This window comes from Klebsiella sp. JB_Kp004 (assembly GCF_040065795.1).
In the GTDB taxonomy this organism is placed as follows: Bacteria; Pseudomonadota; Gammaproteobacteria; order Enterobacterales; family Enterobacteriaceae; genus Klebsiella; species Klebsiella quasipneumoniae.
The window spans coordinates 1-55,796 of sequence record NZ_JBEAKW010000001.1 but is presented as its reverse complement, the minus strand read 5'-3'; the positions used below and the strand labels follow the sequence as shown (position 1 = coordinate 55,796).

At 60.8% G+C, this 55,796-nt stretch carries 54 protein-coding genes; 29 read left to right on the top strand and 25 right to left on the bottom strand.

Features of this window, described 5'->3' with window-relative positions; translation table 11 throughout:
• The first annotated feature begins 41 nt into the window (after positions 1-41).
• From tssF to ABLX76_RS00255, 4 genes are all read left to right on the top strand, one after another.
• Positions 42-1,796 (top strand): type VI secretion system baseplate subunit TssF, encoded by a 1,755-nt coding sequence (gene tssF / locus ABLX76_RS00270; protein ID WP_332083643.1) that lies wholly within the window; start codon positions 42-44, stop codon positions 1,794-1,796.
• A complete protein-coding gene (gene tssG / locus ABLX76_RS00265; protein ID WP_348873696.1) occupies positions 1,760-2,845 on the top strand; it encodes a type VI secretion system baseplate subunit TssG in 1,086 nt (361 codons plus the stop codon). The genes tssF and tssG overlap by 37 nt, the downstream gene beginning before the upstream one ends.
• A complete protein-coding gene (gene tssJ / locus ABLX76_RS00260) occupies positions 2,823-3,365 on the top strand; it encodes a type VI secretion system lipoprotein TssJ (protein WP_348873694.1) in 543 nt (180 codons plus the stop codon). The genes tssG and tssJ overlap by 23 nt, the downstream gene beginning before the upstream one ends.
• Before the next feature lie 126 nt (positions 3,366-3,491).
• On the top strand, positions 3,492-3,986 hold the full coding sequence (locus ABLX76_RS00255) for a hypothetical protein (protein WP_101977594.1): 495 nt from the start codon (positions 3,492-3,494) through the stop codon (positions 3,984-3,986).
• Positions 3,987-3,990: 4 nt separating this feature from the next.
• On the opposite strand, the gene ABLX76_RS00250 is transcribed toward ABLX76_RS00255, so the two are convergent.
• Complete coding sequence (locus tag ABLX76_RS00250) at positions 3,991-4,746, bottom strand: SDR family oxidoreductase (protein WP_032452600.1); 756 nt, start codon at positions 4,744-4,746, stop codon at positions 3,991-3,993.
• Between the two features lie 158 nt (positions 4,747-4,904).
• On the opposite strand from ABLX76_RS00250, the gene ABLX76_RS00245 reads away from it, so the two are divergent.
• Entirely contained in the window at positions 4,905-5,783 is an 879-nt protein-coding gene (locus tag ABLX76_RS00245; protein ID WP_064154719.1) for an AraC family transcriptional regulator, read from the top strand.
• Between the two features lie 50 nt (positions 5,784-5,833).
• On the opposite strand, the gene ABLX76_RS00240 is transcribed toward ABLX76_RS00245, so the two are convergent.
• Together ABLX76_RS00240 and ABLX76_RS00235 are read right to left on the bottom strand one after the other, a co-directional pair.
• Positions 5,834-6,040 carry a DUF1471 domain-containing protein gene (locus ABLX76_RS00240; protein WP_032452602.1) on the bottom strand — a complete coding sequence of 69 codons (207 nt, stop codon included), beginning with the start codon at positions 6,038-6,040 and terminating at the stop codon, positions 5,834-5,836.
• Positions 6,041-6,065: 25 nt separating this feature from the next.
• Entirely contained in the window at positions 6,066-6,995 is a 930-nt protein-coding gene (locus ABLX76_RS00235) for an aromatic alcohol reductase (protein ID WP_241515679.1), read from the bottom strand.
• Positions 6,996-7,133: 138 nt separating this feature from the next.
• Here ABLX76_RS00235 and ABLX76_RS00230 point away from each other — a divergent pair, with 138 nt between their 5' ends.
• A complete protein-coding gene (locus ABLX76_RS00230) occupies positions 7,134-8,039 on the top strand; it encodes a LysR family transcriptional regulator (protein ID WP_065882180.1) in 906 nt (301 codons plus the stop codon).
• A gap of 19 nt (positions 8,040-8,058) precedes the next feature.
• Here the strand turns inward: ABLX76_RS00230 and ABLX76_RS00225 are convergent, their stop codons facing one another.
• Positions 8,059-8,982 (bottom strand): LysR family transcriptional regulator, encoded by a 924-nt coding sequence (locus tag ABLX76_RS00225; protein WP_243805614.1) that lies wholly within the window; start codon positions 8,980-8,982, stop codon positions 8,059-8,061.
• Positions 8,983-9,069: 87 nt separating this feature from the next.
• Here ABLX76_RS00225 and ABLX76_RS00220 point away from each other — a divergent pair, with 87 nt between their 5' ends.
• From ABLX76_RS00220 to ABLX76_RS00210, 3 genes are all read left to right on the top strand, one after another.
• Positions 9,070-9,933 carry an MBL fold metallo-hydrolase gene (locus tag ABLX76_RS00220; RefSeq protein WP_348873691.1) on the top strand — a complete coding sequence of 288 codons (864 nt, stop codon included), beginning with the start codon at positions 9,070-9,072 and terminating at the stop codon, positions 9,931-9,933.
• Positions 9,933-10,844: an NmrA/HSCARG family protein gene (locus tag ABLX76_RS00215; RefSeq protein WP_348873689.1), complete on the top strand. Its 912-nt coding sequence runs from the start codon at positions 9,933-9,935 to the stop codon at positions 10,842-10,844. Before ABLX76_RS00220 ends, ABLX76_RS00215 begins: the two co-directional genes overlap by 1 nt.
• 206 nt (positions 10,845-11,050) lie before the next feature.
• Positions 11,051-11,410 (top strand): hypothetical protein, encoded by a 360-nt coding sequence (locus tag ABLX76_RS00210; protein WP_023289413.1) that lies wholly within the window; start codon positions 11,051-11,053, stop codon positions 11,408-11,410.
• Between the two features lie 19 nt (positions 11,411-11,429).
• On the opposite strand, the gene ABLX76_RS00205 is transcribed toward ABLX76_RS00210, so the two are convergent.
• Positions 11,430-12,605 (bottom strand): aminotransferase class I/II-fold pyridoxal phosphate-dependent enzyme, encoded by a 1,176-nt coding sequence (locus tag ABLX76_RS00205; RefSeq protein WP_348873687.1) that lies wholly within the window; start codon positions 12,603-12,605, stop codon positions 11,430-11,432.
• A 220-nt stretch (positions 12,606-12,825) separates the two neighbouring features.
• Here ABLX76_RS00205 and ABLX76_RS00200 point away from each other — a divergent pair, with 220 nt between their 5' ends.
• From ABLX76_RS00200 to ABLX76_RS00190, 3 genes are read left to right on the top strand one after another with little or no spacing between them, the layout of a single operon-like run.
• Entirely contained in the window at positions 12,826-13,629 is an 804-nt protein-coding gene (locus ABLX76_RS00200) for a MetQ/NlpA family ABC transporter substrate-binding protein (RefSeq protein WP_032452608.1), read from the top strand.
• Positions 13,630-13,637: 8 nt separating this feature from the next.
• Positions 13,638-14,651, top strand: a complete 1,014-nt coding sequence (locus ABLX76_RS00195) for an ATP-binding cassette domain-containing protein (protein WP_032452622.1) — start codon at positions 13,638-13,640, stop codon at positions 14,649-14,651.
• Positions 14,644-15,312 carry a methionine ABC transporter permease gene (locus tag ABLX76_RS00190; protein ID WP_044522560.1) on the top strand — a complete coding sequence of 223 codons (669 nt, stop codon included), beginning with the start codon at positions 14,644-14,646 and terminating at the stop codon, positions 15,310-15,312. The genes ABLX76_RS00195 and ABLX76_RS00190 overlap by 8 nt, the downstream gene beginning before the upstream one ends.
• Before the next feature lie 44 nt (positions 15,313-15,356).
• Here the strand turns inward: ABLX76_RS00190 and ABLX76_RS00185 are convergent, their stop codons facing one another.
• The 3 genes from ABLX76_RS00185 to ABLX76_RS00175 all read right to left on the bottom strand — a co-directional run bounded on the left by ABLX76_RS00185 (position 15,357) and on the right by ABLX76_RS00175 (position 17,940).
• On the bottom strand, positions 15,357-16,556 hold the full coding sequence (locus ABLX76_RS00185) for an amino acid aminotransferase (RefSeq protein WP_087776798.1): 1,200 nt from the start codon (positions 16,554-16,556) through the stop codon (positions 15,357-15,359).
• A 38-nt stretch (positions 16,557-16,594) separates the two neighbouring features.
• Positions 16,595-17,209 carry a YitT family protein gene (locus ABLX76_RS00180; RefSeq protein ID WP_004176405.1) on the bottom strand — a complete coding sequence of 205 codons (615 nt, stop codon included), beginning with the start codon at positions 17,207-17,209 and terminating at the stop codon, positions 16,595-16,597.
• A 251-nt stretch (positions 17,210-17,460) separates the two neighbouring features.
• A complete protein-coding gene (locus ABLX76_RS00175) occupies positions 17,461-17,940 on the bottom strand; it encodes an Lrp/AsnC family transcriptional regulator (protein WP_023289419.1) in 480 nt (159 codons plus the stop codon).
• 334 nt (positions 17,941-18,274) lie between these two features.
• On the opposite strand from ABLX76_RS00175, the gene ABLX76_RS00170 reads away from it, so the two are divergent.
• Positions 18,275-19,654, top strand: a complete 1,380-nt coding sequence (locus tag ABLX76_RS00170; protein ID WP_043522066.1) for an amino acid permease — start codon at positions 18,275-18,277, stop codon at positions 19,652-19,654.
• Positions 19,655-19,927: 273 nt separating this feature from the next.
• Here ABLX76_RS00170 and ABLX76_RS00165 read toward each other — a convergent pair whose 3' ends face one another.
• From ABLX76_RS00165 to ABLX76_RS00155, 3 genes are all read right to left on the bottom strand, one after another.
• Positions 19,928-20,122 carry a hypothetical protein gene (locus tag ABLX76_RS00165; RefSeq protein ID WP_004203980.1) on the bottom strand — a complete coding sequence of 65 codons (195 nt, stop codon included), beginning with the start codon at positions 20,120-20,122 and terminating at the stop codon, positions 19,928-19,930.
• 236 nt (positions 20,123-20,358) lie between these two features.
• The gene (locus ABLX76_RS00160) at positions 20,359-21,477 is read right to left on the bottom strand and encodes an oxidoreductase (RefSeq protein WP_158241082.1); all 1,119 of its coding nucleotides are present in this window, start codon (positions 21,475-21,477) and stop codon (positions 20,359-20,361) included.
• Positions 21,440-22,183, bottom strand: a complete 744-nt coding sequence (locus ABLX76_RS00155; RefSeq protein ID WP_086075377.1) for a DeoR/GlpR family DNA-binding transcription regulator — start codon at positions 22,181-22,183, stop codon at positions 21,440-21,442. Before ABLX76_RS00155 ends, ABLX76_RS00160 begins: the two co-directional genes overlap by 38 nt.
• Positions 22,184-22,461: 278 nt before the next feature.
• On the opposite strand from ABLX76_RS00155, the gene zntB reads away from it, so the two are divergent.
• From zntB to dbpA, 3 genes are all read left to right on the top strand, one after another.
• On the top strand, positions 22,462-23,445 hold the full coding sequence (gene zntB, locus ABLX76_RS00150; RefSeq protein WP_032436262.1) for a zinc transporter ZntB: 984 nt from the start codon (positions 22,462-22,464) through the stop codon (positions 23,443-23,445).
• A gap of 317 nt (positions 23,446-23,762) precedes the next feature.
• Complete coding sequence (locus ABLX76_RS00145; protein WP_071592553.1) at positions 23,763-23,957, top strand: hypothetical protein; 195 nt, start codon at positions 23,763-23,765, stop codon at positions 23,955-23,957.
• Positions 23,958-23,971: 14 nt separating this feature from the next.
• Positions 23,972-25,345 carry an ATP-dependent RNA helicase DbpA gene (dbpA, locus tag ABLX76_RS00140; RefSeq protein WP_086075378.1) on the top strand — a complete coding sequence of 458 codons (1,374 nt, stop codon included), beginning with the start codon at positions 23,972-23,974 and terminating at the stop codon, positions 25,343-25,345.
• Between the two features lie 44 nt (positions 25,346-25,389).
• Here dbpA and ttcA read toward each other — a convergent pair whose 3' ends face one another.
• From ttcA to nifJ, 5 genes are all read right to left on the bottom strand, one after another.
• Complete coding sequence (ttcA, locus tag ABLX76_RS00135; protein ID WP_048297383.1) at positions 25,390-26,325, bottom strand: tRNA 2-thiocytidine(32) synthetase TtcA; 936 nt, start codon at positions 26,323-26,325, stop codon at positions 25,390-25,392.
• A gap of 222 nt (positions 26,326-26,547) precedes the next feature.
• A complete protein-coding gene (uspF, locus tag ABLX76_RS00130; RefSeq protein WP_023289426.1) occupies positions 26,548-26,982 on the bottom strand; it encodes a universal stress protein UspF in 435 nt (144 codons plus the stop codon).
• An 81-nt stretch (positions 26,983-27,063) separates the two neighbouring features.
• Entirely contained in the window at positions 27,064-27,276 is a 213-nt protein-coding gene (locus ABLX76_RS00125) for a KTSC domain-containing protein (protein WP_023289427.1), read from the bottom strand.
• Positions 27,277-27,420: 144 nt separating this feature from the next.
• Positions 27,421-28,545, bottom strand: a complete 1,125-nt coding sequence (ompK37, locus tag ABLX76_RS00120) for a porin OmpK37 (RefSeq protein ID WP_044522574.1) — start codon at positions 28,543-28,545, stop codon at positions 27,421-27,423.
• A 358-nt stretch (positions 28,546-28,903) separates the two neighbouring features.
• Complete coding sequence (gene nifJ / locus ABLX76_RS00115; protein ID WP_101992702.1) at positions 28,904-32,431, bottom strand: pyruvate:ferredoxin (flavodoxin) oxidoreductase; 3,528 nt, start codon at positions 32,429-32,431, stop codon at positions 28,904-28,906.
• 361 nt (positions 32,432-32,792) lie between these two features.
• Between nifJ and ABLX76_RS00110 the strand changes: the two genes are divergently transcribed.
• Positions 32,793-33,056, top strand: a complete 264-nt coding sequence (locus ABLX76_RS00110; protein ID WP_008805145.1) for a DUF333 domain-containing protein — start codon at positions 32,793-32,795, stop codon at positions 33,054-33,056.
• A 31-nt stretch (positions 33,057-33,087) separates the two neighbouring features.
• Here the strand turns inward: ABLX76_RS00110 and hslJ are convergent, their stop codons facing one another.
• From hslJ to ABLX76_RS00095, 3 genes are all read right to left on the bottom strand, one after another.
• On the bottom strand, positions 33,088-33,528 hold the full coding sequence (gene hslJ, locus ABLX76_RS00105; RefSeq protein ID WP_065882208.1) for a heat shock protein HslJ: 441 nt from the start codon (positions 33,526-33,528) through the stop codon (positions 33,088-33,090).
• A 123-nt stretch (positions 33,529-33,651) separates the two neighbouring features.
• Positions 33,652-34,641 carry a 2-hydroxyacid dehydrogenase gene (locus ABLX76_RS00100; protein ID WP_348873681.1) on the bottom strand — a complete coding sequence of 330 codons (990 nt, stop codon included), beginning with the start codon at positions 34,639-34,641 and terminating at the stop codon, positions 33,652-33,654.
• Positions 34,642-34,788: 147 nt separating this feature from the next.
• A complete protein-coding gene (locus ABLX76_RS00095) occupies positions 34,789-35,289 on the bottom strand; it encodes a DedA family protein (protein WP_023289432.1) in 501 nt (166 codons plus the stop codon).
• Positions 35,290-35,495: 206 nt separating this feature from the next.
• Here ABLX76_RS00095 and ABLX76_RS00090 point away from each other — a divergent pair, with 206 nt between their 5' ends.
• From ABLX76_RS00090 to ABLX76_RS00080, 3 genes are read left to right on the top strand one after another with little or no spacing between them, the layout of a single operon-like run.
• Positions 35,496-38,135, top strand: a complete 2,640-nt coding sequence (locus ABLX76_RS00090; protein WP_348873679.1) for a YdbH family protein — start codon at positions 35,496-35,498, stop codon at positions 38,133-38,135.
• The gene (locus ABLX76_RS00085) at positions 38,132-38,317 is read left to right on the top strand and encodes a YnbE family lipoprotein (protein ID WP_004204017.1); all 186 of its coding nucleotides are present in this window, start codon (positions 38,132-38,134) and stop codon (positions 38,315-38,317) included. Before ABLX76_RS00090 ends, ABLX76_RS00085 begins: the two co-directional genes overlap by 4 nt.
• A 7-nt stretch (positions 38,318-38,324) precedes the next feature.
• Complete coding sequence (locus tag ABLX76_RS00080) at positions 38,325-38,648, top strand: YdbL family protein (RefSeq protein WP_023289434.1); 324 nt, start codon at positions 38,325-38,327, stop codon at positions 38,646-38,648.
• On the opposite strand, the gene feaR is transcribed toward ABLX76_RS00080, so the two are convergent.
• Positions 38,649-39,551: a transcriptional regulator FeaR gene (feaR, locus tag ABLX76_RS00075; RefSeq protein ID WP_048334936.1), complete on the bottom strand. Its 903-nt coding sequence runs from the start codon at positions 39,549-39,551 to the stop codon at positions 38,649-38,651.
• A 235-nt stretch (positions 39,552-39,786) separates the two neighbouring features.
• Here feaR and ABLX76_RS00070 point away from each other — a divergent pair, with 235 nt between their 5' ends.
• Positions 39,787-41,286, top strand: coding sequence for an aldehyde dehydrogenase family protein (locus tag ABLX76_RS00070; protein WP_023289436.1), 1,500 nt, complete (start codon positions 39,787-39,789; stop codon positions 41,284-41,286).
• Between the two features lie 124 nt (positions 41,287-41,410).
• Positions 41,411-42,301 carry an oxidoreductase gene (locus tag ABLX76_RS00065; RefSeq protein ID WP_023289437.1) on the top strand — a complete coding sequence of 297 codons (891 nt, stop codon included), beginning with the start codon at positions 41,411-41,413 and terminating at the stop codon, positions 42,299-42,301.
• A gap of 17 nt (positions 42,302-42,318) precedes the next feature.
• On the opposite strand, the gene ABLX76_RS00060 is transcribed toward ABLX76_RS00065, so the two are convergent.
• The 4 genes from ABLX76_RS00060 to ABLX76_RS00045 are packed head-to-tail and all read right to left on the bottom strand — an operon-like array spanning position 42,319 to position 46,329.
• Complete coding sequence (locus ABLX76_RS00060) at positions 42,319-43,050, bottom strand: class II aldolase and adducin N-terminal domain-containing protein (protein WP_032452631.1); 732 nt, start codon at positions 43,048-43,050, stop codon at positions 42,319-42,321.
• A 5-nt stretch (positions 43,051-43,055) separates the two neighbouring features.
• Positions 43,056-43,886, bottom strand: a complete 831-nt coding sequence (locus tag ABLX76_RS00055; protein ID WP_023289439.1) for an ABC transporter substrate-binding protein — start codon at positions 43,884-43,886, stop codon at positions 43,056-43,058.
• A gap of 23 nt (positions 43,887-43,909) precedes the next feature.
• Complete coding sequence (locus ABLX76_RS00050; RefSeq protein WP_065882212.1) at positions 43,910-44,782, bottom strand: phytanoyl-CoA dioxygenase family protein; 873 nt, start codon at positions 44,780-44,782, stop codon at positions 43,910-43,912.
• Between the two features lie 26 nt (positions 44,783-44,808).
• On the bottom strand, positions 44,809-46,329 hold the full coding sequence (locus ABLX76_RS00045) for an amino acid ABC transporter permease/ATP-binding protein (protein WP_023318097.1): 1,521 nt from the start codon (positions 46,327-46,329) through the stop codon (positions 44,809-44,811).
• Between the two features lie 488 nt (positions 46,330-46,817).
• Between ABLX76_RS00045 and ABLX76_RS00040 the strand changes: the two genes are divergently transcribed.
• The 7 genes from ABLX76_RS00040 (at position 46,818) to ABLX76_RS00010 (ending at position 53,301) form a co-directional block, all read left to right on the top strand.
• Positions 46,818-47,732: a LysR substrate-binding domain-containing protein gene (locus ABLX76_RS00040; protein ID WP_004204026.1), complete on the top strand. Its 915-nt coding sequence runs from the start codon at positions 46,818-46,820 to the stop codon at positions 47,730-47,732.
• Positions 47,733-47,901: 169 nt separating this feature from the next.
• Complete coding sequence (locus ABLX76_RS00035) at positions 47,902-49,158, top strand: NAD(P)/FAD-dependent oxidoreductase (protein ID WP_087827657.1); 1,257 nt, start codon at positions 47,902-47,904, stop codon at positions 49,156-49,158.
• Between the two features lie 26 nt (positions 49,159-49,184).
• Positions 49,185-49,619, top strand: coding sequence for a RidA family protein (locus tag ABLX76_RS00030; RefSeq protein ID WP_152651252.1), 435 nt, complete (start codon positions 49,185-49,187; stop codon positions 49,617-49,619).
• Positions 49,616-50,290 (top strand): DUF1028 domain-containing protein, encoded by a 675-nt coding sequence (locus ABLX76_RS00025; RefSeq protein ID WP_044522615.1) that lies wholly within the window; start codon positions 49,616-49,618, stop codon positions 50,288-50,290. The genes ABLX76_RS00030 and ABLX76_RS00025 overlap by 4 nt, the downstream gene beginning before the upstream one ends.
• Positions 50,283-51,452, top strand: coding sequence for an acetylornithine deacetylase (gene argE, locus ABLX76_RS00020; protein ID WP_348873870.1), 1,170 nt, complete (start codon positions 50,283-50,285; stop codon positions 51,450-51,452). Before ABLX76_RS00025 ends, argE begins: the two co-directional genes overlap by 8 nt.
• A gap of 24 nt (positions 51,453-51,476) precedes the next feature.
• On the top strand, positions 51,477-52,295 hold the full coding sequence (locus ABLX76_RS00015; protein WP_044522619.1) for a phytanoyl-CoA dioxygenase family protein: 819 nt from the start codon (positions 51,477-51,479) through the stop codon (positions 52,293-52,295).
• Positions 52,296-52,317: 22 nt separating this feature from the next.
• A complete protein-coding gene (locus tag ABLX76_RS00010; RefSeq protein ID WP_168381050.1) occupies positions 52,318-53,301 on the top strand; it encodes a zinc-dependent alcohol dehydrogenase family protein in 984 nt (327 codons plus the stop codon).
• Positions 53,302-53,303: 2 nt separating this feature from the next.
• Here ABLX76_RS00010 and tynA read toward each other — a convergent pair whose 3' ends face one another.
• The gene (gene tynA, locus ABLX76_RS00005; RefSeq protein WP_087849849.1) at positions 53,304-55,571 is read right to left on the bottom strand and encodes a primary-amine oxidase; all 2,268 of its coding nucleotides are present in this window, start codon (positions 55,569-55,571) and stop codon (positions 53,304-53,306) included.
• Positions 55,572-55,796: the final 225 nt, after the last annotated feature.

Below are 55,796 nucleotides of genomic sequence, written 5' to 3'. Positions count from 1 at the left end.
TCTTCTGCATATCTGAAAGCTATTACTTCTTCTGGTGACTTATGGACGATTTAACCCTGCGTTATTACGACGCTGAAATGCGCTACCTGCTGGAAGCGGGTGAAGAGTTTGCCCGCGCTCATCCTGAGCAGGCGGCAATGCTCAATCTTGACAAAGCGGGCGCCCGCGACCCCTTTGTCGAGCGTCTGTTTGAAGGTTTTGCCTTCCTGATGGGCCGCATGCGCCAGAAGCTTGATGACGACCTGCCCGAACTCACCGAAGGCGTGGTCAGTCTGCTGTGGCCACATTATTTACGTACCATTCCTTCCCTGTCGGTCGTGGAATTCACTCCCGACTGGCAGGAAATGAAAGAGCCGATGACGATGGCCAAAGGCTTTGAAGTGCTTTCCCGGCCGATCGGTGAAAAGGGCACGCGCTGTCGGTACACCACCACCAAAGCGATCGCTCTGCAGCCGTTGTCCCTGGAGCGCGCTCAGCTGACCACCGATACGGATGGCCGGTCGGTGATCACGCTGCGCTTTAACTGCAGCAGCCTGACGGACTGGCGCCGGATCGATCTCAGCCATATCCCGCTCTACTGCAACGCCGATGCGCCGCTGGCCTGCGCCATGCACGAGGCTTTTACCCTCAAGGTGGCCAGGATGTGGCTGCGCGTACCCGGTGAGGAGGACAGAAAGCCGCTGGACGGGTATTTCAGCGCGCTGGGGTTTGGCGAGGATGACGGCCTCTGGCCCGAAGATGGCCGCAGTTTTCGCGGCTACCAGCTGCTGCTGGAGTATTTTACCTTCCGCGAAAAGTTCATGTTCATCGACCTGCGCGGGCTGGAGACGGTGGCTTTCCCGGCCGGGATGGCGTGGTTTGAGATCGACGTCGTGCTGGCGGAACGCTGGGAACATGACTTCCGCTTCAGCGAAAAGCAGTTGCGCCTGCACTGCGTGCCGGCGATCAACCTGTTCCCGCTGGAGTCTGATCCGCTGACCATCAATTCCCTGCAGACAGAATACCTACTGCGCCCACTGCGCGTGCAGGACGGCCACACTGAAATTTACACCGTCGATTCCGTGATCTCCTCGAGCCAACAGGCTTACGCGCCGTTCTCAAGCTTTCGTCACAAAGGCGGCATGATGCGTCATGACGCGCCTGATTATTACTATCATACCCGGGTGCGCCGTGGCCCCTCCGGGTTGCATAACACCTGGCTTATCGTCGGCGGGGAAGCCTTTGACAAGCATACCGTACCGGAAGATGAAAGCCTGTCGCTCACCCTCACCGGAACCAACGGCCAGCTTCCGCGTCGTGCGCTGCAGAGCACCGTGCTCGATACGGTGATGAAAACCACCTCGGCCAGCGTCGCGGTTCGTAACCTCTGCGCGCCGACGCTTCCGTGCTATCCCCCTGCCCAGGATCGTTTTCACTGGCGGGTGCTGAGCCATCTGGGCAGCAGTTTTCTTTCCCTGATGGACAACGCTGAAGTCCTGCGAGGCACCCTGGCGCTGTATGAATGGACCGACAGCGAGATGAATCGTCGGCGTCTGGAAGCCATCCTCGAGGTGAAGCACCGCGCAACAGAGCGCTTTGCACAGGGCCATCTGGTGCGCGGCGTGCAAATTGAAGTCACCCTCGACAGCCACGGCTTTGCCGGACGAGGCGATATATGCCTGTTTGGCGAGATGCTCAGCCGCTTCTTTGCGCTCTACACCGATATCTACTTGTTCAACCGCCTGATTATCATTCTGCAACCAACCGGAGAACGACTGGAATGGGAAGAGAAGCACAGCCGACGCATTCCCGGCTGATGCCGCGTCTGGAGGCCGACCTGCCGCGGATCAATTTTTACCGCTTTTGTCAGCTTCTGGAGCGACAGCAACCCGATAAACCGCTGATGGGGGCGACTTGCCATCCGGCTGACGATCCGGTACGTTTTCATCCGCATCCGGGGATGGGGTTCCCCGCCAGCGAACTCAGAGCCGTGGAATACGATGAGGTCAATGACAGCGGGCCGCCGGTCATTCGCACCACCTTTATGGGCTTGTACGGTGTCGATTCGCCGCTCCCGACGGCCTGGCTCGATGATATCGCCCAGCGCAGGGAAGGGCATGAAGCGCTGCAGGGGGTGCTGGATATCTTCAGCCACCGAATTATCACGCAGTATTACCGCATCTGGCGGAAATACTGCTGGCCCGCCACCTTTGAGCCCGGCGGTACCGACCGCCTGTCACAGTCGCTGCTGGGTCTGGCGGGGCTGGGCATCCCCGGCACGACGCGGCATATCGCCTCGCCAGCGTCGCGCTTTCTGGCGCTGACTGGCGTGCTGCGTCAGCCGGGCAAAACTCAGCAGGGGATCCAGGCGCTGATCACGCTGCTGGCCCCGAAGACCACCGTCAGGGTGAGCCCTTACTGCCTGCGTCCGGTGGCGGTCAGCCAGCCGCTGGGCTTTTACGGCGATGACGACTTCTTACTGGACGGAAATACCCCGCTGGGTGACGAAGCGATGGACAGCAGTAGCCAGCTCCTCGTCGCCCTTATCACCGATAATCCCGAGGAGGCGCAGGGCTGGAAGCCTGATGGCCCGCTGTTTCGGGACTTTCTCATCCTGCTGCGGGTGTATCTGGGCTGGCGATTCCGGGCCAGAATCACCCTGACCGCGCCGACCCGACTGCTGGCTGTCCCGCCGCTGGGGGACGGACCGTTCTGGCTCGGTATGAACGGCGTGCTGGGCGCTGGAGAGGGTGAGAGTCAGGATGATATCCCGCAGACATTTACCACCGAACTGGGCACCTATACCGGCCTGCAGCCTGCCACCTCATCGCAAGGAAACCGACGTGTTACGTATAAGTTTGATTAAAACCGCCTGCCTGCTGTCCCTGCTAGCGCTTTGCCTGAGCGGATGCGGGCTCACCCAGCGCGTCACGGAGGGAACAAAATCCGCCTTCAACGCCGTTTTTTATAAGCAAATTAATACGCTGCATCTGGATTTTACGGCGCGCGAAGCGCTCAACACCGATGCCAGAGAGAATCACTCGCTCTCCGAACCGGTGGTGGTGCGCATCTATCAGCTTAAAGATCGCCGGACCTTTGACCGGCTGGTTTACCAGCAGCTGCTGGAGGAGGGGGATATTCTGCTCGCCGCCGATCTCCTCGCCAGTCGCGACGTAGTGATCAACCCCGGAGGGGACGCCAGTCTCAATATGCCGCTGGAAACGCAGGCGAAGTTCGTGGCGGTTGTCGGCCTGTTCCGCCATCCGGATACAGAAAGAAATACCTGGAAGCAGGTGCTGGCGCGTGAGGAATTGGATCCTGACAAGCCACGTATTTTTACCGCCGAAACTAACCAGCTAGGGCTCAGGCCTGAAGCGGCGAAGTAACGTCGAAAACAAATTTCTGCGGCGGGTCCATCGTGGCGATTGGCCCGTAATCTTCGTTAACCAGCGAACTGGCGGTAACCATCCTCATCCCGCCTCACCGGTTTCATCACAGCACAGGGAGATAACGTGACAGCGAGGGAGCGTTTTTTTAAGAAACTGCAGCACCAGCAAAATCCGCCGCGGACAACCACCTTCGATGGGGCGGCGGCCGCGGATATCAACATGTTTCGCCAGCAGATGGCGGCACTCGCCGGGCAGGTGAATCAGTGGTTTGACGGAACGGGCATCGAGGTGGTGGTTTCGACCCGCCACCTCCACGATCTGAGCACCCTTGGCTACAGCCTCAATAGCGGCATCTGCCGCTACGATATCCCCACTCTCCGCCTGCAAAACGGCGAGCGCAGCGTCAATATCGTGCCGCAGCAGCTGTGGGATGGCGTGGAAAAGGGGGTCGTGACCCTGAGCCTTGAGACACCTGGCGGGGCGGGCTCCCGGGAGGTGTTTTATCTGAGCCTGGCCCCGGACGGCGGCTGGTTGATCCGTCAGTCGCGCCAGTCCCCGGAGGCGCGACAGATTCTCACCGAAGACCGCTTTTTTATGGCGATCGACAGCCTGGCCTGACTGGTCAGATGGTTTGTCCGCCCGATACCTCGATCCGCTGGGCGGTCACCCAGCGGTTATCGTCGCGCAGCAGGCTGGCGATCATCGGCCCAATATCCTCGGGAACGCCCACCCGTCCCAGCGCCGTCATCGCGGCAAACTGCGCGTTAACCCCCGCGTCGTCCCGCACCAGTCCGCCGCCAAAGTCGGTGGCGATAGCGCCGGGGGCGACGGTATTGACGGTGATGCCGCGCCCGCCCAGCTCGCGGGCCATGTATACGCTCAGCATCTCCACAGCCGCTTTGGCCGCGGCGTAGGCGGAGAAGCCGGGATAAGAGACGCGGGTCAGTCCGGAGGAGAAGTTAACGATCCGTCCGCCGTCAGCCAGCAGCGGCAGCAGGGTTTGAACGAGGAAAAACACCCCCTTAACGTGGACGTTAAACAGCCCGTCGAACTGCGCCTCGCGCGTTTCGGCCAGCGGGGCAAATTCGCCGTGTCCCGCGTTATTGATCAGATGGTCGAAGGTGTCCCGTCCCCAGACGCTGCCCAGCGCAGCGCGCAGGCTGTCGGCGAAGGCCGGAAAGCTGGCGGTCTGCGCCATATCCAGCGGCAGGGCGATGGCCTTGCGGCCGAGAGCGTGAATGTCGGCCACCACCGCTTCCGCCTGTTCAATATTGCCGCGGCAGGTGACGATGACGTCCCCACCCTGGCGGGCGATATCCAGTGCGGTCTGACGGCCAAGGCCGCGGTTAGCGCCGGTGATAAGTGCAATCTTAGTCATGTTCGATCCTCTCTGGTGTGTGGAGTCCTTACAATAGGGGGTGCCTACCAGACCGGGTTGCCCAATCCTTGTTATTTTTTGCCCATTCCTCTCAATACCCTCTCTTCTGGTGGGAAATAGCGCATACTGAGGCTTTAAAACTTGCCTGAAAGGATCTTATGCGCGACGAACTCTTCGCTCTCTGCCGCCGGTATGCCGATGCTCATGTCGATAGCAGCGGGGTGGCGGTTACCCCGGTTCCCGGCATCACTCTGGTGCGGGCCCTGCACCCCGGCGATCTGCAGGCGGCCATCGCCAGGCCGCTGGTGGCCATGCTGCTGCAGGGGCGCAAAAGCGTGACCACCGGCCTGGCAAGTTTCGACTATGGTCCGGGGGAGGCGATGGTGATCGCCGCGGATGTCCCCACCACCAGCCAGATCACCGAGGCCAGTCAGCGTTTTCCCTATTACGCGCTGGTGCTGGAGCTGGATCTGGCTATCCTGCGCGAGCTGCAGGAGGTGGGGCCGTCAGGGGCGGATGAGGCGCCCCGCGTCGGTATCGAACCGATGAATGCCGACGTGACGGACGCCGCTTACCGGCTGGCAAGACTGTTTGATCAACCGGGGGCGCTGGCGGTGTTAGGCGAAGGGCTGCGGCGGGAGCTGCATTACTGGCTATTGCAGAGTGTTCACGGGGCGGCTATCCGGGCGCTGGGCGTCGCAGACAGCCATTCGGCGCGGATCCGCCGGGCGGTGGCGGTGCTGCGCCGGGATTTTATGCAGCCAGTCAGCGTCGACGCGCTGGCCGACGCCGCCGGGATGAGCGTTTCGGTCTTTCACCGTCATTTCCGCGCCATGACCACCTTGTCGCCGCTGCAGTTTCAGAAGCAGTTGCGCCTGATCCACGCCCGCCGCCTGATGCTGGCGGAAGGGATGAGCATTGCGCAGGCGGCCGGCGAAGTGGGCTATATCAGCGTGTCGCAGTTCACCCGGGAATACGCTCGCCTGTACGGCGCGCCGCCGGGCCGCGACCGTCGACGGGAAAGAATGAGCGCCTGATCTGGCGCGCGGGCTGGCGGCGGCTCCTCCCTGAGCCGGATAGCGGTGGTTCAGTTATCGAGTGTCGCCGTGATGTGCACTTTGTTACCCATTCGCGCCTCAATGATCCGATAGGCGGTTGCGCCCTCGCGGGCGGCCTGCTGGCGAATTTTGCTTTCCGCGTGGTCCAGGGTATCGCCGGTGGCGGTGAGGGTCCTGGCGTTGACCGCCAGCGGCAGCAGGCAACTCAATACGATCAGTGGAATCAGCTTGTTCATCGTCATTCTGTCCTGTGAGAGAAAATCAGCGCGCGGCCTGCAGCCAGCCGGCAATGTCCTGGGTCGGCAGATGGTGGCGGGTATTCCAGGTGTCGCCCATCGGCCACCACACGCCATCCCCCCGGGCGAAGGCGGCGCGATAGCGCAGCATGGCGTTATCCGGGTCTGTCCGCAGCTGGTCCAGCAGAGCGGGCAGGGTGTGAACGGCTTTGCTGAACGTCTGCTGCGTCACGCGCTCCACGGTGTCCGCCAGCTGCCGGTAAGAGGTCGTTTCACCGGCAACAAACGTCACCTCGTTGACGATCCGCGGCTGATGCAGATAAATCGCGGTGGTCAGGCGGCCAATATCCGCCGGCGAGGTGACGGTCACCTGGGTGTCCCAGCTGCCAAGGGCGTGAAGGGTTCGGGCGGATAAATTCACCACATCGAAGTCTGGCTCGAAGAGAAAGCTGGTAAACATGCCGGTGGAGATAATGACCCACTCCGTGGCCTGCTGCGCGCGCAGCAGGGTCCGGACATCATACTGCTCGTCCCAGACCGGCTGGCCGCTGCCTTTGCCGACCACATCGTAATTGACGCCAAACTGCCAGGGAAAATAGCGAGGCACTCCGGCGGCCAGCACCGCGCGGGTAATTTTCAGCTGCGTCCCCGGACCGGCGACAAAGCCCATGCAGTTAATCACGGTGCTGTACCCGCGAAACGCCCAGGTCAGGGTCTCCAGTGAACTACCGGCGATGTCGACGGCGAGAAAGGCGGCCCCGGCGTCGGCCAGCGCCCGGTGGCTTGCCGAACGCAGCTGGCCGGTTTCATCCCAGGCCGCCGGCGAGACGATCACCGAGACCGCGCCCTGGCGCTGGATCACCGCTGGCACCAGCGCATCCAGTACGGCGGCCCCCAGTTGTCCCGCACCCAGAACTAATACTTTTTCCTCAAGATTAATATCATCAGTTTTCATTTTAACTCCTTGCTCAGTTAAGCCTTGTATTCACTGGCTACAGGCTCAGTGTAGGGGGGAGGGTATCATTCGATAAGAACAGGGTTTCGGGTTAGACTGTTCGTCATAATGGGATAATAACCGTCGGGGGAGCACCAAATGGACAGACTGGATGCCATGCAGTTGTATGTTGCGGTTGTGGATGCCCACAGCTTCGCCCGGGCGGCGGAGGCGCTGGGGCAGCCGCGCTCAACGGTGTCGCGGGTAGTGAAGGAGCTGGAAGCCTGGCTTGGGGCGCAGCTTCTTCAGCGCACCACCCGCAAGCTCAGCGTGACGGCGGAGGGGCGTCGGTATTACGAGGAGTGTAAACGGCTGCTGGCCGAAATGACGGCGATGGAAGCCTCCTTTCCCGGCCGCTCGGCCCAGCCCGCCGGGCGGTTCAAGGTGGGGATGCCGCAATCTCTCGCCCGGCACTGCGTTTTGCCGAGGATCGGCGAGTTTCTGCAGCAGTATCCCGACCTGGAGCTGATCCTCTGCTCAAGCGACAACGTGGAAGATATCATCCAGGAGGGATTCGACTGCGTGATCCGTACCGGGCAAATCGAAGATTCCACCACCCTGGTGGCGCGCCCTCTGGCCCGCTACCGCTGGATGGTCCTCGCCTCGCCGGCCTGGATAGCGGCTCACGGCCGGCCGCAGAGCATCGACGATTTGCACCAGCACCGGGCGGTGGGATACCTGAACCACCGTACCGGGCGGACCATCGACTGGCTTTTCTCCCTCGATGACGGCGACTGCGCGATCCGCATGCAGGAGACGCTGGTGGTCGACGATACCGATGCCTATATCCAGGCCGGCGTTCAGGGGCTGGGCCTGATCCGCGTCGCCAGCTATCTGGCGCAACCCTGGCTGCAGAGCGGCGCGCTGGTCGCCTGTCTGGAGCAGGCCGCGGCTGATCTTCCCCTGTCGCTGGTCTATCCGCAAAACCGCTATCTGCCGCCGGCGGTGCGCGCGTTTTACGACTGGAGCAGGCGCGTTCTGCAACCCCCGCTCAGCGAGGCCTGATGACGGGGCATCGGCCCGGTTATTGGCCGCGCATGGCCTGTTTTATCCTCGCTATCAGCCAGTTCAGCGCCGGATCCTGCGCCCGGCGTTTGTGGCGCAGTATACACAGGGTAAATTCCGGGTAGGCCACCGGCGGGGCGTCCGCGCGCAGCGCATACTGCGCCTGCCAGCGTTGCGCCAGCCCCTGGGGGACGGTGGCGAAGAGCGGCAGGGTGGTCAGCAGGAGGGGAAAGGTGGAGAAATTCTGCGTGGCGAAGCGCACGCGCCGCGCGAGTCCCTGACTGGCGAGCTGGCGATCTATTTCCCCGTGGCCGGTTTCGCGATAGGCCACCATCACATGTTCCCAGGCGACGAAATCGCCCACCGACAACGGCCCGCGGCAGGGGATCTGCTGCGGCGACCACAGGGTGGTCACCCCCATGCTCATCACTGGTTCGCTGACGATCTCCCCGCGGCTCTGCTTGTTGAGGGACACCGCGACATCAATGCGATCCGCCTCCAGCAGCTGGCGTACCTGGAAGGGGTCGGCGGCGAGTGTCTGGAGCGACACCCCGGGCGCCTCCTGCATCAGTCCGGGCAACAGCTGGGGCATCAGCCAGTGTTCGCTCCAGTCGCTGAGGCCGACGCGGAAAAGCTGCTGCGCGCTGGCGGGGGAAAACTCCCCGGCGCCAAACATTGCCGAATGCAGGTGTTCCATCAGGGGCTGCAGCTCGCTCATCAGCGCTTGCGCCCGCGGGGTCGGCAGCATGCCTCTGGCGCTGCGCACGAACAGCGGATCGTCAAACATCTCGCGCAGCCGTTTCAGCGCCCCGCTGATGGCCGGTTGGCCAAGATGCAGCGCCTCTGCGGTGCGGGTAACGCTGGCTTCGCGGTACAGCACCATTAAGACCGTCAACAAATTCAGATCGATACGACTAAAATCATTTTCAATGATTTTCTTCATTATGATAATCAATTTGAATGTGGGTTATCCCGGCAGCATAGTGAATATCACCCCGGTAAATCAACCAGCGCAATGCGCGCGGAGGGAGTGATGCAAACTTACCAGACAGGCGACAGCCTGATATTCAAAGTGCCGGAGCGCGAGATTAGCCTGCAGTCGGCGGCGCTCTATCCCGCGGCGTTCCCTGTAACGGAGGCGGACGCCGATAATCAGCCAATCGCGCTGTCAATCCACAGCTGGGTGGTACAGACCCCCCACGATCTGATCGTTATCGATACCGCCACCGGCAATGGTCGAGAGCGCGGCGGCAATCCGCTCTATCATCAACTTAACACGCCCTATCTGGAGAATCTCCGCGCCGCGGGAGTGAACCCGGAGGAGGTGACCCTTGTGCTACTGACCCACCTGCACACCGATCATGTCGGGTGGAATACCGTCTGGCGGGACGATCGCTGGGCGCCGCTGTTTCCCAACGCGCGCTACCTGTGTTCGGCAAAAGAGCTTACGCGGGTGAAGAACAGCGAACGCTACCGGGCGCTGTGGCTCGACAGCCTGCTGCCGGTGATCGAGGCTGGCCAGCTGGAGACCGTGGATGTGGCGGCCAGGCCGCGGGTCGGCGGACGGATCGCCTTTATCCCTACCCCCGGCCACAGTCCGGACCATGCCGCGCTGATCCTCTCCTCTGGCGATGACTACGCCTGTTTCTCAGGCGATCTTCTGCATTCCCCGCGCCAGTTTACCCATCCGCACTGGAGCTCGGCGTTCTGCGGCGATCCCCGGCAGGCGGAACGCTCGCGACGCGAGATGATGGCGTGGTGCGCAAGCCATCATGCCCAATGGTTCACCGGGCATTTCGCCGGACCCTCCTGCGGTTGGCTGGAGGAGGACAGGCCAGGGGAGTATCGCTGGCGAGACGCCGGACAACGATCTGCTGACGAGGGGGAACGGTGATGAATAATGTCCAAATCGTATTGGTTTTTGGCGCCACCGGCCAGCAGGGCGGCTCGGTGGCGCGGGCGCTGCTGCACCGCGGCTGGCGAGTGCGGGCGCTGGTCAGGGATCCTTTCTCCGCCGGGGCTGTCGCGCTGGCGGCGCGGGGAGCGGAGCTGGTCGTGGGCGCCTTTGAAGACCGGGCGGCAATGCGGGCAGCGATGGCCGGGGTCGACGGCGTCTTCAGCGTGCAGCCCAGCTCGCCGGGCGGGACGGTAACCGATGAGCAGGAGGTGCGCTACGGGATAACCATCGCCGACCTTGCCGTCGAGTGCGGGGTAAAGCATCTGGTGTACAGCTCCGGCAGCGCGGCGGGGGAGACGCCGACCGGCGTAGCGCATTATGACACCAAAGCGGCGATTGAGCGGCATATCCGCCGCCTGCCGCTGGCGGCGACCATCGTGCGGCCCGCCACCTTTATGGAGCTGCTGGTGATGCCCGGTTTTGGCCTTGATGAAGGTCATTTTCACTTTTTTATGCTGCCGGAGGGGAGGATGCAGGTGCTGGCGGTGGAGGATATCGGCCAGCTTGTCGCAGCGATTTTTGCCGCGCCGGCGCGGTTTGCCGGCAAGACGTTCGATATCGCCAGCGACAGCGTGACCGGTCGTCAGCTCGAGGCGTTATTCTCCGCGGCGGCGGGACGGCCGATCCCCTATTCGCGATTTTCCGACGAGGTGCTGGCCGCCAGCCCTTTTCTGCACAAGCTGACCGGGCTGGTGGACGACGGGCGGCTGGCGGGGCACGCCGACCTCGACGCCCTGCGCCAGCTGCACCCGCAGCTGCACACCTTCGCCGGCTGGCTGGCGGGCCCCGGCCGTCCCGCCTTCGAGCGGGCGCTGACCAGCGGGATCCGCTGGGCGTTTAATCGTTAAAGACGACTATATCCTTTCCGCCGGCGTCTCGTTGTCTGGCCCGGCGGATGACCTGCGCTGAGAAGGCCTGCAGGTCGTTAAGACAACGCACGAGGAGTCTGAGTGTAAATTTTTTGGCGGTTTTTGCTGGCAACGATAGGTGAAAGTGAACGTCCAGAATTTTCAGCCGCTTAGAATGGAGGAAACTCTCTGGGATCGTCTGAATAATGACAATTTACCGATGGGCTTCGGCCTGCCTGTTAAGCATAACCTGCGCCGCTACGGCGGCGGAATTTAAAACCATCGAGGCCGATCTGCTGGCCTCCAACCGGCTGTTCTGTATGACCGGTTATGACCATAAGCCGATCGGCGTGGCCTGGGAGAGCGTCAAATCCAGCCGCTATCAGCCGCAGTCGGATGGCGACCGTATTTTCAGCGACACCGTCTCCCGGCGCTTTCTGGAAGAGGAGAATAAGACCGCCTTTTACAATGGCGCCAAATATCGCGTACTGGGTAAACCCGCCAGCGCCTGCTATGACTATTCCGCCGCGCGTATTCAACGCATGGCGGGCTACCTGAAGGTGTAACGTCTCCGCGAGGCGGGCGCTAAAACAGCGCCAGCCGGGCGAGACGGTCCAGCGCCTTGCGCAGCGCGTCGTCCCCAGCCGTCAGACTGATGCGAATAAACCCTTCCCCCCCATCGCCAAAACCAGTGCCTGGCGCCACCAGAATATGCGCCTCCTGCAGCAGCAGGCGGGCAAACTCTTGTGAACGGTACCCGGGCGGCACGCTCAGCCAGAGGAAGAAAGTACCTTGTGCGGCACGAACCGGCCAGCGCAGTGCGGCCAGTCGACGCAGAACCCACTCCCGGCGCTGATGATACACCGCCGTCAGCCGCGCAATCCGTTCTGCCGGCAGGCTGAGCGCGGCGATCGCTGCATCCTGAATGGCGCCAAACACCGTGCTGTAGCTGTGGGTGTGCAGTTTTTTAAACGCCCGGATAATCGAGGCGTTGCCGACCGCGAAGCCGAAGCGCCAGCCGGCCATATTAAAGGTCTTGGAGAAGGTGTAGGTCTCCACTCCCCACGCTTTCGCGTCGGGCTGGGAGAAAAGGCTCAGCGGCGCATCGCTGGCCGCGCTGCCGATGGCCGCATAGGCAAAATCATGCAGGATCGGCACCTGGTGACGGCGGGCAAACTGCAGGGCGCTGGCGAACAGCGCCGGCGTGGCGAGGGCGCCGGTGGGGTTATGCGGATAGTTAAGCACCACCAGCCCGGCCTGGTCAGCCACCTCCCGGGGGAGGTCGTTAAAATCCGGCAGGAAGTGGTTCTCAGCCCTGAGCGGCAGGCCATAAAACGCCGCCTGGGACTGCAGCGCCGCTGAGCGGTAAATGGGATAGCAGGGATCGGTGGAGATGAGGTATTGTCCGGGACGGAGCAGCGCCCGCGGGATGCCGCCAATACCGATATGCGAGCCCTGAAATACCGCGACTTCGCTGTGCGGATCGAGTTCCATATCATACTGGCGGCGATAAAAATGGGCGATCGCTTCGCGGACCTGCGGCTTGCCCCAGAACGACGGGTAGCCATGGTTTTCACGACGATGAATGGCGCTCTGCAGCGAGTCAATCACTTCCGGCGGCGTGGGCTGATCCGGACTGCCGCTGGAGAGGTCGATCAACGGCAGCGCGTCGGTGTTGACCTCCGCGGCCAGTTTTTCCAGCAGGCTGAACAGATTCTCTTCCAGGGCGTCCACCAGCGGTGAAGCAGCGAAATCAGGCATAATTTTCCCGGTTTACGTTATCAATAATCTGCCATCTTTAAGGGATTTATTGCGCCTGGCTAAATAACAATATATGCAAAGGATTATTGTTTTTAGGATATGTCGGGATGGCAAAAGTTTATGAGGAATAAGCAAAAGGAAATCCGGCGTTCTGGCTTACAACCCGCTTTCGGCTGTGATTTAATCGCTCAATATCGCCAACCTTCCTGGAAAATACCTTATGAACAAGTCAGTTGCGCTCGGAATGACGCTCGCCCTGTTATCCGCTACCTCCTTTTACGCCACCGCCGATCAAATTATTCGTATCGGCTTTAACCCCGGGCCGTATAAAGAGCAGTTTGAAAAAGGGGTCGCCCCCTATTTATTGAGTAAAGGATATAAAATCGAATATAAAGATTTCAGCGACGGTATTCAGGTCAATGACGCGGTAGCTCGCGGCGATATCGAAGCGAATATTATGCAGCATCCGGTATACCTGAAAGCGATCAATGAGCGACTGGGGACCGATAACGTCGGCATTGTGCAGGTACCCACGCCGCCGATGGGTCTGTACGGCGGCAAGCTGACGACCCTGGGCACCCCGGCAGCCGGCACGGTGGTGTCGGTGCCAAACCAGCCGTCGAACGAATATCGCGCGGTTCTGGTGCTGGAAAGCCTCGGCTGGGTGAAGATTAAACCGGACAGCGATCCCGCCACCTTTTCGCAGCGTAATATCGTTGCCAACCCCTATAACATCGTGCTTAAGGAGATGGACAATGCCCAGCAGGTTCGCGCGCTGCCGGACGTCGACTACGGCCTGATTCAGGGCAATTTCGCCGTCTCCAGCGGCATGGCGCTTACCTCGGCATTAAAGCTGGAGGCCGCCACCAGCCATTTTATTAACGTTGTGACCGTTGCCGGTAAAAATCAGAAGGCGCAGTTTGCCAAAGATATCATCGACGGCTATCACTCTGCCGATTTCAAAAAATATATTCTCAGCCATCCGCAGTATGATGGTTACCTGCTGCCTGATTATTTAAAATGAATAACGCGATGATAGAATTTCGCCATGTCAGTAAAACCTTTAACAGAAAAGGACATCCGGTTCTGGCCCTGCAGGATATTAATCTCAGTATCGACCGGGGCGATATTTTCGGCATTATTGGCTACAGCGGCGCAGGGAAAAGCACCTTATTGCGGCTGATTAATCGTCTGGAAACGCCGGGTGAGGGCGAGGTGGTGTTGAACGGTGAGTCGCTCCAGGACTGCAGCGGCCAGCGCCTGCAGGCGATCAAAAAAGATATCGGCATGATCTTTCAGAATTTTAATCTGCTGAATTCGAAAACGGTATTTCATAACATCGCTATCCCGCTTATTTTGCAGGGACGCGACAAGGCCTTTATCCAGGCGCGGGTTGCGGAGCTGCTGGCGTTTGTCGACCTGAGCGACAAAATGCACAGCTACCCGAATGAGCTGTCGGGAGGGCAAAAGCAGCGGGTCGGTATCGCCCGGGCGCTGGCCACTAACCCGTCGGTGCTGCTGTGCGATGAAGCCACCTCGGCGCTCGACCCCCATACCACGGTACAGATCTTATTGCTGCTGCAGGAGATTAATCGCCGCTATGGCATCACCATTGTGCTGATTACGCATGAAATGTCAGTGATCCAGAAAATCTGTCACAAGGTGGCGGTGATGCAGGCCGGGCGCATTGTTGAGCAGGGGACGGTTTTCGATCTCTTTGCCCAGCCGCAGCATCCGGTCACCGCCAGTTTCGTGCAGTCGGTGGTGCACGATCGTCTGCCGCAGCGGGTGGCGTCGCTCCTGCAGCGCGACAACGGCGCCCGGGCTTTACGCCTCGAATTTATCGGCGCGACGGCCCGGCAGCCGATCATTAACCGCCTGATCCGCGAGTATGCTGTCGAGGTGAATATCCTGTTTGCCAGCATGTCCGAAGTTCAGGGCCGGATACTGGGATTTATGATTGTGCAACTCCTCGGCGAGCCTGACGAAACCGAACGCGCCATCACCCATCTGGCCGACGCAGGAGTGAAAATCATCCATGTTTGATCTTATTGATACCGCCATTACCGGCGAGCAGTTTCTGCTGGCGCTGCATGATACCCTGATTATGGTCGCCATCTCACTGGGCTTTGGCGCGTTGCTCGGCGTCCCGCTGGGAATTGTGCTGGTGGTTTGCCGTCCTGGCGGCATCGTGGCCAACCCGGTGGTGCATCAGGCGCTGAATCCGCTGATTAACGTGCTGCGCTCGCTGCCGTTTATCATTTTGCTGATTGTGATCCTGCCCTTCACCAGGCTGCTGGTGGGCACGACTATCGGCACCGCGGGCGCCATCGTGCCGCTGATCGTTTTTGTCGCCCCCTATATTGCCCGGCTGGTGGAGAGCTCGCTGCTGGAGGTGGATGAGGGGATCCTTGAGGCCGCAGACGCCATGGGCGCTACCCCTCTGCAGACCGTCTGGCATTTCATGCTGCCGGAGGCGGCGGCGTCGTTGATTCTGGCCCTTACCACCGCGACCATCGGTCTGCTTGGCGCGACCGCCATGGCGGGAACGGTGGGCGGCGGCGGGATCGGCGACCTGGCGATCACCTACGGCTATCAGCGTTTCGACGCCTTTGCCACCCTCACCACCGCCCTGGTGCTGATTGTTATTGTCCAGCTTATTCAGACGCTGGGCACCCGCCTGGCTCGCCGACTGCGTCGCGAATAACTGCTATACCGCGCCGGGGTTGCCCCGGCCAGCGGGAAAGCGGATCAGCGTGCGCAGACCCCGGCGAAGGCGCTGGCTACCCGCGCAATATTGCCGTGGTTGAGCCCGGCCACGCAGACGCGACCGCTGGCAATCAGATAGATGCCATGTTCTTCACGCAGAACGTCTACCTGATCGGCGCTAAAGCCGGTGTAACTGAACATGCCGCGCTGGGTCAGCAGATAGGAAAAATCCACCGCCGGCAGGGCTGCCTGCAGAGCCTTCACCAGCGCGACGCGCATGGCGCTGATGCGGGTGCGCATGGCCTCCACTTCCCCCTGCCACAGGGCATTCAGCTCGGGATCGTTGAGCACCTGCGACACCACCTGGGCGCCAAACCCCGGCGGGCTGGAGTAGTTGCGGCGTACGGTAGCTTTCAACTGGCCCAGCACGCGCCCGGCGGCATCGGCGTTGTCACAGACCACCGACAGGCCGCCGACACGCTCGCCGTACAGTGAAAAAATCTTCGAGAACGAGTTGCTGACCAGCGCCGTCAGTCCGGCGCTGGCGATGGCGCGTATGGCATAGGCATCTTCATCCAGCCCGCGGCCAAAACCCTGGTAGGCAATATCGAGGAACGGGATCAGCTCCCGGGCGATCAACACCTCAATCACCCGATCCCACTGCTCGGGGGCGAGATCGGCCCCCGTCGGATTATGGCAGCAAGGATGGAGCAGCACGATGCTGCGCGGCGGGAGCTGCTGGAGGGCGGCAAGCATAGCGGGGAAATTGACCCCACGGGTGGCGCTGTCGAACCAGGGATAGGTATGCACCTCGAAACCCGCCCCGGCAAAGATGGCCACATGGTTCTCCCAGGTTGGATCGCTGACCCAGACCGCGGAGTCGGGGAAGTAGCGCTTGAGGAAATCAGCACCCACCTTCAGCGCGCCGGAGCCGCCCAGCGTCTGGATGGTGGCGATGCGTCCGGCACGCAACGCCGGATGGTGTTCGCCAAACAGCAGCGTCTGGACCGCGCGGCGATAGGGAGCCAGTCCCTCCATCGGCAGATAGAGGCTGGCCTTGTGCAACTGGCTCTGCAGCCGGTCAGCGGCCTGACGGACCGCCTCCAGCTGAGGAATGATGGCCTGCTCGTTATAGTACAGCCCGATGCTAAGGTTAACTTTGTCTGCCCGGGGATCCTGTTGAAAGGCCTCCATCAGCGACAGGATAGGATCGCCCGCGTAGGCGTCAACGTTCTGGAACACAGTGGTTACTCCTGAAATGACCGTTAAAGGTGAAGCCATTACACCGCGTAGCGTCCTGGGCGGTGGTTCATGGCGATAATCGAATTCAAAATCACGGCGCCGAGGACAGAGACCAGCAGCATCGGCAGGCTAACCACCCACAGCGAGGCGGTGACGATGCAGGCGTCCACCACCATCTGGAATTTACCGGCGCGGATGCCGCTTTTATCCTGCAGATAGAGGGCCAGAATATTGACGCCGCCGAGGCTCGCTTTATGGCGGAACAGCACCACAAAGCCGATACCGACCATGATGTTGCCGAAGAGGGTGGCGTAATAGGGGTTCAGGCGATCGACATGGATAAAGTAGCCGTGCAGGTCGGAGAACAGCGACACCAGTCCGACCGCGCAGAAGGTTTTCAGCGTGAAGGCGGCGCCCATCCGCCGGACGGAGAGCCAGTAGAAGGGCAGGTTAATGGCGAAAAAAACCACGCCGAACGGCAGGTGGGTGGCGTAGTGGATCAGAAAGGCCATGCCTGCCGTCCCGCCGGTCAGGGCGCCGGCCTGGCGAAACAGGATAATGCCAAAGGAGATCATCAGCGTGCCGAACAGCAGCGCCAGGGCATCCTCCAGCCAGGTGTGGGTCAGTTTTTCAGGGGAAAGGACGTTATCCATAAATAAGCACTATCTTTTCGTTAACAAGGATAAGCTCTTGTTTGCAAAAATCGCACCAGAGGAGCGTGCCCGGACGATTGGTTGCGGAAAAAATAGCCGTGGTTTAGCCTAACCTGTTGTTCTGTCGGAAAGAGAAAATCGCACGGGTCGTGCGCATAATGGTTATGAAATGCGTAAGTTGTGCGAATTTACTGCTTATCACGCATTGACTGGCCCCGCATCTGCACCAGCGCAGGGCACTGTGCTCCGGTTCAGCGCAGCGAGGGCGTGCCCGGCATCAGCTGGCCGTTCTCCTTCAGGCGGTTGAGCACGACGGCGGTTTTCAGATGAGCCACCCCTTTGTTTTGCGCCAGAATATGGCTGATCAAATGGCTCAGTCCGGGCAGGTCCGGGACCGTTACCCGCAGCAGATAATCGGCGTCGCCGGTGGTTTTCCAGGCGTCCAGAATGGCGTCCACTTCACTGAGCATCTGATGAAAGCTCTCCACGCATTGTGGGGTGTGATTCAGCAGGCGCACCTCAATCAGGCCAAGCATCTCCTGCCCGGCGGCATCCGGCGCCAGACGCGCATGGTAGCCGAGGATAAGCTGCGCCTGTTCAAGGGCGATACGGCGGCGCGAACACTGGGAAGCGGACAGGCCGATAAGCTCGCTAAGCTCCTGATTGGTCAAACGGCCATTGGCCTGCAGCAGGGTAAGAATTTTCAGATCATAGTCGTCGATGTTGTACATAGTGGCCACTAGCGGAACGTAAAAGTGGCTACCAGCCTAACAGTTTTTTGCCTGGCGTGAAGCCTGACCCGACGGCGGCAAACCGGATGCACCAAAACGGGTCAGCATCATGCATGAAGTCACTAGTTTTCTCATGATCTGTGCGTCATCTGGCCAATTTTCGCGCGTTATGCGCCAGGTCAGCGGCGCGATGACCAGCTTTCAGAACGAACTGGAAAATAATATTTCAATATCATTCAATGGATTAGTTTTGGTCTGACGCTCCGCGACGATCCACTGGCCTGAAAGTTGCTACCGGCGAAAGTGACTTTTTACAGACAGGGGCAGGTCAGAGATGACAACGCAGCAAGAGCATCAGTTAAAGCGCGGGTTAAAAAACCGCCATATCCAGTTGATCGCCCTCGGGGGGGCGGTCGGCACCGGACTGTTTTTAGGTATCGCGCAAACGATCCGTATGGCAGGCCCCTCGGTCCTGCTGGGGTACGCCATCGCCGGGGTTATCGCCTTCTTTATCATGCGTCAGCTTGGCGAAATGGTGGTAGAGGAGCCGGTGGCGGGGTCGTTCAGCCATTTCGCCAACCGCTACTGGGGGCCCTTCGCCGGGTTTATGTCCGGCTGGAATTACTGGGTGTTGTACGTGCTGGTAAGCATGGCGGAGCTGACGGCGGTGGGGATCTATATTCAGTACTGGTGGCCGGAGGTACCCACCTGGCTGTCGGCGGCAATCTTCTTCGTGGCGATCAACGCCATCAACCTGACGCACGTCAAAGTGTATGGCGAGCTGGAGTTCTGGTTCTCGATTGTCAAAGTGGCCGCCATCATCAGCATGATCGCCTTTGGCTGCTATCTGTTATTTAGCGGTCACGGCGGGCCGGCGGCGACGGTGGCCAACCTGTGGCAGGACGGGGGATTTTTCCCTAACGGTATCACGGGCTTAGTGATGGCCATGGCGGTGATCATGTTCTCCTTCGGCGGGCTTGAGCTGGTGGGGATCACCGCGGCGGAAGCCGACGAACCGCATAAAACCATTCCCAAAGCCACCAACCAGGTGATCTACCGTATTCTGCTTTTTTATGTGGGGTCGCTGGCGGTCTTGCTGTCACTCTACCCGTGGCGGAACGTCGTGGAAGGGGGAAGCCCCTTTGTGCTGATCTTTCACGCCATTGACAGCAATATTGTGGCCAACGCCCTCAATCTGGTGGTGCTCACCGCCGCGCTGTCGGTCTACAACAGCTGCGTCTACTGCAACAGCCGGATGCTGTTCGGCCTGGCTCAGCAGGGCAACGCCCCGCGCGCGCTGCTGCGGGTGAACCACCGCGGGATCCCGTTGACCGCCCTAGCGGTGTCCGCCGTCGCCACGGCGCTTTGCGTGGTGATTAACTATGTGATGCCCGGGAAAGCCTTTGCCCTGCTGATGGCCCTGGTGGTAGCCGCCCTGGTCATCAACTGGGCGATGATCTGCATCACTCATCTTAAGTTCCGCCGCGCCATGCAGCGGGCCGGGAAGGTAACGGCTTTCCAGAGTTTCGCCTATCCCCTGACAAACTGGCTGTGTCTGCTGTTTCTCGCCGGGATCCTCGGGGTGATGTATCTGACCCCGGACATCCGCATCTCCGTCTGCCTGATCCCGGTATGGCTGCTGATCCTTGCCGCAGGCTATCTGCTGCGCAGGAAAAGCGCGCCGGAGCCGGTGGCGGCGCTGGAGGAGCGGTAGTCGCCGACGCCCTGCCTGGCGGCAGGGCGATATTGTTTCGACTAAAAATCACGGGGAAATAGATAATTACGATAAATGACATCTCACGTTATCGGTCTGGAAATTGACAAAAGCGTGGGGCAGACAGCCTGGGGTTCTGGCTGGTCGTTATCCTGTTTATCGCCGGTGGGGAAGGAGAGCCGCCAGCGGGAACGAGGGCCGTGGCGGCGGAAGGGGGGAGATCAACGGCAGGCGCGTCGGCCTGGCCTTCGGTATACCGCAACAGGCTGCCTGTTAATCCACGTTAGTAAAATAATCTCGCGCGGCGGTCTCGACGCGCTTCGCGTCCAGCCCGGTCTTCTCAGTGATCTGCTCGATAAACGGTTTAAATTTTTCGTCCATCACGTTCCCTCCTTCCCAGTGGGCGACGTAGAATTTGCACTGATAGCGATAAAAATGGAGAGTGGTATCTCCTAACGTGTAGTACATGAGCTTCTCCTGTCCGGTATTGCGGTCACCGCGTCCACAGCGTCAGCAACCTTGTTCTCATCACGATCGATCTGTTCTCTATCCTCCTCCCAATTGGCTGAAATTTCCAGCGGTGCTTTAGGCAAAAACGCAGGATAAAGAAAGGATAATTTGCTGACAGGCAGTGATTATTTCTACAGTCGGGGTGGCGATCCGGTTACCTGCGGGCCGCGCAGATAACCGGAGTAGCGACAGGCTTAGCGCAGCGCGTTGCGCTCGTCGTCGGTCAGGTCGAGGGTCTGCGCCACGCCGCTTTCTGCAGAGCGCGCCGCCGCTTCCAGGACGGCCATCACCGCCAGCGCCTGCACCGGCGGCACCGGATTGGCGATCAGGCCCTTCAGCGCGTCGCGGATCTGCATATAGTACAGGCGCTGATCGCCCGGCGGGGTAGGCTGGGTTTGGGTCTGCAGCGAGGCGTCATAGATAACCAGCCCATCCTCATCCTCGCCCCAGCCGGCGCTTCCCGGTACCACACCCGCCAGCAGCAGGCTCTCCTGCTGGTCGGCCCGCGCTTTGACAACGCTGCCTTTATCGCCATGCACCGTGAAGCGCGAGGAGCCCCCCGCGACCAGCATGCTGCAGTGGAGGATCGCTTTATGCGCCGGGTAGTTTAAGACCACATGCGCCCAGTCGTTGACCTCCGCGCCGTCGCGCAGGGTGGCGATATTGCCCTGTACCGACTGCGGCAGACCAAACAGCTGCAGCGCCTGATCGATCAGGTGCGGCCCCAGATCGAACCATAAGCCGCTGCCGGGGACGTTCTGCTCGCGCCAGCGGACGCGGACTTCCGGGCGGAACCGGTCGAAATGGGACTCAAAATGTTTCACCGTGCCGATGGCGCCTTGCTCAATAACCTGACGGATACCGAGATAGTCGCTGTCCCAACGGCGGTTATGGAAGACGGAAAGCAGCCGCTGTTTAACCTGCGCCAGGGCGATCAGCTCCCGGGCCTCCTGCATATCAAGGGTAAAGGGTTTGTCCACCACCACATGCTTGCCGGCGTTCAGCGCCAGGCGGGCCAGCGGCGCGTGCGTGGCGTTGGGGGAGGCGATAACCACCAGATCGACATCCGGGTGCTGGACCGCCGCTTCCGGGGAAGCGATCACCGTGACGTCCGGCAGGTCGCGTTTGACTTTCTCTTCATCGCGCGAGGCGACGAAGGCCAGGTTCAGGCCCGGCACCGAACGGATAAGCGGCGCGTGGAAAGTCTTACCGACGAAGCCATAGCCAATCAGGGCGATATTTATCGTGTTGTTACTCATCAGGTTCTCCACGTTGTTAAGCGTCAGCAATATGTACAGAGAGGGCAGGATCATCCCCCAGCTCAGGCCAGGGACGATCGAGGAAAAGATGGTGAATGTCTCTGAGACCGGCCACCAGCCAGGGTTCGCAATGGTTGACTTTGGTATGGTCCGCCACCAGCCAGTGTTCCGCGCTGGCGGCGAGCATGGCGCGTTTTACGTCCGCATCGGCCTCCTGGCTGGCGCTCAGGCCCAGTTCGGCATGCAACGCGCAGGCGCCGAGAATCGCGATATCGGCGCGGTAGCGCGCCACCAGCGACAGCGTGGCGCTGCCGGCGAACAGCCGCTGTTCACTGTCCCACTGGCCGCCAAGCAGGATAAGCTGGATATCGGCGCGGTCGCTGAACAGCTGGGCGATATCCAGCGAAGCGGTGATCACGGTCATGGGGCCTTTCAGCTGGGTAGCGACGGCCAGCAGTGTGCTGCCGGCGTCGAGAAACAGCGTCGAGCCGGAGGGGATGCGCGCGGCGACCTGCTGGCCCAGACGCTGTTTCGTTCCGGGGAGCAGGGCGTTTCTTCCCTGGCGCGTCATCGCCGGGACGTTAAGCGCGATGGCGCCGCCGTGGCTTTTCTGCAGTACCCCCTGGTTTTCCAGCTCACTGAGATCCCGGCGTATGGTATCGGCCGACACCTGCAGCGCATCAACCAGTTCGCTGATGCTCAGCTGACCGGTTTCACTCAGCCGGTCAAGGATGTGTTTTTGTCGCGCGAGCTTATGCATGACGAGAGACTCCGCAAATTGACGCAATAAACGGCATAATACAGCAAAAAACCGCAAAATAAACCGCAAAAGGTCGCAGTGAACCGCGCAAAACCTGAAGAACTTGATTTCACTACACTTTAACGTTAAATGAGGAAAGCGGGCGCGGCCCGGGGGAAAGCGCTTTTTAATGAAGCGATTAGCCTCTTTCACCGGGCAATAAACAGCGAAAAAGCGCGCTTTCGCGTACCTTATACAGAGCGCGCGCAATGCGACAGGCATGGATTAACGGAGGTTGAGTGGACGCGATTAAAGGCTCGGAGTTGCAGATACCGGACGCGATCTTCGCGTGGGTGCTCGACGGGCAGGGGGGCGTGAAGCCGCTCGCCGATGACGATATTATCGACAAAGAGAAACCCTGCTGGCTGCATCTCAACTATACCCATAGCGACAGCGCCGACTGGCTGGCGGCCACCCCGTTGCTGCCCAATAACGTGCGCGATGCCCTGGCGGGCGAGAGCACCCGACCGCGGGTGACGCGGATCGGCGACGGGGCGTTGATTACCCTGCGCTGCATCAACGGCAGCACCGATGAACGGCCAGACCAGCTGGTGGCGATGCGTCTGTATATGGATGAGCGGCTGATCGTCTCCACTCGTCAGCGCAAAGTGCTGGCGCTGGACGATGTGCTGGGCGACCTGAAGGAGGGCAATGGGCCGACGGATGGCGGCAGCTGGCTGGTGGAAGTCTGCGACGCGCTGACCGATCATGCCAGTGAGTTTATTGAACAACTGCACGACCGAATTATCGACCTCGAAGACGACCTGCTCGATCAGCAGGTGCCGCCGCGCGGTTTTCTCGCGCTACTGCGTAAGCAGCTGATTGTGATGCGCCGGTATATGGCGCCGCAGCGCGATGTTTACGCCCGGCTGGCCAGCGAACGCCTGCCGTGGATGAGCGACGATCAGCGGCGGCGGATGCAGGATATCGCCGAGCGGCTGGGGCGTGGGCTGGACGAGATCGACAGCTGCATTGCCCGGACGGCGATCATGAGCGATGAGATCGCCCAGATTATGCAGGAGTCGCTGGCGCGGCGGACCTATACGATGTCGTTGATGGCGATGGTGTTTCTGCCCAGCACCTTTTTAACCGGCCTGTTCGGCGTCAACCTCGGGGGGATCCCAGGTAACAGCTGGCATCTGGGCTTTAGCCTCTTCTGCCTGATGTTAGTCGTTGTCATCGGTGGTGTTGCGTGGTGGTTACATCGCAGTAAATGGTTGTAAAGAATCGCCTTTTGGCGGCGACGATGCCGGGAAAACCCGGCAATGTTTGAGCGAAATCAATAAACCCTCTACCCATTCAGGGCAATATCTCTCTCGCAGGTGAATGCAACGTCAAGCGATGGGCGTTGCGCTCCATATTGTCTTACTTCCTTTTTTGAATTACTGCATAGCACAATTGATTCGTACGACGCCGACTTTGTTGAGTCGGCTTTTTTTTTGCGCTCTCCTGACCAGCTTCTACGCTTACTAAGACACCCGACGGTCTTCAGGCCGTTTACGCCTGCGGGTACGCCCGTATCACTTTCCGGGAGGCCACTATGCATTACGCTTCAGGGCTGACAGCCCAGTCCATCCCCATCTCGCCCGAGCCGAACGATCCGGTTCCTTTACCCGATCCGCGACCGCGCCCGCAGCCGCAGCCCGATCCGCCGCCTGATGAAGAGCCGATTAAATTGTCGCATCAGGCGCGGAGATCTGCGAGGATACGCGCCTGCAGATCGTCTGTCCTTTAATACGAGAATACATTGTGACCGCTTTTTCTACCCTGACTGTTTTACCTGCCGCCCAATTAGCCAACCTTAACGAGCTGGGTTATCTGTCGATGACGCCGGTTCAGGCCGCCGCCCTGCCGGCGATCCTCGCGGGGAAAGATGTGCGCGTGCAGGCAAAAACCGGCAGCGGAAAAACGGCCGCCTTCGGGCTGGGCCTGCTGCAGCATATCGATCCGTCGCGCTTTGAGACCCAGTCGCTGGTGCTGTGTCCGACCCGCGAACTGGCCGATCAGGTTGCCGGCGAGCTGCGCCGTCTGGCGCGCTGCCTGCCGAACATCAAGATTTTGATGCTCTGCGGCGGGCAGCCGTTTGGCGCTCAGCGCGATTCACTGCAGCACGCCCCGCATATTATCGTCGCCACCCCGGGCCGTCTGCTCGATCATCTGCAGAAGGGGACGGTCTCTCTCGACGCGCTGCAGACCCTGGTGATGGATGAAGCGGACCGCATGCTCGATATGGGCTTCAGCGACGCCATCGACGAGGTGATCCGCTTCGCGCCGGCTGACCGGCAGACGCTGCTGTTTTCCGCCACCTGGCCTGCGGCGATCGCGGCGATCAGCGGTCGGGTGCAGCGTCATCCGGAAACGATTGAGATTGACAGCGTCGATGCGTTACCGGCTATCGAACAGCAGTTCTTTGAAGTTTCCCGTCACGGCAAGATTGCGCTGCTCCAGCGTCTGCTTAGCCAGCATCAGCCGGCGTCCTGCGTGGTGTTCTGCAATACCAAGCGCGATTGCCAGGCGGTCTGCGATGCGCTCAACGCCGCCGGGCAGAGCGCATTATCGCTGCACGGTGACCTCGAGCAGCGCGACCGCGATCAAACGCTGGTGCGCTTCGCGAACGGCAGCGTCCGGGTTCTGGTGGCGACCGACGTCGCCGCCCGCGGCCTGGACATCAAATCTCTCGCGCTGGTGGTGAACTTCGAGCTGGCCTGGGATCCGGAGGTGCATGTTCACCGCATCGGCCGCACCGCCCGCGCCGGCGAACAAGGTCTCGCTATCAGCTTCTGCGCGCCGGAAGAGGCGCAGCGCGCCACCATTCTGGCCGACATGCTGCAATTATCCCTTAACTGGCTGCCGGCGCCGACGGGCAACGCTATCACGCCGCTGACGGCGGAGATGGCGACGCTGTGCATCGACGGCGGAAAAAAGGCGAAAATGCGCCCGGGGGATGTGCTGGGAGCGTTGACCGGAGATATGGGGTTTGATGGCGCCGATATCGGCAAAATTACCATCCACCCGGCCCACGTCTATGTGGCGATCCGCCAGAATATGGCGCAGAAAGCGTATAAGCAGTTACAAAACGGCAAGATCAAAGGCAAAGCCTGCCGCGTACGACTGCTGAAGTAAGGGCAGAATAGCGCGTCTCAGGGGCGGCCTGAGACGCTTTCGGGTTACTTCACTTCCACTACGTTCAGACGCAGCTCATCTAACCGGGCGTCCTCTTCCTCCGGCTGCCAGCCGGCAGGCTGCAGGGGAATCTCTTCCCGATCAAACGCCAGATCGCCGCCGTCCACCACCTCAGAACCGTGGGTGATGCCTTTAAAATCAAACAGATTAACGTCGCTCAGGTGCGAAGGCACCACGTTCTGCATCGCGCTAAACATGGTTTCAATGCGTCCCGGATAACGCTTATCCCAGTCGCGAAGCATATCGGCGATCACCTGGCGCTGCAGGTTAGGCTGCGACCCGCACAGGTTGCATGGAATGATCGGGAAGCCCTTGGCCTGGGAGAAGCGCTCGATGTCCTTTTCGCGGCAGTAGGCCAGCGGGCGGATGACGATGTGTTTGCCGTCATCGCTCATCAGCTTCGGCGGCATTCCTTTCATTTTGCCGCCGTAGAACATATTCAGGAACAGCGTCTGCAGGATGTCGTCGCGATGATGGCCGAGGGCAATCTTGGTGGCGCCGAGTTCGCTGGCGGTACGGTAGAGAATGCCGCGGCGCAGGCGAGAGCAGAGCGAGCAGGTGGTTTTCCCTTCCGGGATCTTCTCTTTGACGATGCCGTAGGTATTCTCTTCGACAATCTTGTATTCAACTCCCAGCTGCTCAAGATAAGCCGGCAGAATATGCTCCGGGAACCCGGGCTGTTTCTGGTCGAGGTTCACCGCCACCAGCGAGAAGGAGATGGGCGCGCTTTTCTGCAGGTTACGCAGGATCTCCAGCATGGTATAGCTGTCCTTGCCGCCTGACAGACAAACCATAATGCGGTCGCCTTCTTCAATCATATTGAAGTCGGCGATCGCCTCACCGACGTTGCGGCGCAGACGTTTCTGCAGCTTATCGATGTTGTATTTTTCTTTTTTACTGATTTCTTGATTTTGCAGCATGTAATAGTGGCTCAATTCATAGTGTGGCATCAGAAGAGCACGCGTTCTGCCAGCCGCTGGACAACGTGGCGCTGGCGCGTAGCAATTAATGAGGTCTGACAGACAACCGTGGCGTGTATGGTACGGATTCAGGGGCGGAATGTCAGCATCTTTCCGGCACTTTCCGCTGCGGGCAGGGGCAGAAGTAAAAATAAAAAGCCCGCCGGGCGGCGGGCTGAGGCGTTAGCGAACGACCAGCACCGAGCACTCGGCGTGGCGGACCACCGCGGCGGCGTTGGAGCCCAGCAGATAGGTGGTAATATCCGGCCGGTGCGAAGCGATGATCACCAGGTCGGCGGGTAGCGACCTGGCGAGGGCCAGGATCTTATCCTTCGGCGATCCTTCGGCAACGTGAAAATGTTTCCGATCTTCCGGGATAGAGAACTGCTTCGCGAGCTCTTTAAGCTGCGTTTCCGTCCCTTCGCGCAGCTCATCCATACCAGGCAGTTCGGCGGTATAGGCCATTCCCAGTGAGGCATAATAAGGCAGGGAAGGGATAACGGAGAGGAAATGGACCTCAGCGTCGTCAATCCGCGCTTCCGATTCAACGTGACTGATAATGCGTTCAGTAAATTCTTTATCAGAGATATCGATGGGGACAAGAATCATTCTGCTCATAAAACCTCCTGTTTAAGTATCCCCTCATATTGTACGGCATTATGGCACGTTTTGTATCATGACCGCAGTCACACTTTGACATTAACGTGGCTTGCGTTCGGGGAATTTTCCCTTTATCACGCCGTCATAAAATCGGCCTTTTGACACCACCTGTAAAAAGTCACGAAAAATACGCGGTGGAACCCCGGTATATTGCAACGGCGGCTGGTGATAAAAACAGATTTCCAGCGTGGCGGAGGCGTCATCATAGGCGACAGAGATAATTCGGGAAGATTTTACCGGGTGATGATGCATGATGGACGTCCTCGGGCAGGCACTGACTGAGCACGACTATATCACTAAAAGGACGGCTATTTTAAGCTGTGGGATATATTGTTTTGTTTTAGCTGCTGCGATGCAAAGAGAGATAAAGCCCGCCGGAACCGGCGGGCTGGCGCATCAGAACTGGTAAACCAGGCCCAGCGCGACGATGTTGTCGGTAGAAATACCGTTGTCTTTGTAGAAGCTGTCGTTGTCATCCAGCAGGTTGATTTTGTAATCAACGTAGGTGGACATATTACGGTTGAAGTAATAGGTGGCGCCGACGTCCATATATTTGACCAGATCTTTATCGGCGTAGCTGCCGGTATTATAGAGATCTTTGCCTTTGGACTGCAGGTAGGAGATAGCCGGACGCAGACCGAAGTCGAACTGATACTGAGCAGTGACTTCGAAGTTTTGCGTCTTGTTGGCCACGCCGTCATTGCCGTACGGGGTCATATTGCGGGTTTCAGAGTACATGGTCGCCAGGTAGATATCGTTGGCGTCGTACTTCAGGCCGGCAGTCCAGGCTTCGGCTTTATCGCCGCGGGCGTTGGTCTGGGTCATCTGATCGTTGGTACGGTCAGAAGAGGTATAGGCCGCAGCCGCGCTGATGCCCATGCCGAAGTTATAGGAGGTGGAGAGACCGAAACCGTCGCCGTTGTCAAAGCGAACATCGCTGTCGCTGCTGCGGTTATTGGTGCCGACGTTGATATCCTGGGCGTTCTGGCCTTCGTTTTTACCCTGATACTGCAGGGCGAAGTTCAGACCATCTACCAGACCGAAGAAATCGCTGTTGCGGTAGGTCGCGACGCCGTTGGCGCGGCCTGCCATAAAGTTATCCGCATAGGTGTAAGAGTCGCCGCCGAACTCCGGCAGCATATCGGTCCAGCCTTCGACGTCGTACAGCACGCCGTAGTTACGACCGTAGTCGAAAGAACCGTAATCGCCCACTTTGATACCGGCGAAGGCCAGACGGGTCCACGCCTGATCGCCGGCGCTTTCGGTATTGTTGGCCTGAACGTTGTATTCCCACTGGCCGTAACCGGTGAGCATATCGTTGATCTGGGTTTCGCCTTTAAAGCCAAAGCGAACGTAAGTTTGGTCGCCGTCTTTTTTCGAGTCGCTGGAGAAATAGTGCAGACCGTCTACCTTGCCATAGACATCTAATTTATTTCCGTCTTTATTATAAATTTCCGCCGCGTGCGCAGCGCCAGCGGCTAATAAAGCCGGAATAACGAGGGCCAGTACTTTTCTTTTCATGAAGAAATTCCTTTAACTGTTTTTATGTTCTAGCTTCCGGGAAGGAAGTGAACTCATGCTAAAGGAGCGGTCTGAGATATGGTAAGACTCAATTGTTACGATATAAGTAAAATCTAAATAAAATACGTCTGAAGTAATGGTGATAATTATGGTGAATATATCTGCGAATAATATACAAAATAAAAATTATACATATTCAGTTTGATCGCGTATTATTCGCGCGTTATATGCCTTTATTGTCATGCCAAGCATTTTTATTTGCCGTCTCATTCTGCGGAATGATTTTGTTTATCGGTAAAACGACAAGCCCGAACTTTATGTTCGGGCTTTTTTTATGACTGCGGGAGGAAAAATAACCTTAGCTCTCGCTCGGTGATTTCTCCGCTTTGCCCGCCAGCTGGGCGAGGAAGTCGTAGCGCTTCTGCAGGTCGGCGGCAGCGTCTTTCCACAGTTGCTCCGCCACTTCCGGCTGCTGCGCATTCAGGCGACGGAAGCGTTGCTCATTGAGCAGCGTCTCAGCCAGGGCGTCTGACGGTGGGCGGGAGTCCAGCGCCAGTGGGATCTTGCCTTCTTCCGCCCGACGCGGGTCGAAGCGGTAGAGCGGCCAGAAGCCGGTAGCGGTCAGCTGACGCATCTGATCGTGGCTGAGCGCCAGATCGTAGCCATGCTCTTCGCAAGGACTGTAGGCGATGATCAGCGACGGCCCCGGATAGGCTTCCGCTTCCTGAATCGCTTTCACCGTCTGGTTCAGCTGCGCGCCCAGCGAAATCTGCGCCACATAGACATGACCGTACATCATCATGCTGACGCCAAGATCTTTGCGCGCCTTGCGTTTACCGTGCTCGCCAAACTTAGTGACCGCCCCCAGCGGGGTGGCTTTTGACGCCTGGCCGCCGGTGTTGGAGTAACACTGGGTATCCAGCACCAGAATGTTGACATTTTCCGTCAGGCTCAGCACATGGTCCAGACCGCCGAAGCCGATATCGTAGGCCCAGCCGTCGCCGCCGATCAGCCAGACGGATTTCTCCACCAGCGCGTCGGCATCGGTCAGCAGCTCTTCAGCGCCTTGCACGCCGGCCAGCGCCTGACGCAGGGCTGCCACCTGTTCGCGGCGCGCTTCCGGCGTCGCCTCGGCATGCAGCGCCGCGTTCAGCTCTGCCGGCAGCTGGTCGGCGAATTCGCTCAGCAGGCGCATCACGCGCTGGCGATGCTGGTCGACGGTTAAGCGGAAGCCGAGCCCGAATTCAGCGTTATCCTCAAACAGCGAGTTGGCCCACGCCGGGCCGCGGCCGTTGGCGTCGGTCGTGTACGGGGTCGAGGGCAGGTTGCCGCCGTAAATGGATGAGCAGCCGGTGGCATTGGCAATCAGCATCCGGTCGCCATACAGCTGGGTCAGCAGTTTGATATACGGCGTTTCGCCACAGCCGGAGCAGGCGCCGGAGTATTCAAACAGCGGGCTGATCAGCTGCGAAGTGCGGATATCAATACGCTCCAGTTTGCTGCGGTCGATTTCCGGCAGGTTGAGGAAGTAATCGTAATTCACTTTCTCCTCTTCCACATGCTCCAGGCGCGACATCATATTGATGGCCTTGATCTCCGGGTTCTGGCGATCTTTTGCCGGGCACACTTCCACGCACAGGTTGCAGCCGGTGCAGTCTTCCGGGGCGACCTGCAGAACGTATTTCTGCCCGCGCATATCGCGGGATTTAACGTCCAGCGAGTGCAGACTGGCAGGGGCGTTCTCCATGTCCTCCGGCGCGACCACTTTGGCGCGAATTGCCGAGTGCGGGCAGGCGGCAACGCAGTGGTTACACTGGGTGCAGAGCGCTTCCTTCCAGATCGGGATCTCTTCGGCGATGTTGCGTTTCTCCCAGCGGGTGGTGCCCATGGGCCAGGTGCCGTCCGGCGGCAGGGCGGAGACAGGCAGCGCATCGCCGAGGCCGGCCAGCATGGCGGCAGTAACCGTTTTGACGAAATCCGGCGCGGCGTCGGAGACCACCGGCGGGCGGTTCGGACTGCTGGCATTCACCGGCTGCAGCGGCACTTCCGCCAGGGACTCGCGGGCCAGGGCCAGCGCCTGCCAGTTACGTTCCACCAGCTCCTGACCTTTGCTGCTGTAGCTTTTGGCGATGGCCGCCTGCAGTTCCGCCAGCGCGCTGTCGCCTGGCAGGATGTGAGTCAGATGGAAGAAGGCCATCTGCATCACGGTATTAATGCGCGCCCCGAGGCTACATTCGCGGGCGATCTTCGCCGCGTTGACCACGTAAAAACGCGCTTTTTTCTGATTCAGGGTGGCCTGCACTTCCTGCGGCAGGCGGGACCAGACTTCATCGGCGCTGTACGGCGTGTTGAGCAGGAAAATGCCGCCGGGCTTCAGCCGCTCGGTCATCTGGTACTTATCGATAAACTGCAGCTGGTGGCAGCCAACGAAATCGGCCTGCGAAATCAGATACGAAGAACGAATCGGCTTTTCGCTGACCCGCAGATGGGAGACGGTCAGGCCGCCCGCCTTCTTCGAGTCATAGACAAAGTACCCCTGGGAGAACCACGGGGTGGAGTTGCCGATGATTTTGATATTGTTTTTGGTGGCCGACACGCTGCCGTCGCTGCCGAGGCCGTAGAACAGCGCTTCGAGCTTGGCCTCTGCTGGCAGAGTATTTTCGCCCAGCGGTAGCGACAGGTTGGTCACGTCGTCATAGATGCCGACGGTAAAGCGCGGCTTCGGCTGGGCGGCCTGCAGCTCATGGAATATCGCCAGCACGCATTCCGGACCGAACTCCTTGGAAGAGAGACCGTAGCGGCCGCCGATGGTCCGCGGCAGCGTCTCGCGCTCGCCGCGGTTAAAGGCTTCCGCCAGGGCGGTCATCACGTCGAGATACAGCGGCTCCGCGTGCGCGCCAGGTTCTTTGGTGCGATCCAGCACCGCCACCGCCCGGACGCTCTCCGGCAGCGCTGCCAGCAGGTGGGCGGCGGAGAACGGACGATAGAGGCGGACCTTCAGTACGCCGACTTTCTCGCCGCGGCTCAGCAGCTCATCGACCACCTCTTCGCAGGTGCCGATGGCCGAGCCCATAATGACGATGACGCGTTCCGCCTGAGGATGGCCGTAAAACTCAAACGGTTTGTACTGGCGGCCGGTGGCGGCGGCGAAGTCATCCATCGCTTTCTCGACATGATCATAAACCGCGTCGTACCACGGGTTGGTGGCCTCCCGCGACTGAAAGTAGGTGTCAGGGTTGGCCGAGGTCCCGCGGATCACCGGGTGTTCCGGATTGAGCGCGCGCTGGCGATGCTCAGCGATTTTTTCCTGCGGCAGCAGGGCGCGAATCGTGTCATCCGCCAGCGGGGCGATTTTGTTGATTTCGTGCGAGGTGCGGAAACCATCAAAGAAATGAATAAACGGCACCCGGCTTTGCAGAGTGGCGATATGCGAGATCAGCGCGAAATCCTGCGCTTCCTGAACGCTGCTGGCGCACAGCATGGCGCACCCGGTCTGGCGGACCGCCATCACATCGGAATGGTCGCCGAAGATCGACAGCGCGTGGGTGGCGACGGTGCGGGCGGCGACGTGCAGGACAAACGGCATCAGCTGGCCGGCCAGTTTGTACAGCGTGGGGATCATCAGCAGCAGGCCCTGCGATGAGGTAAAGGAGGTGGAGAGGGCGCCGGTCTGCAGCGCGCCATGTACGGCGCCAATGGCGCCTGCCTCCGACTGCATTTCGACCACGCGGGGCACATCGCCCCAGACGTTTTTCAGCCCATTGCCGGCCCAGGCGTCGGCCTGTTCCGCCATCGTTGAACTGGGCGTGATCGGGTAGATGGCGATAACTTCACTGGTGCGAAACGCGACGGAAGCGACCGCGCCATTACCATCAATAGTAATCATAGGAAGACACCCTTACATTGCGCAAAAGAATGGACGCGTAAAACCGCGACGCGCCCTGTAATTATATAAGAGGTAGTTTAGCAAACCGTTGATGCCGCCATTTTTGCATTTGTGTCCTCAATGCGGCGGCCACCCGTGACCAGATCAATATTTTGCGCGGTTCGCGGAGAAAGTAGCTTTCCAGAGCATGAAGGCCAGCGATTGTCCGGTGGCGAACCCGGGGGAGATCAACCTTTAGGCAGAAATTTGCTAGAAAATGTTAATGAGACGCATAAATACGTACTTCCCCTCTCGACGCCGCGCGCCACGCTGCCTATTATTCTTGGGTTTGCTTTTTAAGACGTTTCCGAGGGGAGAGAAAATGCGAGCTGCGATATTAGTGGGATGTGCGGCGCTGTTGCTGTCGGCGTGCAGTAGTGAACCCGTTCAGCAGGCCACGGCGGCGCACGTCACGCCAGGAATGCGGGCGGCGATGAGCGACGCCGGTCAGGCCAACTGCGCCATGATAGGCGGCTCGTTATCGGTGGCTCGTCAGCTCGATGGTTCGGCGATCGGCATGTGCGCGTTGCCGAACGGTAAACGCTGCAGCGAGCAGGCGCTGGCGGGCGGAAGCTGCGGCTATTAATGGCAGCCCCGCAGCGGGTTCACCACGCCGGCTAGTGCATCAGGTCGGCGAGCTTATAGACCAGCGTCTGGTCGGCGGTCGCCAGCGTCAACTGGTTTTCCGTCAGATCGACCTGCGCGCCCTCGCGCAGCATCTTACCAATGGTCGCGTCAAGGGTATTGAGCTGGGCATCCTGGCACAGCATCCGGGTCATCGCCAGCGATTTAACCTTCAGCTCGCCGTCCGACACCTTACCTTCCCCGCTGAAGCCGTTGCACATATTGCCCGAAACATACATATTGCCCGTAATAGCCATCTTCTCGCCGAAGCTCAGCTCCAGCGGCCGGTCGCCCGCGTTCACCGCCTGGCCGTTGACGCTGGTCAACACGAAACGATGATGCTGTAGCTGTTCCGCGCCGGTGGACACCTTACTGTTATAGACACAGCCGGACAGCAGCAACCCTGCCGCCAGTAATGCCGCAAATTTGTTCATTTTTACTCCAAAACATTCACATTACTAATAAAATAAAGCCAGTGTAACGGTATCGCAGCGGGGATCTGTGGGGATTATCTGAATGTGCTCCCCCCGGGGAGAGGAGCACAAAAGGGAAAGGAATCAGACGATAGCGTTCGGGCAGGTTTCACCGTTGGCGACCTGCTGCAGATTGCCCAGGGTGGTCTCCGAAATGCTGATCAGCGCCTCGGCGGTGAGGAACGCCTGATGGCCGGTGAACAGCACGTTGTGGCAGGCGGAGAGGCGACGGAAGACGTCGTCCTGGATCACGTCGTTGGATTTGTCTTCGAAGAACAGATCGCGTTCGTTCTCATAAACGTCCAGCCCCAGCGCGCCGATTTTCTGGTGCTTCAGGGCATCGATGGCCGCCTGGGAATCGATCAGCGCGCCGCGGCTGGTGTTAATCACCATCACCCCGTCCTTCATCTGATCGAAGGCCTCGCGATTGAGCAGATGGTAGTTTTCGTCGGTGAGCGGGCAGTGCAGGGAGATCACGTCCGACTCCTTGTACAGCGTGGCCAGGTCAACATATTCCACCCCCAGCTCCAGCGAGGCGGCGCTTGGGTACGGATCAAAAGCCAGCAGACGCATGCCGAAGCCTTTAAGGATCCGTAGCATCGCCACGCCAATTTTCCCGGTGCCGATCACCCCGGCGGTTTTGCCGTACATGGTGAAACCGGTGAGGCCTTCGAGGGAGAAATTGGCATCACGGGTACGCTGGTAGGCGCGGTGGATGCGGCGGTTAAGCGACATCATCATGCCGATCGCATGTTCAGCGACCGCTTCCGGCGAGTAGGCCGGGACGCGCACGACGCGCAGGCCAAGCGCTTTCGCCGCCTCGAGGTCGACGTTGTTAAACCCGGCGCAGCGCAGGGCGATATACTTCACGCCGTGGGCCTTCAGTTCCTCCAGCACCGGACGGCTGCCGTCGTCATTGACGAAGATGCATACCGCTTCGCAACCGTGGGCGGTTTTGGCGGTTTTCTCTGTCAGCAGGAAGTCGAAGAATTCCAGTTCAAAGCCGTAGGTATCATTAACGTGCTGCAGGTACTTTTTATCGTACTGCTTCGTACTGTAAACCGCGATTTTCATAAGACTTTTCTCCAGTGATTATAACGTCACGGTAGCATATTTAAAATAATCGTACAATTATTAAAAAATAGTTTAAATAGCAGGTGCTTATCCTAATTCTAGAGCATATCGCGGATTTGCGGAATCTCTTTGAAAGACAAAGTTTTTTCACCACAAACTCAGGCTTAAAGCGCCGGGGGAGAGCAGCAGAAACGGCCACAGCAGACCGGAGGTGACGTTAGCCAGCTGAAACGACCACAGCGGCAGGCCGCTGGCGCCGCTAACCAGGGGCAGGGTGGCGCGCAGGGGAGAGAGGAAGCGACTGAAAAAGACCGCCCACAGCCCGCGGCGCTGAAAAAAGAGTCGGCTGCGGGCCAGCCGCTCGGCGGTCAGCCAGCGCAACTGGGTGAGGCGGTGACGATAGCGAACGCCTAACCACCACGAGAGCCAGAATCCGCCGATGGCGCCGAGGCTGGCGCTGGACCACATTAACAGGAAATGACCGAGGCTGGCGGACGCGAATGTCCCCAGCAGCAGCAGGCCGGAGGTGCCCGGGATCGCCAGCGACACCAGCGCGCAGGATTTAGTGAAGGTGAGCAGGAAAACCATCAGTAATACCAATGGATAGTGGCCCTGTGCGCTCTCAATGAGCGAGATAATTAACGACACTGTCTCTCCCGCAAGCAAAACCGAACTGGCTGGAGTGTGGCAGGTAGCGCTTAAACAAAAGCTAAATAGTGACGAGCGATCGCCGCGCCGCGATACCGGCTGGCAACTATGCTTTAACAGGTCGCAAACTTTCACTCACTGGTCGAACGTGTCACAATGGGCGCCTTTCGGCTTTTACTTATGTTGAATCAGGATATTAACTGCCCATGAAGGGTAAATATAAAGCCGCCATCGCGCTGGTGCTAGCGCTGGTGTTACTGCCGCTAACCCTGCTGTTGACGCTGACCCACTGGGTGCCGACGCTGGCGGGCATCTGGCTGCCCGTGGGCACTCATATCGCTTTGCAGGAGAGCCCGCGTCTTACGCGCTCCGCCCTGCTGATCCCCGATCTGCGCTATCTGGTGGGCGACTGTGAACTCGCCCGGGTGACCGATGCCCGTCTCTCGCGCCCCAGCCGCTGGCGGTTGCATATTGACCAGCTGGAGATCAACAGCGCCTGCCTGAGCAAACTGCCGGCCAGCGATCCCGCGCCGGGGTCGCCTCGCACCCTCGCCGAATGGCAATCAATGCTGCCCTACAGCTGGTTAACCATTGAGAACCTGCGGCTGTCGCCGTGGGAAAAATGGCAGGGGCGGCTGGTGATGTCCTTGACGCCTGCGCAGCAGGATATCGGCTTCGCCGGGAATGATTTGAGCCTGCAGGCGCGCCTGCGCGGCCAGGCGCTCACTGTCAGCCAGTTCAGCGCCCGGCTGACTGACAATCAGCCGCCGGTGAAGCTGGTGGGGACCTTCCATCTGCCGCTGGTGCCGGATGGCCTGCCGGTCGATGGCCAGATGCAGGGTACCTTCGAATTTCCGCAGACTGCAGAATGGATCGATGCCGAGCTGGCGTGGCAGCATAATCGCGGCCAGCTGCTGGTCACCCCGCGCGGCGAGGTGGAGCCCATTCTCGACCTGCCGTGGGAGATCACCCCGGAACGGATCACCATCAGCGACGGCCGCTGGCGCACCCGCTACGAGGCGTATCCGCTGAGCGGCCGCGTGGCGCTGTCGGTCGGTAACTGGCAGCAGGGCACGGAACAGATGATCGTCAGCGGCCGCTTAAATGTGCTCACCGAGGGGCATGCCGGCAAAGGCAACGCGGTGCTGAATATCGGTCCGGGCAAGTTAAGCATGGATAACAGCGACCTGCCGCTGCGGCTCACCGGCGAGGCCAAGCTGGGGGAGATGATCTTTTACGCCGCGCTGCCGGCTCAGCTCAGCGGGCCGCTGGTCAGCCCGCAGCTGGCGTTTCACCCCGGGGCGCTACTGCGTTCGCGCGGGCGGGTGATCGACGCGCTGAACATTGACGAAATCCGCTGGCCGCTGGCCGGGGTGAAGGTTACCCAGCAGGGCGTCGATGGCCGCCTGCAGGCGATCCTCCGCGCCCATGAGCAGCAGATGGGCGACTTTACGTTGCACCTGGACGGCCTGGCGAACGATTTTCTGCCCGACAGCGGCCGCTGGCAGTGGCGCTACTGGGGCGAGGGGCATTTCACGCCAATGCAGGCGCGCTGGGATGTGAAGGGCAGCGGTGAGTGGCGGGACAATGCCATTACGCTGAGCAGCCTCTCCACTGGCTTCGATAAGCTCGAGTACGGCACGATGCGGGTCAGCACGCCGCGTCTGACCCTCGAGCAGCCGATTCGCTGGCTGCGCGACGCTGAGCATCCGCGGCTGACCGGCGCGCTGTCGCTGGATGCGGCAAAAACCACCTTCTCCGGCGGCAGCTATCTCCCGGCGTCGACGCTGAAATTCGCTCTCGACGGCCGGGACCCGACGTGGTTCCAGTTCACCGGCGCGCTGCACGCCGATACCATTGGCCCGGTGCGGTTGACCGGGCGCTGGGATGGCGAACGGCTGCGCGGCCAGGCCTGGTGGCCTAAACAGTCGCTGACGGTATTCCAGCCGCTGGTGCCGCCGGACTGGAAGATGAACCTGCGCGAAGGCAGTCTCTATGCGCAGGTGGCCTTCTCGGCGGCAGCCGGGCAGGGATTTGAGGCGGGCGGTCATGGCGTCCTGAAGGGCGGCAGCGCCTGGATGCCGGATAACCAGATCAATGGCGTCGACTTCGTTCTGCCGTTCCGCTTCAGCGATGGCCACTGGCAGCTGGGCACCCGCCGTCCGGTCTCCCTGCGCATTGGCGAAATCGTCAACCAGGTCACCGCGCGCAACCTGACGGCGGACCTGCAGGGCACCTGGCCATGGAGCGAGGCCAATCCGCTGCAGCTTAGCGACGTCAGCGTCGATCTGTTAGGCGGCAAGCTGACCCTGCTGCAGCTGCGCATGCCGCAGCGCGACCCGGCGCTGATCCGTCTGCAGCACATCTCCAGCAGCGAACTGACCAGCGCGGTCAAGGTGAAGCAGTTCGCCATGTCCGGGGCGGTGAGCGGCGCGCTGCCGCTGTGGCTGGAGAACAATCAATGGATTATCCACGACGGCTGGTTGCGCAATGACGGACCGATGACGCTGCGGCTCGACAAAGACACCGCCGATGCGCTGGTGGCGGACAACGTCTCCGCCGGGGCGGCGATCAACTGGCTGCGCTATATGGAGATCTCCCGTTCATCGACGCAGATTAACCTCACCAATCTGGGCGTGCTGACGCTTAAGGCCGCCATCAACGGCACCAGCCGGGTGGACGGGAAAAGCAGTACCGTGCATTTAAACTACGCTCATGAGGAGAATATTTTCGATCTGTGGCGCAGTTTACGCTTCGGCGACAATTTACAGGCGTGGCTTGAGCAAAATGCCACGCTGCCCGTGCGGCGCTGTACGGACGGTAAGACATGTAAGGAACCTAAATGAAGAAGCTGTTACTGGCCATAGTGGCGTCGATGCTGCTTGCCGGCTGTACGCCGCGTATCGAAATTGCGGCGTCGAAAGAGCCCATCACCATCAATATGAATGTCAAAATTGAGCATGAGATCCATATCAAGGTCGATAAGGATGTGGAAAACCTGCTGAAATCCCGCAGCGATTTGTTCTGAGGCGACGATGAGAAAACGACTGTTAACCGCGGCGCTGGCGCTGACTCTGCTCAGCGCGCCCGCGCTGGCGTTGACCCTGAACGAAGCGCGCCAGCAGGGGCGGGTGGGGGAGACGCTGAACGGCTATCTGGCGCCGCTGCGTCAGGATAAAGAGACGCTGGCGCTGGTGAAGCAGATTAACGCCGCGCGCAGTGAAAGCTACCAGCAGCTGGCGGATGACAACAATCTGCCGGTGGATGAGGTAGCGAAAATGGCCGGACAGAAGCTGGTGGCCCGCGCTCAGCCCGGCGAGTACGTCCAGGGGCTGAACGGCCAGTGGCTGCGCAAATAGTTAGCGGCAGCGCTTGCGGTATTCGCCCGGCGAGACGCCGAAGCGCTGCTTAAAGGCGGTGGAGAAATGGCTGTGGTCGCTGAAGCCCCAGCGGTAGCCGATCCCCGCCAGCTTTTCGTCGTCATGGACGTTCTGTAACGCCCGGGCGCACAGATCCAGCCGCCGGTTCTTAATATACTGCGCCACTACCAGCCCTTTGTCGGCAAACAGCCGGTAGAGGCTGCGCACCGACATTCCCGTCTCGCTGGCCAGCCACTCCGGCCTCAGGTGTTCCGACTGAATGGACGCATCGATTAACGCAATGATCTTCTGAAACTGCTGGTCCCGCCGGGACGGGGTCGGCTCGCGCTGGCGCAGCACCGGGCGCAACAGGCAGGCGATCGCGTCCAGCGCCGCCTCACTCTCGCTGGCGGAGAGCGTCGTGCCGCCCATACTCTCCAGCAGCAGGCGCTGACTGAGCTGCACCATCGGCAGAGACTTGTCCAGCCGGCAGGCGGTGGCGATCTCGCCCGTCGGCGCCACCCGCTGGCGCGGCAGCAGCAGCGAAGCCTGACGCGAGGTCTGCTGCCAGACGATAGAGCACGGGCGGGCGGCGTCGATCAGCGTGATATCACCCGCCGCCAGGGTCACCTGGCGATCGTCCTGTTCGATCACCGCTTCGCCGGCGAGCTGAAACACGGTATAGAACCAGGCGTCGTTATCGCGTTTGATCTCATTGCGCGTGCGGTAGAGATTGACGCCGGCGGCGGTGACCGTGCTGACCTTGAGACTGCCGGCGTAGCGGGCGTCAATGTCGCCGTGAAAGCGTCCCTCCAGCGGCCGGGCGGCGAAATGGCCGCAGACCTGATTGATCGTCGCCAGCCAGCGCTGGTAGGCCAGCCCCCCCTCAGCCGTGGTCATCATTCGCCGTTCTCCTGTAATAATAATGTTTCTGCATTGTTGCATTTATGCCGCCTCAGGCAAGGGCGCGATGGCGGGTATATGAAAGAACTATTACCTGCGGCACATTTCTGTCAGGGCAGGCGACGGAATTGCGGCGACTGTCACAGCGGCGCAAACGATTGTCACAGAGAAAAAAGCGCCAGCCGCCAACCGGACATAGACTGAAAGCACTATCCGCGAAGAATAAGGAAAGGGTATGTCCACCTCTCAGATAGCGCTGCTTGCCAGCGTCCAGCAGTTTTTAGACCGTCAGCATGGCCTGTATATCGACGGCGCTCCCTGCGCCGCGCAGAGCGAAAACCGGTTAACCGTCTGGGATCCGGCCACCGGGCAGGCGATCGCCACCACCGCCGACGCCAGCCCGGCGGATGTCGACCGGGCGGTGATGTCCGCCTGGCGCGCCTTCGTCGATCGCCGCTGGGCCGGTCGCACCCCGGCCGACCGTGAGCGCATCCTGCTGCGCTTTGCCGATCTGGTGGAGGCGCACGGTGAGGAGCTGGCGCAGCTGGAGACCCTTGAGCAGGGTAAATCCATCGCCATCTCCCGCGCCTTCGAGGTCGGCTGCACCCTGAACTGGATGCGCTACACCGCGGGGCTGACCACCAAAATCAGCGGCCGGACGCTGGACGTCTCGATCCCGTTCCCGCAAGGGGCCCGTTACCAGGCGTGGACCAAAAAAGAGCCGGTGGGGGTCGTGGCGGGCATCGTTCCGTGGAATTTCCCGCTGATGATCGGTATGTGGAAGGTGATGCCGGCGCTGGCGGCGGGCTGTTCGATCGTCATCAAACCCTCGGAAACCACCCCGCTGACCCTGCTGCGGGTGGCGGAGCTGGCGACCCAGGCGGGCATTCCTGACGGGGTGTTCAACGTGGTCACCGGCAGCGGCGCCGGCTGCGGCGCGGCGCTGACCTCACATCCGCAGGTGGCGAAGGTGAGCTTTACCGGCTCGACGGCCACCGGGAAACAGATTGCGCGGGTGGCCGCCGACCGACTGACCCGCGTGACGCTGGAGCTGGGGGGCAAGAACCCGGCGATTGTGCTCAAAGACGCCGATCCCCAGTGGGTCATTGAGGGGCTGATGACCGGCAGCTTCCTCAACCAGGGACAGGTCTGCGCCGCCAGTTCGCGGATCTACATTGAAGCGCCGCTGTTTGACACCCTGGTCAGCGGTTTCGAGCAGGCGGTGAAATCGCTGCAGGTGGGACCGGGGATGCAGGAGACGGCGCAGATCAACCCGGTGGTCTCCCGGGCCCACTGCGACAAGGTGGCGGCCTACCTCGAAGAGGCCCGCCAGCAGAAGGCGGAGCTTATCAGCGGCAGCGCCGGGCCGGATGCCGGGGGGTACTATATTCCGCCGACGCTGGTGGTCAACCCGGACGCCGGGCTGCGCCTTACCCGCGAGGAGGTGTTTGGCCCGGTGGTGAACCTGGTGCGGGTGGCTGACGGCGAGGAGGCGCTGCGCCTGGCCAACGACAGCGATTTCGGCCTGACCGCCAGCGTCTGGACCCGCGACCTGACCCAGGCTCTCAACTATACCGACCGCCTGCAGGCCGGGACGGTATGGGTCAACAGCCATACCCTGATTGACGCCAACCTGCCGTTCGGCGGCATGAAGCAGTCCGGTACCGGTCGCGATTTCGGCCCGGACTGGCTCGACGGCTGGTGCGAAACCAAATCGGTCTGCGTGCGTTACTAGCCCTCCGTCGGGGAAGGCGCATCGCTTTTCCCGACATCCCGCTTGCCGACCTCCGCGCTTTCTCGCTACTGTGGAGGGCAATCTTTGCCCGCGCAGGGCGGTGAATGATGAGGAGGTCTTCGGCATGACAGCATTTCCTGAAGTTGCACTAATTGGTCCCGGCGCCATCGGCACGACTATCGCCGCCGCTCTGTTTGCGGTGGGGAGGGCGCCGGTGGTTTGCGGGCGCACTGCCCATTCGTCGCTGGTGCTGCGCACTGATGAGGGTGAGATCGTGGTGCCCGGCCCGGTGCTCACCGACCCGACGGCGATAGCCGCCCCCTTCGACCTGGTGTTTGTCGCGGTGAAGGCCACCCAGACGGAGGCCATCGCCCCCTGGCTGACGGCTCTGTGTTCGCCGGACACCGTGGTATGCGTGCTGCAAAACGGCGTCGAGCAGCGCCAGCAGTTTGCCCCTTTGACCGGCGGCGCGACGGTGCTGCCGTCGGTGGTCTGGTTTCCGGCGCAGCGCGACGCCGATGCTTCCGTCTGGCTGCGCGCCGCGCCGCGACTGACGCTGCCGGACCTGCCGGGGGCGGAGCGGGTGCAGCAGGCACTGGCGGGAACCCGCTGCGCGGTGGAGCTGGCGGCCGATTTTACCACCGTGGCCTGGCGTAAACTGCTGCAGAACGCCGTCGCCGGACTGATGGTGCTGACCGGACGACGCGCCGGGATGTTCGCCCGGGAGGAGATCACCGCTCTCGGACTGGCCTATTTGCGCGAATGCCTGCAGGTGGCGCGGGCGGAAGGGGCCGTCCTGAGCGACAGCGTGCCGGAGGAGATCATCGCCGGTTTTCATCGGGCGCCTGCCGACCTGAGCACCTCTATTCTGATCGATCGCCTGCATGGCCGACCGCTGGAGTGGGATATTCGTAACGGGGTGGTGCAGCGTCGCGGGCGTCAGCACGGCATACCGACGCCGCTCAGCGATATCATCGTGCCGCTGCTGGCGGCGGCCAGCGACGGCCCGGGCTGACCCGGGCTGGCGCGGGGTTAGTCCACCAGGGAGGGATCGAGGTCGATCATCAACTGCTTCATCTCGGCAAAGTGCTGCCGGGAGAAATCGGCAATCTTCTCCCAGTCCTGGGCGGTTTTTTCCGCCACCGCGTCTGACAGCACCTTCAGCGGCTGGCCGGTTGACCAGGCGGTGATCAGGATCTGACAGGCGCGCTCCAGGGTCCAGATATCGTCGAACGCTTCGCCGATGGTCGGGGCGGTCACCAGCACCCCGTGGTTGCCCATCAGCAGACGGCGTTTATCCGCCAGCAGCCCCGCCAGCCGGGCCCCTTCTGCCGCGGTGTCCGCCATCCCGCCGTACAGCGTATCGACGGCGACCCGGTTAAAATAGCGGGCCGTGTTCTGGTCGATGGGCAGGATCTGCGGCGTCGCCAGACAGGCGAGGCTGGTGGTGTACACCGGGTGCAGATGCAGCACCACCCGCACGTCCGGCAGCCGCTGATGGATTTGCCCGTGAATAGCCCACGCGGTGGCATCGACGTCAGGGCGCGCGGCGCAGCTTTCATCATCGGCGTTCAGCACCAGCAGATCGCTGGCGCGGATGCGCGAAAAGTGTTTCCACTTCGGGTTCAGTAAAAACGTCTTCCCGTCGGCGGAGAGCGCGGCGCTGAAATGGTTGGCCACCGCCTCATGCATGCCAAGATGGGCAATGATGCGAAAGGTGGCCGCCAGGTCGATGCGGATCTGCTCTTCATCGGTATCGCGCATGGGCATTACTCCGCTTTTGGCATCAGGGTCTGCAGATCCTCTGCCGTCGGCGCCTGGAAGTGATATTTCTTCAGCAGGGCGGCGTATTCCGGCGTCGTGCTGTATTTTTTCAGCGCCTCTTCAAGGGCGGTTTTCACCTCAGTGTTGCCTTTTTTAACGCCAAAGCCGTTCAGCACCGGATAGATCAGGGTGTCAGAGGCGATCACCACCCGGTCGCCCAGCTTTTCCACCACTCCGCGCGCCACGGCGGCGTCGGTGATCTGCGCATCCACTGCGCGCGACAGCAGCGCCTGGGTGGTCTGCGGGTCGGTGGTATAGACGCTCAGCGCAATCGGCTTCAGCCCCTTCTTCACGCAGTAGTCGGCGGAAAGCTTCTGCAACTGCGCCAGCCACGAGGTGGCGCCCATCGAGCCGATTTTATGCCCGCAGAAGTCTTCCGGGGTCTTTGGCTGATAGTCGCTCCCTTTACGGGCGAGGATCGCTTCCCCGCTTTTCAGGTACGGCACCATGTCGATCACCTTCAGGCGCTCGGCGGTAATGTACATCGACGAGTTGGTGATATCGAAGCGCCCGCCCTGCAGCCCGGGGATCAGGTTGGGGAAGCGGGTATCGATATTCACCGCCTCGCGGCCCATGCTCTTCGCCAGGCCGTCGAGCAGTTCAATATCAAACCCCGCCGGCTTATTGTTCTCCATATACTCGTAAGGGAAAAAGGTCATGTCCGAACCGGCGGTGATCTTGCCGCTTTGCTGGAAGGCCAGCGCGTTCAGGGATGTCAGAGCCCCCGCTGCGCAGAGCAGCAGAGCCAGCGGGCGTGGTGCGAAAAAGCGTGTCATAAAACCTCCGGAGTGTGGGCGAATTACATGCTGGCGCGATCGGCACCGGCCTGCTGAACAAAAAACGAAGCGCCGCGCGGCTTCTGCGGCAGACGAAGCTGGTTATCGGTGCTGCGCACCAGACCGCTCTCTTCCCCGGCCACCAGCTGGCCGGCATGGCGGCTCGGCAGCGGGTTTTCGCCGAAGGGCAGCGCATCCTCGGCGGCGTAGACGCTGATGAACAGGGTGCGCGGCAGGGCGGTTTCGTTGGGGCTGGAGGCGTGCAGCAGGCGGGTATGCATAAAGCAGACTGAGCCCGCCGGGCCAAAACAGGCCTGCGGCTGCTGGCAGTGAGTCGTCACCACCTCGTCATCCACCGCTCCGGTGAAGCGCCCCTCCTGCCAGTGGGACCACAGCGGCCCCTGATGGCTGCCCGGCACCACGTTGAGCGGGCCATTCTCCGGCGTCACCTCGCTGACCATCAGCAGGGCGGTGATGATGTCGTCATTACTGTGCGGGGTGAAGAGGAAATCCTGATGCCATTTCACCTCGGTGGCGGTGTGCGGCAGCTTGGAGTTAATTTTGCTGTGGTGAAAGCGGGTGCCGCTGCCGCCGATCAGCTGCGCGGCGATGGTCGCCATCCGCGAGTTGAGCGCAGTATGGCGATAGGCCTCGGAGATCTCCGTCGGGGAGGCGACCCGGCGCAGCGACGGATGGTCGGGAGCATGGTCGCGCTCAATATCGAAGCGCGGCCGCCCGTCGAGGGTTTCCCCCCACGCCGACGCGTGGCGGCGGCTCTCCTCGACCCAGCCGTCAAAATCGCTCTGCAGAGTGGCGATGTCGGCGGCGGAAAGCACCCCTTCGACCACCAGATAACCCTGCTGATGAAACTGCTCAATTTGCCACTGCGCAATCATAGTTTTTCCTCTTCACGTCCCGATAGTTAAGCCAGAGAAACATCTTTCAGAAAGGCCTCGACCCGCGGGTGTTGCCCGCTGCGCATCGCCTGCGGCGTGTCATCGCACACCACCCGGCCTTTCTCCATAAACACGATCCGGTCAGACACTTTGAAGGCGAAGTTCATCTCGTGGGTGACGATGACCATGGTGATGCCTTCATGGGCCAGGGATTCGATAACCTGCAGCACCTCATTCACTTTTTCCGGATCCAGCGCCGAGGTGGGCTCATCGAACAGCATGATCTGCGGACGCATCATCAGGGCGCGGGCGATTGCCACTCGCTGCTGCTGACCGCCGGAGAGCTGGTGCGGATACTTCCAGGCGTGTTCAAGCATGCCCACCTTGTGCAGCAGCTCGCAGGCGTGCTGGCGCAGCTCCGCGTCGCTTGCCAGATGGTGATAGCGCGGGGCCAGCAGCAGATTGCCGAACACGGTCAGATGCGGGAACAGGTTGAAGCTCTGGAACACCATGCCGATATTCAGACGGTGTTCGGCATTCTCCATAAAGCGCGGCTTCTGCTGCCCCTGACGGTCGAGATGAATAAAGGGCTGGCCGTTAATCTGAATTTCGCCGTTGTCGATCTGCTCAAGACCGTTCAGCAGGCGAATGAGGGTGGTTTTTCCCGAGCCCGACGGGCCGATGACCGACACCACTTCGCCGGGCTGGATCTGCAGGCTCACCGCTCCCAGCACTTCGACGTTGTTGTAGGCCTTATGCAGCTTAGAGGCCTGCAGCGCCGGCTCCTGGCCCTGGGAGACGCTGCGCGCCATCGCCGGGCGGCGGGCGGTCGCCAACTGCTGCATCTCGGCATCCACCGGCCGGGCGGTGTCGCGTCGGGTGACATCGAGGTAGTTCTCCAGCCGTTTCAGCAGAAAATCGAACACCGTGACGATAAAGATGTAATAAAACGCCACGGCGGTCATGGTCTCCATGACCAGAAAGTTCTGCGAGTAGAGCTGCTGGCCAACCATCAATATTTCGGTCAGGGAGATCACCGACACCAGCGAACTGAGCTTCACGATGGCGATATACTCATTGGCCAGCGCCGGCAGGGCGACGCGCAGCGCCTGGGGAATGATCACCCGCCACTGGATCCCGGCGTAGCGTAAACCCAGGGCTCGCGCGGCTTCACTCTGCCCGCGGGGGATGGAGAGCAGCCCGCCGCGATGGATCTCGGCGATATAGGCCGCTTCGCTGAGAACCATCGCCAGCAGGCCGGCCCAGAAGGGGTCGTTCAGCACCGGCGCGAAGGAGGGCAGCGCCTGCGGCATGTTGTAGACAAAAATCAGCAGGACCAGCAGCGGCATACTGCGAAATAACCAGATATACAGCCGGGCAGGGGTGGATAACCAGCCGCGCGGCGACTGTTTAGCCAGCGCCAGAATAAATCCGAGCACAATACTGCAGCCCCAGGTCAGCAGACTTAATTTAATGACGGTCCAGGTGGCCCACCAAAAATCGGCATCGCTGAGCAGACTTAACATGTAGTTCCAGTTAAACGTCATGGGCTATTTCACTCGTCATAATTAACCTAAATGAAAGCGGCTCGGCTGTGCATTAATGGGGAGCCGCCGGTGTTCATCGTGCGAATACACTATGCTGGCAGGATGCTTTCAGAGGCAATTAGTAAATTTTTGGTCTTTAAGTTTAAAAAAACTATACAGCGTTATTAACGATATGGAATTTAAAGTGATTATCAGGATACTTTGCGTAAACAATTTAAAAACAATAGCTGTAATTTAATAACGCCATTTTATGCAGACAGGTTATTTTGCGCGAAACTGGGGCGACCGCTGCCTGCTCAATGTGCAGCGTGATGCATGATGGTGCAAACGGGGAAATAAACCGCGCCGGCGCGGGAGGAGAAAAAATAATATCGCCCCCTGGCGGGCAATGCGCCGCCATTCTTCGCGGGTGGCACGCGGATTGCTTGGGACTTAGAGGAAAACTATTCCCCGCGTGCGCCGGACCATATTTTATCAATGGTGATGCTATGAACCGATTTACCCTGAAGCAGCTCAAATATTTCGTCACCGTGGTGGAGACGGAGAGTATCGCCGAGGCCTCCCGCCAGCTGCACATTGCGCAGCCGTCAATTTCCATTGCCATTAAGAATCTGGAGAGCACCTTCGACCAGCAGCTGTTTATTCGCCACCACGCGCAGGGCGTCTCGCTCACCTCCAGCGGTCGGCGGATCTACGATAAAGCGAAGGAGCTGCTGCGCCTGTCGTGGGAATTTGAGCAGAATTCGCGAGCGGATAAAGAGCTGGTTTCTGGCATGATCTCCATCGGTTGCTTTGAGTCGGTGGCCCCGCTGTATATGCCGAAGCTGGTGGCCGGGTTTAAGAAATGCTATCCGGAAATTACGCTGCATCTGTATGACGGCGAACAGCATGAGCTGATGCATGGCCTGCACCGCGGCCGCTTCGACCTGGCGCTGGTCTACGATCTGGAGCTCGGCCACTCGATCAATAAAGAGCGGCTTAATGCTCCGCATAAACCCTACGCGCTGCTGCCCGCCGCGCATCCGCTGGCGCAAAAGGCGCAGGTGACGCTGCAGGAGCTGAGTCGCGAGCCGATGATCCTCCTCGACGCGGTCCCGAGTAAAAATTATTTCATCTCCATCTTTAAGGAAAAGGGCTATCACCCGGAAGTGGCTTACAGCTCCCCCTCTATCGAAATGGTGCGCTGTATGGTCGGCCAGGGGCTCGGTTTTTCGGTGCTGGTCACCCGGCCCTGCTGCGATATGACCTACGATGGCGAAAGGGTGGTGCAGCGGGATATTGCCGACGACATGCCCGCCTCAACCTTAATTATGGCGCACCTCGCTAATAATGAGCCGACGCGGCCGACGCAACTGTTTATGGATTATTGTCGCAGTATCGAATTAACCCCCTCTCACGGCTGAAATAATGCCTGTCGATCCGGCAGGCGTTATTTTTCTGTCGTCACTCAGCCTCGTAAAATTCTATTCAGTCGATCGTTTTATAATATTTTACCAATTCGTCACAGTTAAATAACCTGAAAGCCGTCAATTCCGGCGACCTCGTCGGCAACTGTGCTTGAAGGATAGAGAAATGACTGAACAGATAACCGAGATCGATACCCTGGTGGTCGGCGCGGGGCAGGCGGGCGTCGCCATGAGCGAGCATCTGACCCGGCTGGATATCCCCCATCTGGTGCTGGAGAAACAGGGTATTGCCCAGGCCTGGCGCAGCGGGCGCTGGGATTCGCTGGTGGCCAACGGCCCGGCCTGGCACGATCGGTTTCCGGGGATGGTGTTCCCTGACTGCCCGCCGGACAGCTTTGTCGGCAAAGAGCAGGTTGCGGACTATTTTGCCGCCTATGCCCGCAGCTTCAATGCGCCGATCCGCACCGGGGTGGAAGTGTACAGCGCCGAACGCCTCGCCGGGCGGCCGGGCTTTCGTGTCGACACCTCCGAGGGGGTAATTGAGGCGCAGCGGATCGTGGCGGCTACCGGACCCTTTCAGCGCCCGACGATCCCGGCCATCGCCCCGCAGAGTGAGGCTATTCAGCAGCTCCATTCGGCGCACTATTTTAATCCGCAGCAGCTGCCGGAGGGCGGCGTGCTGGTGGTGGGGGCCGGATCCTCCGGCGTGCAGATTGCTGATGAGCTACAGCGTGCCGGACGCGCGGTGTGGCTGTCGGTGGGGGCGCACGACCGGCCGCCGCGTCGCTATCGCCAGCGCGATTTTTGCTGGTGGCTCGGCGTGCTGGGGATGTGGGACGCTGCGGCCAATGCGCCGGGGAAAGAGCATGTCACTATCGCGGTGAGCGGCGCGCGCGGCGGCCATACCGTCGATTTTCGCCAGCTGGCGCATCAGGGGGTCACCCTGGTGGGGCAGACTCGCGGCTTTGACGGCGCCAGGGCACTGTTCCACCCCGACCTGGCCGAGAATATCCGCCGCGGCGATGCCTCCTATCTTGCGCTGCTCGACGCCGCCGACGACTGGGTCGCGCGCAACGGTTTGGAGCTGCCCGAAGAGCCCTCCGCCCGTGATTTTCTGCCCGACCCGGCCTGCGTCAGCGACCCGCTGCTTAGCCTCGACCTGGCCGAGGCCGGGATCGGCGCCATCATCTGGGCGACCGGGTATACCACCGATTATCGCTGGCTGAAGGTCAACGCCTTCGATGACGCGCAGCGGCCGCAGCATCACCGCGGCGTGTCGACGGAGCCGGGGGTCTATTTCCTCGGCCTGCCGTGGCTGTCGCGGCGCGGGTCCACCTTTATCTGGGGCGTCTGGCACGATGCCAAATATATTGCCGACCAGATCGCCATTCAGCGCCAGTATCAGCGCTACCAGCCGTCCTGATAACCGATTCCTGAAGGAGTGCTTTGATGCCAACCCATACCCGTATTCGCATGTTTAACACCAAAGAGACCTACCCAAACCAGGCGCTGAATAACGATCTGTGCCAGGCGGTGCGGGCGGGGAATACCGTCTACGTTCGCGGCCAGGTCGGCACCGATTTCGCCGGCAACCTGATCGGCCTCGGCGACCCGCGGGCCCAGGCGGAGCAGGCGATGAAGAATGTCGAACAGCTGCTGAAAGAGGCCGGCAGCGACCTCTCGCATATCGTCAAGACCACCACTTATCTGATCGACCCCCGCTATCGCGAGCCGGTCTATCAGGAGGTGGGCAAATGGTTGCAAGGGGTCTTCCCCATCTCCACCGGGGTGGTGGTGTCGGCCCTGGCGCAGCCGCAGTGGCTGATGGAGATTGACGTCACGGCGGTGATCCCCGACGACTGGCAGGGGGAGGCGGCAGAATGACCCTCTCCCTTACCGCCCGCTGCCCGGAAACGGGTCAGTTGGGCATCGCCATTAGTTCATCGAGCATGGCCGTCGGGTCGCGCTGTCCGTGGCTGCTGCCCGGCGTGGGGGCGGTTTCCAGTCAGAATATTACCCTGCCGTCGCTGGGGCCGCAGATCCTCAGCGCGATCGAGGCGGGGGCCAGCGTTGAGCAGGCCATGAAGCAGGCTCTGGCGGAGGATCGCTTCCGCGAATATCGCCAGGTCGCGGCGATTGACGCCAACGGCGACACAGCGGTGTTCAGTGGGGAGTTCACCCTCGGGATCGGCGGCGCCCTGGCGGGGGATAACTGCGTGGCGGCGGGCAATATGCTGGCCAGTCAGGGCGTGATCGCCGCGATGGTGGGCGCCTTTGAGGCCGCCACCGGTGAGCTGGCCAGTCGGCTGCTGGCCGGGCTGCGCGCCGGGATCGTCGCCGGGGGCGAGGCCGGCCCGGTCCACTCGGCGGCGGTGAAGGTGGTGGATGATTACCCATGGCCGGTGGTCGACCTGCGCATTGACTGGGCGGAGGCGGATCCGCTGGCGGCCCTTGAGCAGCTGTGGCTGGCGTGGGAGCCGCAAATGGAGGCCTATATTACCCGGGCGCTCGACCCGCGCGAGGCGCCGGCCTATGGCGTGCCTGGCGATGAATAACACGCCGGGAGCGATCCTTGCCGCGCTGCTGGCCTTTGATACCACCAGCCGCCATTCGAACCTGGCGATGATCGACTGGATCGCCGATTTTCTCGCCGCCCGCGGCGTGGCGTCCCGCCGCTTTTATGACCCGTCGGGCGGTAAGGCCAATCTCTACGCCCGCCTGGGGCCGTCCGGCGGCGGCGGGGTGATGCTCTCGGGCCACACCGACGTGGTCCCGGTGGACGGGCAGGACTGGAGCGTGCCGCCGTTTAGCCTGACCGAGCGCGAGGGCCGCTACTACGGCCGCGGCAGCGCCGATATGAAGGGCTTTCTCGCCTGCGTGCTGGCGGCAGTGGATGACTTTCTGGCGGCGCCGCTGCGCATGCCATTGCATCTGGCCTTCTCCTATGATGAAGAGGTCGGCTGTCTCGGCGTGCGCAGCCTGGTGGCGTTTCTGCAGGCCTCGCCGGAGAAACCGGCGCTGTGCCTCATCGGCGAGCCGACGGAGATGCAGCCGGTGTTCGGTCATAAAGGCAAACTGGCCATGCGCTGCTGCATCGAGGGCCAGGCCTGCCATTCGGCCTATGCCCCACAGGGCGTGAACGCCATCCGCTACGCGGCCAGGCTGATTAACCGCCTGGATCGGCTGGGCGCGCGTCTGGCCCGGCAGCAGGACAGCCGCTTCTCGCCGCCCTTCAGCACTCTGCAGGTGGGCACCATTCAGGGCGGCGCCGCGCTGAACATCGTCCCGCAGTCCTGCCGCTTTGATTTTGAGATCCGCTACCTGCCGGGGATGCGCCCCGAAGCGGTCACCGAGGCGCTGGCGGCCTACGCCCGCCGCCGGCTGCTGCCGGAGATGCGCCGGGTCGGCGGTGAGAGCGACATCCAGTTTCAGCTATTGAGCCACTACCCGCCGCTGCTCAGCGATCCGCAGTCCGACTTCGCCCGCTGGCTGGCGCAGTGGTGCGGCAGCGATCGGTTTTCTACCGTGGCGTTCGGCACCGAAGGGGGGCTGTTCGATGAGATGGGCGTCGCGACCCTGGTCTGCGGGCCGGGCAGCATGGCCCAGGGCCATAAGGCCGATGAGTACGTCAGCATCGACCAGACCGAACGCTGTATGACGATGCTGGGCCAGCTGCGCGCCTGGATGCGCGCCGAGCCCGCAGAACCGCTTACCTGATCCACCCACACAGGAACCCAAGCGATGCACAACCAACACTCTCCCCATATCGATCAAGCGACTGTCGACCGCTGGCAGGCGGATGGCGTGGTATTACTGAAGGGCGTTTTTACCCCCTGGGTTGAGCGCCTCGCCGAGGGGGTCACGGCGCTGATGGCCAGCCCCAGCGAATATGGTCATGCGCGCACGGTGATCCCCAAAGATGGTTCGCCGCCTTTTTTTCAGGATTACTGTAACTGGTCGCGGATCCCGGCGTTTAGCGAGTTTGTTTTCCAGTCGGCCGCCGCCGAAATCGCCGCGGCGCTGATGCAGTCGCAGACGGCGAAATTTTTCCATGAGCATACGCTGGTCAAACCCGCCGGGGGCAGCACGGTCACCCCCTGGCATCATGACCAGCCTTACTATTGCGTCTCCGGCCGGCAGAATGTCAGCTTCTGGATCCCGCTGGACCCGGTAGCGGAGGCCACCTCGCTGCGCTGCATTCGCGGGTCGCATCGCTGGGAGGCGGAGTACAGTCCCACCCGCTTCAATGGCACAAAGCTCTACGAACACACCCGGTTCAGCGCGCTGCCGGATATCGACGCCCATGAGGATGAGTACGATATCGTCAGCTGGGCGCTGGAGCCGGGGGACGCGGTGGCCTTCCATTTTCGCACCGTCCATGGCGCCCGCGGCAACCCCGGGGCGCGGGCGCGACGGGTCTTCTCCGCCCGCTGGGTGGGGGATGACGCCGCGTTTGCCGACCGCGGCGGCGTGACCTCGCCGCCGTTCCCCGAACTGACTCTGCGGGACGGCGACCCGCTGGATTCGCCACTGTTCCCCCAGGTCTGGCCACCGGCGTAAGCGGCTGCGGACGGGATCTGCTATGATCCCGCCTTTCGTTGTCTGGAGCCTGTCGATGTTCAATGACGCCATTGTTTATGACCGCTACGGGCCGCCGGCCGCGGTGCTATCGCTGAAACGCACCCCGCTGGCGCCGCTGGCCGGCGGACGGGTGCGGGTCAGGATGCGCTATGCCCCGGTGAATCCCTCAGATCTGATCCCCATTACCGGCGCCTATCGCCACCGTACCCGACTGCCGGCCGTGCCCGGCTACGAAGGCCTTGGCGAGGTGGTCGCCGCGCCGTTCGGCAGCCGACTGACCGCGGGCCAGCGGGTGCTGCCCCTGCGCGGGGGCGGCACCTGGCAGCGGTTTATCGATCTGGATGAGACCTGGCTGGTGCCGGTTCCCGCGGTGGTGGACGATCTGCTGGCCGCCCGCGGGTATATCAATCCGCTGACCGCGATGCTGATGCTCAGACGCTGGCCGGTTGCCGGGAAACAGATCGTGCTGACCGCCGCCGCCTCCTCTTGCGCCAGCCTGCTGGGGCAGTGGGCGCTGGCCATGGGCGCCCGTTCGGTAAGCGGGATTATTCGCTCGCCGCAGCATCGGGCGCGTCTGGAGCAGGCCGGGATCTATCCGATCCTTGAGGCCGACCGGGCGCTGGTGGAGAAGGTCAGTCAGCACAGCGATCTGGTGTTTGACGCGGTGGGCGGGGAGCTGGGGAACACGCTGTTGTCGGTGCTGCCCGCGTCGTCAACCCTGATCTCCTATGGCTTATTATCCGGACGGCCGCTGATCCAGACGCGCGCCAGCGCGGCGGTGCGCAAGTTTCATCTGCGGGAGGCGCTGCCTGGCCTCAGCGTGGCGGCATGGCGGGCGGCCTTCGACGAGATCTGGCAGCGGCTGCCGACGACCACGCAACCGCCGGCCCGGCGGGTGGCGTTGAACGACTGGCGGGAGGCGATTGCCGCCGCCGGCCAGCCGGGAAGAGGCGGTAAAATCCTGCTCGATTTCACCGTGGGTTAAGATTACTGTTTCTTCTCGCCGAGGGTCGGCGTTTCGTCAAAGAAGTTCCATGGCTTCAGCAGGGCGTGCGCCCATTCGGTTGGCATGATCGGCCACTCTTCAGCGCGCGCCACGTGGGTGGTGCCGGTGGTGATCCACACCACGTCATCCTGGTGCGCCAGCGACTCATCGTCCTTCGCATACTGGCCTAACCCGGTATCGTGAGCGGAGCGGTTGGGGTATTTGCCTTCCGGATAGCGTTCGCTCGGGTGGTAGCGCGTCACCCACAGCTGTTTATCCATAAAGCTCAGACGATGGTAGATCCACTCGTCCGGGGCGAATTTTGCGCCGGTCGCCGCCGGATGGGTGCCGCCGGCGTAAGGGATGATCTGGTAAGAGACCGGGTTGCCCATGCGGTTCTCTTTGCTGGTGTTGCTCAGCAGGCGAATCGTGCCCGGGTCGAATTTCTGCGCCGCTTTCTGTTCGCTGTCGATCGTGTACTGATTCACCTGCATGGTGCTGGTGCGCGGGCCGCCGGCGGTGTTGGGCTTCACCTCCGGGTCCATCGCCACCAGGGTGTTGTTTTCGCCGTCCACGTCGAGGTCGAGGCGGAAGTTATAGATATGCTGGTGGGTGGTGCCGACAATATTATGGTCGATCAGCGTTCCGTAGCGGGTATCCTCTTTGGCGCTAGGGTCGTGCATGGTCTTCGCCAGCACGCCTTTCACCGCCTCAATCCCGGTGGCGCCGGCGTCGATACCGATGGTGCCGTTGTCGTGGAATACCCAGTCAAAGATATAGTCGTAGTTGCCGACGGTGCTGATCCAGCGCACCACCAGCTCCCGGCGCTCGGTACTGACGTTGGGCTTGCCCATCTCCAGGTGCTTATATTCCGGCCCGGCGTAGCGCTCGAAGATGGCGACAGCGTGCGGGATGGTGGTCGGCGCGCCGGTGTAGTCGGCTATGGTTTCATCCAGCAGCACCGCATTCGACGGCGCGTCTTTGCCGCGTACAATCGGCGAGGTCAGGGTGCCCATGCCGTAATCGCCGGAGTCCAGATAGGCTTTGAAATACCAGCCGACGTCCGGGTCGCCGTAGGGGACAATCATCCCGCCAAGGGAACCTTCATACATCACCTGGCGTTTTTTGCCGTTATCGTTGTAGGTCACCGTCGAGAGGATGGGCCCGACGCGCGAGTTAAGACGCAGGTGGAAATCCCAGTTCCGCCAGTGAATGGTATCCCCGGTAATGGTGTAGTTTTTGCCTTCCGGTTCAGTAATATCCAGCGGTTTCACTGCCGGGGCGTTGCGGTCCCGGCCATCATACGGCCGCGGTTCCATCGGCACCGGGATCACCGGGCCTTCCTCGATTTTGATGATTTTCTTCGCTTCCAGGTCGACCACCGCCACCAGGTTTTCAATCGGGTGCGCCCAGTAGTTGCCGTCGCCGGTATCGAGATAGCTGACCACCTTCAGCAGGCGCGCATCCTGCTGCAGGCCATCTTTGCCATCGAAGTAGCCAACGGTGAGCGGGGTGGTGACCACTTTACCAGGATCGGTAATCCCGTGCTTTTTCAGCACCGCCGCGAATTCACTGCTGGCGTTGATGATGTTCTGCACGCTGGCGAAATCATCGAGCAGCACCATGCCGTGGGCACCTTTGATCGGCGTCCATGAGAGGATTTTTTTGTGTTGCAGATCGACCACGGCCTCCATCACCTGTTTGCCATCCAGCATCACCACATCGGCAGTGCGCGGCGCATCCACCGGCGTGCCCTGCAGGGCGAAGGCCCATACCGCCGCTTTATCCGGCTCATGCAGGGAAATTTCGCTAAACCGGGTATTAGGCTGGAATTCCGGCGCGGCTTTGACAATGGTCACCGCGTCGCTGATTTCCGCTGCCGAGAGCGAGTTTAATGGGTGAGGGCGCTTTTCCACCTGGAAGGTCTGGTCGAGACCGGACTGGAACACGTCGTTGATAAAGGTATCGGAGACCCAGGCTTTACCGTCCTTCATCACCACCGGCACCGGCAGATCAAGGGTTTTGCCGTTGACGATCGCGGTTTTAGCGCCGGGCTTCACTTTGACGTAAGCGCCGTCTTTTATCAGGGTAAACATTTGCGCATAGTCGTCCCACTGCACGTCAGCGCCAAACGCCTCCAGCGTTTTATCCAGTGGCACCATGTGCGCTTCGCTGCCGTGAGCGAAGACCGGGGATTGCCAGGCGCAAACCACCGCCACGGCCAGCGCCAGCGCGGTTTTACGAGGGGAAAATTTCAAGCCGTTTGCCATGATGACCTCATCTTATAGTTGTGTTGTCTTTTGCCGCTGCGAATGTCGGCTTTGTCACCCTTAAGCTACCAGCCCGCGGCGCCGGGGCGTTTGTTTGCTCTTGCCAGGTTATTTGTCAGGTTTGCCAGACGGACGTAAAAAATGCCTCCGCAGAGGCATGGAGCACGTGCGCCGATTTTGTGCCGGGTGGCGGCTGCGCCTTACCCGGCCTACCTGTCCGGGTCT

Excerpts from the sequence above, each read along its gene's own strand:
- tssF (WP_332083643.1), top strand. The coding sequence starts at position 42 with ATGGACGATTTAACCCTGCGTTATTACGACGCTGAAATGCGCTACCTG.
- tssG (WP_348873696.1), top strand. The coding sequence starts at position 1,760 with ATGGGAAGAGAAGCACAGCCGACGCATTCCCGGCTGATGCCGCGTCTG.
- ABLX76_RS00250 (WP_032452600.1), bottom strand. The coding sequence starts at position 4,746 with ATGACTAAGATTGCACTTATCACCGGCGCTAACCGCGGCCTTGGCCGT.
- ABLX76_RS00245 (WP_064154719.1), top strand. The coding sequence starts at position 4,905 with ATGCGCGACGAACTCTTCGCTCTCTGCCGCCGGTATGCCGATGCTCAT.
- ABLX76_RS00240 (WP_032452602.1), bottom strand. The coding sequence starts at position 6,040 with ATGAACAAGCTGATTCCACTGATCGTATTGAGTTGCCTGCTGCCGCTG.
- ABLX76_RS00235 (WP_241515679.1), bottom strand. The coding sequence starts at position 6,995 with ATGAAAACTGATGATATTAATCTTGAGGAAAAAGTATTAGTTCTGGGT.
- ABLX76_RS00230 (WP_065882180.1), top strand. The coding sequence starts at position 7,134 with ATGGACAGACTGGATGCCATGCAGTTGTATGTTGCGGTTGTGGATGCC.
- ABLX76_RS00225 (WP_243805614.1), bottom strand. The coding sequence starts at position 8,982 with ATGAAGAAAATCATTGAAAATGATTTTAGTCGTATCGATCTGAATTTG.
- ABLX76_RS00215 (WP_348873689.1), top strand. The coding sequence starts at position 9,933 with ATGAATAATGTCCAAATCGTATTGGTTTTTGGCGCCACCGGCCAGCAG.
- ABLX76_RS00210 (WP_023289413.1), top strand. The coding sequence starts at position 11,051 with ATGACAATTTACCGATGGGCTTCGGCCTGCCTGTTAAGCATAACCTGC.
- ABLX76_RS00205 (WP_348873687.1), bottom strand. The coding sequence starts at position 12,605 with ATGCCTGATTTCGCTGCTTCACCGCTGGTGGACGCCCTGGAAGAGAAT.
- ABLX76_RS00200 (WP_032452608.1), top strand. The coding sequence starts at position 12,826 with ATGAACAAGTCAGTTGCGCTCGGAATGACGCTCGCCCTGTTATCCGCT.
- ABLX76_RS00195 (WP_032452622.1), top strand. The coding sequence starts at position 13,638 with ATGATAGAATTTCGCCATGTCAGTAAAACCTTTAACAGAAAAGGACAT.
- ABLX76_RS00190 (WP_044522560.1), top strand. The coding sequence starts at position 14,644 with ATGTTTGATCTTATTGATACCGCCATTACCGGCGAGCAGTTTCTGCTG.
- ABLX76_RS00180 (WP_004176405.1), bottom strand. The coding sequence starts at position 17,209 with ATGGATAACGTCCTTTCCCCTGAAAAACTGACCCACACCTGGCTGGAG.
- ABLX76_RS00175 (WP_023289419.1), bottom strand. The coding sequence starts at position 17,940 with ATGTACAACATCGACGACTATGATCTGAAAATTCTTACCCTGCTGCAG.
- ABLX76_RS00170 (WP_043522066.1), top strand. The coding sequence starts at position 18,275 with ATGACAACGCAGCAAGAGCATCAGTTAAAGCGCGGGTTAAAAAACCGC.
- ABLX76_RS00165 (WP_004203980.1), bottom strand. The coding sequence starts at position 20,122 with ATGTACTACACGTTAGGAGATACCACTCTCCATTTTTATCGCTATCAG.
- ABLX76_RS00160 (WP_158241082.1), bottom strand. The coding sequence starts at position 21,477 with ATGATCCTGCCCTCTCTGTACATATTGCTGACGCTTAACAACGTGGAG.
- ABLX76_RS00155 (WP_086075377.1), bottom strand. The coding sequence starts at position 22,183 with ATGCATAAGCTCGCGCGACAAAAACACATCCTTGACCGGCTGAGTGAA.
- ABLX76_RS00145 (WP_071592553.1), top strand. The coding sequence starts at position 23,763 with ATGCATTACGCTTCAGGGCTGACAGCCCAGTCCATCCCCATCTCGCCC.
- ttcA (WP_048297383.1), bottom strand. The coding sequence starts at position 26,325 with ATGCTGCAAAATCAAGAAATCAGTAAAAAAGAAAAATACAACATCGAT.
- uspF (WP_023289426.1), bottom strand. The coding sequence starts at position 26,982 with ATGAGCAGAATGATTCTTGTCCCCATCGATATCTCTGATAAAGAATTT.
- ABLX76_RS00125 (WP_023289427.1), bottom strand. The coding sequence starts at position 27,276 with ATGCATCATCACCCGGTAAAATCTTCCCGAATTATCTCTGTCGCCTAT.
- ompK37 (WP_044522574.1), bottom strand. The coding sequence starts at position 28,545 with ATGAAAAGAAAAGTACTGGCCCTCGTTATTCCGGCTTTATTAGCCGCT.
- nifJ (WP_101992702.1), bottom strand. The coding sequence starts at position 32,431 with ATGATTACTATTGATGGTAATGGCGCGGTCGCTTCCGTCGCGTTTCGC.
- ABLX76_RS00110 (WP_008805145.1), top strand. The coding sequence starts at position 32,793 with ATGCGAGCTGCGATATTAGTGGGATGTGCGGCGCTGTTGCTGTCGGCG.
- hslJ (WP_065882208.1), bottom strand. The coding sequence starts at position 33,528 with ATGAACAAATTTGCGGCATTACTGGCGGCAGGGTTGCTGCTGTCCGGC.
- ABLX76_RS00100 (WP_348873681.1), bottom strand. The coding sequence starts at position 34,641 with ATGAAAATCGCGGTTTACAGTACGAAGCAGTACGATAAAAAGTACCTG.
- ABLX76_RS00090 (WP_348873679.1), top strand. The coding sequence starts at position 35,496 with ATGAAGGGTAAATATAAAGCCGCCATCGCGCTGGTGCTAGCGCTGGTG.
- ABLX76_RS00085 (WP_004204017.1), top strand. The coding sequence starts at position 38,132 with ATGAAGAAGCTGTTACTGGCCATAGTGGCGTCGATGCTGCTTGCCGGC.
- ABLX76_RS00080 (WP_023289434.1), top strand. The coding sequence starts at position 38,325 with ATGAGAAAACGACTGTTAACCGCGGCGCTGGCGCTGACTCTGCTCAGC.
- feaR (WP_048334936.1), bottom strand. The coding sequence starts at position 39,551 with ATGATGACCACGGCTGAGGGGGGGCTGGCCTACCAGCGCTGGCTGGCG.
- ABLX76_RS00070 (WP_023289436.1), top strand. The coding sequence starts at position 39,787 with ATGTCCACCTCTCAGATAGCGCTGCTTGCCAGCGTCCAGCAGTTTTTA.
- ABLX76_RS00065 (WP_023289437.1), top strand. The coding sequence starts at position 41,411 with ATGACAGCATTTCCTGAAGTTGCACTAATTGGTCCCGGCGCCATCGGC.
- ABLX76_RS00060 (WP_032452631.1), bottom strand. The coding sequence starts at position 43,050 with ATGCGCGATACCGATGAAGAGCAGATCCGCATCGACCTGGCGGCCACC.
- ABLX76_RS00055 (WP_023289439.1), bottom strand. The coding sequence starts at position 43,886 with ATGACACGCTTTTTCGCACCACGCCCGCTGGCTCTGCTGCTCTGCGCA.
- ABLX76_RS00050 (WP_065882212.1), bottom strand. The coding sequence starts at position 44,782 with ATGATTGCGCAGTGGCAAATTGAGCAGTTTCATCAGCAGGGTTATCTG.
- ABLX76_RS00045 (WP_023318097.1), bottom strand. The coding sequence starts at position 46,329 with ATGACGTTTAACTGGAACTACATGTTAAGTCTGCTCAGCGATGCCGAT.
- ABLX76_RS00040 (WP_004204026.1), top strand. The coding sequence starts at position 46,818 with ATGAACCGATTTACCCTGAAGCAGCTCAAATATTTCGTCACCGTGGTG.
- ABLX76_RS00035 (WP_087827657.1), top strand. The coding sequence starts at position 47,902 with ATGACTGAACAGATAACCGAGATCGATACCCTGGTGGTCGGCGCGGGG.
- ABLX76_RS00030 (WP_152651252.1), top strand. The coding sequence starts at position 49,185 with ATGCCAACCCATACCCGTATTCGCATGTTTAACACCAAAGAGACCTAC.
- ABLX76_RS00025 (WP_044522615.1), top strand. The coding sequence starts at position 49,616 with ATGACCCTCTCCCTTACCGCCCGCTGCCCGGAAACGGGTCAGTTGGGC.
- argE (WP_348873870.1), top strand. The coding sequence starts at position 50,283 with ATGAATAACACGCCGGGAGCGATCCTTGCCGCGCTGCTGGCCTTTGAT.
- ABLX76_RS00015 (WP_044522619.1), top strand. The coding sequence starts at position 51,477 with ATGCACAACCAACACTCTCCCCATATCGATCAAGCGACTGTCGACCGC.
- ABLX76_RS00010 (WP_168381050.1), top strand. The coding sequence starts at position 52,318 with ATGATCCCGCCTTTCGTTGTCTGGAGCCTGTCGATGTTCAATGACGCC.
- tynA (WP_087849849.1), bottom strand. The coding sequence starts at position 55,571 with ATGGCAAACGGCTTGAAATTTTCCCCTCGTAAAACCGCGCTGGCGCTG.